The organism is Streptomyces sp. NPDC051180, from assembly GCF_040689545.1.
Taxonomy (GTDB): Bacteria; Actinomycetota; Actinomycetes; order Streptomycetales; family Streptomycetaceae; genus Streptomyces.
The window spans coordinates 111764-169101 of record NZ_JBFBBC010000011.1 but is presented as its reverse complement, the minus strand read 5'-3'; the positions used below and the strand labels follow the sequence as shown (position 1 = coordinate 169101).

Sequence of the window (57338 nt, the reverse complement as noted above, 5' to 3'; positions counted from 1 at the left end):
GGTCTGGGGCTGACGATCGCCGTCGGCCAGGCCGAGGTGATCGGCGCCGGGCTGGTCTTCGGGCGACCCGCCGAGGGGCCGGGAGCCGAGGCCCGGCTGCTGCTGCCGGAGTACGTACGCCTCGCGGACCCGGACGCCGAAGGAGAGGAGTGAGGAGTGACGCCGGACGCCGATGCGGAGGACTGACGGCGCACCGTCACACAAAAGGGACATAGGGCATACCGCTTGCTACGTTGCCGACCATGACCGCACCGCGCCCGGACGCTCCCCCGCCGGGGATCCGCGTCCCGAAGCGCCGCGGCGTGGAACTCTCCCTCCTCGTCTGCGCCGTCCTCATCTCCGTCTCCGGCTACGCCGCGGTCGGCCTCGCCCGCAGCGGCGCCGTGCCGCCGGACGCCGCACGCTACGGCGCCGGGCTCGGGCTGCTCGCCCTCCTCGCCCATGCCGCGGTCCGGTTCCGCGCCCCGTACGCCGATCCGCTGCTGCTGCCGATCGCGGTGCTGCTCAACGGACTCGGCCTGGTGCTGATCTACCGCCTCGACCTGGAGACGCCGAACGACCAGGCGGCGGCGACGCAGCTGGTGTGGTCGACGCTCGGGGTGGCGCTCTTCATCGTGGTCGTGGTGCTGCTGCGCGACCACCGCGCCCTCCAGGGGTACGCGTACGTGTCGGTGGCCGCCGCGCTCGCCCTCATGATCCTGCCGATCTTCTTCCCGGCGGTGAACGGGGCCAAGATCTGGATCAGGATCGGCGGCCTGTCGTTCCAGCCGGGCGAGTTCGCGAAGATCCTGCTCGCGGTCTTCTTCGCCGCGTACCTCGCGGCCAACCGCAACGCCCTGGCGTACACCGGCCGCCGGATCTGGAAGTTCCAGTTCCCCACCGGACGGGTGCTCGGGCCGATCGTCGCGATCTGGCTGCTGAGCGTCGGCGTGCTCGTCCTGGAGCGGGACCTGGGGACGTCACTCCTCTTCTTCGGGCTCTTCGTGATCATGCTGTACGTGGCCACCGGTCGGACGGGCTGGATCGCGGTCGGGCTCGTGCTGGCCTCCGCCGGGGCCTTCCTGGTCGGCTCGCTCGAACCGCACGTGCACGGCCGGGTGCAGGACTGGCTCGACCCCTTCGCGTCGATCCGGGCCGGGGACGGCCCCGGGCAGCTCGCGCAGTCCCTCTTCTCCTTCGCGGCCGGCGGCATGCTCGGCACCGGCCTCGGGCTCGGCCACTCCGTCCTGATCGGCTTCGCCGTGAAGTCCGACTTCATCCTGGCGACGGCCGGCGAGGAGCTCGGACTCGTCGGCCTCACCGCGCTCTTCCTGCTCTACGCGCTGCTCGTCGCCCGCGGCTACCGCGCCGGCCTCTCGCTGCGGGACCCCTTCGGACGGCTGCTGGCGATCGGGCTCGCCTCGATCGTCGCGCTCCAGGTGTTCGTGATCGCCGGCGGGGTGATGGGGCTGATCCCGCTCACCGGCATGGCGATGCCGTTCCTGGCCCAGGGCGGTTCGTCGGTGGTCACCAACTGGGTGATCGTGGCGCTCCTCATCCGGGTCAGCGACTCGGCGCGCGCACCGCAGCCGGACGCCGCCGACACCGGGACGCTCGCCCCCGTGACCGAGGAGGCCCGGTGATCCGGTACATCAGGCGGGCGGCCGCCCTCTGCCTCGTCCTGCTCGTCGCCCTGCTGGTCAACGCGGCCCGGGTGATGGTCCTCGAAGCCGAGTCCCTCGACGACAACCCGGCGAACCGGCGGATCGCGATCCAGCGGTACGCGGAGCCGCGCGGCGAGATCGTCGTCGACGGGAGGCCGGTGACCGGGTCGCGGGACAGCGGCCAGCAGCTGCGCTGGGAACGCACCTACCGGCAGGGCCCGTTGTACGCGCCGGTGACCGGCTTCGCCTCCCAGACGTACGGCACGACGCTCATCGAGCACGCCGAGGACGCGGTCCTCTCGGGGACCGACCCGGTGCTGGCGCCGCTGCCGCTCTGGAACGACCTCACCCGCGGCCGGCAGCCGGGCGGCGACGTGGTGACGACCGTCCGGGCCTCGATGCAGGAGGCGGCCTACCGCGGGCTCGACGGGAAGCGCGGCGCGGTCGTGGCCGTCGAGCCCTCCACCGGCCGGCTCCTGGCGCTCGTCAGCTCGCCCTCGTACGACCCCGGGGTGCTCTCCGGTACCGGCCAGGCGGTCAAGGACGCCTGGCGGCGGATGAACGCCTCGCCGAACCAGCCGATGCTGAACCGGGCCCTGCGCCAGACCTACCCGCCCGGCTCCACCTTCAAGATCGTGACGGCGGCCGCCGCCCTGGACGCGGGCGTGGTGCGGGACGTGGACGCGCCGACGGACACCCCCGACCCGTTCGTGCTGCCGGGGACCCGGCAGGTGCTGCCGAACGAGGCGGAGAACTGCGGGAACGCCTCCCTGGCGTACGCGATCCAGTGGTCGTGCAACACCGTGATGGCGGGCCTCGGGGTGGAGGTCGGCCTCACCGGGATGGTCGAGGCGGTGGAGCGGTTCGGCTTCGACGACACCGGGCTGCGGGTGCCGTCGTGGGTGGCGAAGTCCAACTTCGACCGGGAGATGAGCCCGGACCAGCTGGCGCTCTCCTCGATCGGGCAGTTCGACACGACGGCGACCCCGCTGCAGATGGCCATGGTCGCGGCGGCGGTCGCCAACAACGGGGAGATCGCCCAGCCGTACCTCGTCGACCGCACCACGACCTCCCGCGGCGCGACGGTCGAGCGGACCGGCCGGGGCAGCTACCGCCAGGCGATGACCCCCTCCACCGCCCTCCAGCTCCAGCGGCTGATGGTGAAGGCGGTGGAGGAGGGGACGGGGACCAACGCGGCCATCCCCGGGGCCCGGGTCGGCGGCAAGACGGGGACGGCACAGCACGGCTTCGGCAACACCGGCACCCCGTACGCCTGGTTCATCGCCTGGGCGCAGGCGGACGACTCGGCCCGGCCCGCGGTCGCCGTGGCGGTCGTCGTCGAGGACGCGGAGGCGTCCCGTACGGACATCAGCGGCGGCGGCAGCGCGGCGCCCGTCGCGCGGGCCGTGATGCAGGAGGCGCTGCGCCTGGAGGCGGAGGCGCGCGGCTAGGGCCTGTCGTCACAATCCCCTCGTTGCCCGAAGGGCGGCCCTGCGGCGTCTGGTGCGTGCTCTCGGTGTGCCGGGTGGAAGTGCTCGTACTGGGCGTACTCGCGCTTTCGCCCGGTGCGGCGAGAGCGCGTGCCAGGCGTCGCGGGGCAGAGGGGAATGTGACGACAGGCCCTAGGGGGTGCTTGGCGTCTCCAGAAGCCCCCGGGTGGCTACGCCTCCGCCGCGCCCTCCGCGACGGCCTGCTCCACCTCGGACACGCGGGCGCGTTCCTCCGCCGCGAAGCGTTCCGCGTCGAGACGCTCGGCGATCTCCTCGTCCTGGGTCATGAGCAGGTCGAGGTTGGTGTCGCCGAGGTCGAAGACGCCCATGTCGAGGTACGCCTTCTGGAGGCGCTCCCCCCAGAGGCCGATGTCCTTGACGCAGGGGACGATGCGGCTGAAGAGCAGCTTGCGGAAGAGGTGGAGGAACTCGCTCTGCTCGCTGAGCTCCTCGGCCTCCTTGCGGGGGATGCCGAAGTTCTCCAGGACCTCGACGCCGCGCAGCCGGTCGCGCATGAGGTGGCAGCCCTCGATGACGAACTCCTCGCGCTCGCGGAGTTCGGCGTCGGTGAGCTGGCGGTAGTAGTCGCGCAGGGCCATCCGGCCGAAGGCCACGTGCCGGGCCTCGTCCTGCATCACGTACGCGAGGATCTGCTTGGGCAGCGGCTTGTCGGTGGTGTCGCGGATCATGCCGAACGCGGCGAGGGCGAGCCCTTCGATGAGGACCTGCATGCCGAGGTAGGGCATGTCCCAGCGGGAGTCGCGCAGGGTGTCGTCGAGGAGGCCCTGGAGGTGGTCGTTGATCGGGTAGAGCATCCCGATCTTCTCGTGGAGGAAGCGGCCGTAGATCTCGGCGTGCCGGGCCTCGTCCATGGTCTGCGTGGCCGAGTAGAACTTGGCGTCGAGGTCGGGGACGGACTCGACGATCCGGGCGGCGCAGATCATGGCGCCCTGTTCGCCGTGGAGGAACTGGCTGAACTGCCAGGAGGAGTAGTGGCGGCGCAGGTCGCCCTTGTCCTTCTCGGTCATCTTCGCCCAGTGGCGGGTGCCGTAGAGGTTCAGGACCTCGTCGGGGGTGCCGAGCGGATCGTAGGGGTCGACCTCGATGTCCCAGTCGATGCGGGTGGCGCCGTCCCACTGCTTGTCCTTGCCCTTCTGGTAGAGGGCGAGGAGGCGCCGGCGGCCGTCGTCGTAGTCCCAGCTGAACCGGGCGGCCCCGGTGGCGGGCACCTGCCAGACGGGTCCGGCGGGGGCGTTCACGTAGAGGTCGTGCGTCGACACTGACGACTCCTTCCGTCCGTTTGCAGCAGGCTCACACGTTGGTAGACGGATGGTCAACAAGTCGCGCAGAAGGGATTGACGGCCTTGCTGACGGGCAGTCTGATAAGAGGCGACCCCCGGTAACGCGACGGCGAGCACAGCGAGGTGCCCCGAACCATGACCCCTTTCACCGAGCCCGACTTCAGCCTCCTGCGGGACGCCCTGGGGCCGCTGCGCGACCGTGAGCAGGTCGCCGAGCGCCTCCTGGAGTCCTCGCTGAAGCACTCCTTCGACCCCGACACCGAGCTCGACTGGGACTCCCCCTTCGAGGACGGCAAGTGGTTCTGGCCGCCCGAGCTGCTCTCGCTCTACGACACCCCGCTGTGGCACCGGATGTCCGAGGAGCAGCGGATCGCCCTCTCGCGCCACGAGGCGGCCTCGCTCGCCTCCCTCGGCATCTGGTTCGAGATCATCCTCATGCAGCTGCTGGTCCGGCACATCTACGACAAGTCGCCGACCAGCCATCACGTCCGCTACGCGCTGACCGAGATCGCGGACGAGTGCCGCCACTCGATGATGTTCGCCCGGCTGATCACCCGGGGCGGCACCCCCGCGTATCCGGTGCCGCGGGTCTACCACAACCTCGCGCGGCTCCTGAAGACCGTCTCCACCACCCCCGGCTCGTTCGCCGCCACCCTGCTGGGCGAGGAGATCCTCGACTGGATGCAGCGCCTGACCTTCCCGGACGAGCGGGTGCAGACCCTCGTCCGGGGAGTGACCCGGATCCACGTGGTCGAGGAGGCCCGCCACGTGCGGTACGCCCGCGAGGAGCTGCGACGCCAGATGGCGACCGCGCCGCGGTGGGAGCAGGAGTTCACCCGGCTGAGCTGCGGGGAGGCCGCCCGGGTCTTCTCCACCTGCTTCGTCAACCCGGGGGTGTACGACGCCGTCGGCCTGGACCGCCGGGAGGCCGTCGCCCAGGTGCGGGCGAGCGGGCACCGGCGGGAGGTCATGCAGTCCGGTGCGAAGCGGCTGACGGACTTCCTCGACGACATCGGCGTCCTGCGCGGGCCCGGACGCAGGCTCTGGAAGTCCTCCGGACTGCTCGCCTGAGGGGAAGCCTCCGCGACTACGCTGCGGAGCATGACCAGCGCCGCCACTCCCGCGTACCGCAGGCTCACCGTCGAGGAGCGGCGCGGGCAGCTGCTCGACGCCGCCCTGGGGCTCTTCGCCCACCGGACGCCCGAGGAGGTCTCGCTCGACGACGTCGCGGAAGCGGCCGGCGTCTCGCGGCCCCTCGTCTACCGGTACTTCCCCGGGGGCAAGCAGCAGCTGTACGAGGCCGCCCTCCGGTCCTCCGCCGACGCGCTGAACCGCTGCTTCGCCGAACCGCCGGAGGGTCCGCCCACCGAGCGGCTCGGCCGGGTCCTCGACCGGTACCTGGTCTTCGTCGACGAGCACGACGCCGGCTTCAGCGCCCTGCTGCGCGGCGGGAGCGTCGCCGAGACCTCCCGGACCACCGCGATCGTGGACGAGGTGCGGCGGGCCGCGGCCGAGCAGATCCTGCTCCACCTGGGCGCGGCGCGGCCGGGCCCCCGGCTCGCCATGCTGGTGCGGACGTGGATCGCCGCCGTGGAGGCCGCCTCGCTCATCTGGCTCGACGAGGAGAAGCAGCCCCCTGCGCGGGAGCTGCGCGACTGGCTCGTCGACCATCTCGTCGCGCTGCTGGCGGCGACGACGGCGAGCGACGCGGAGACGGCGGAGGTCGTCAGGCGGCTCCTCGCCCAGGAGACCCCCGAGGGTCCCGTGGCGACGCTCGCCCGCAAGGTGATCCCCGTCGTCGGCGAGGCGGCGCACCTGCTGTGAGCCGGTGCGGGGGGCCGCGGGAGAGACTGGAGGGGTGAGAAGCGAGAACACCCCCTTCCGTGGCGGCCCCCTCGACGGGCGGGTGCTGCCGATCCTGGTCGGCCCGACCGGCCACCCGCCGAAGTGGTACGAGGTCCCGGTCCCGGCCCACGACGGACGCCCGCCCACCGTCCACGCCTACCGGCGCGAGCCCGCGGGCTACACGAAGCGGCTCGGACTCCAGCGCGGCTGGGTCTACGAGTACGCTCCCGACGGCCGCGAGCGACGTGAACTGAAGTGGCCCTGGTCGAAGCCGGGCGGCGGCCCCACCCCGCGGGACGCTGAGCCGAACGAGTGAGGACGCCGGGCGCGCCCCGATTCGTACGGTAATCGGATGAAGTGACGCGTCATCATCCCCCTGGAGGTGGTGACGTGTCGCGAAGCCTGCTGCGCACGGTCTGCACGGGGGCGCTCGCCGCGGTGACGGCCCTCGCGGGAGCACTCCCGGCGGCGGGCGCCGCCCCGCCGGACCCGCCCGCCGACCCCCCGGCCCAGGCCCCGATCGCCTTCGCCGACCCGGCGGCGGAACCGGTGGGGCCGGTCGACCCGGACGCCTCGACGGAGCCGACGGGGACGGGGGACCCGGCGGCGGACGCGACGACCGACGCCCCCGATCCGGCCGGCACCCCGGTCGACCCGACCGACCCCCCTGCCGATCCGGCCGGACCGACGCACCCCGTCGGCACCCCGACCAGTCCGACCAGTCCGGCCGCCTCCGGACGCCCCGCGCTCCCCGCACCCTCCGGTGTCGAGGCCACGGACCCCACGGACCCCACGGCCGTCACCGACGACGCCGCCGCGCTTCCGCCGCCCGGCGGCGACTCCGTGGCCGGGCTCCTGACGCGGCTGCGGACGCTGTACGGGCAGGCCGAGGAGGCCACCGAGCGGTACAACGCCGCCGAGGAGTCGCTGAAGGTGCAGACGGCCGACACCGTGAAGGTGACGGCCCGGCTCACGGCCGCCCGGGCAGCCCTGGCGCAGGGGCGCGCCGAGGCCGGCCGGATCGCCAGGGAGCAGTACCAGGGCAGGTCCGAACTCTCGTCGTACGTCCGGCTGCTGTTCTCGCCGGACGCCCAGTCGGCCCTGGACCAGGGGCATCTGATGGCCCGTGCGGCCCGTGGGCGGGCCACGGCCGTGACGCGGCTCGAAGCGGCGGAGCGGCGGGCCGACGCGCTCGCGAGCTCCTCGCGCAAGGCCCTGGACCGCCGGCAGGGCCTCGTCGCCGCGCAGCTCAAGCGGCGCGACGAGGTGACGGCGACGCTGCGCGAGGTGGAGAAGCTGCTCGCCGGGCTCTCGCCCGACCAGCTCGCCCGGATCACCGAGCTGGAACGGGTCCAGACGGCGGGCGCCCAGCGCGAACTGCTCGACTCCGGCGTCCTGGACGACTCCCTGACGCCCACGTCGGCCGGCGCGGAGGCCCTGCGGTTCGCGGTGGGCGAGATCGGCAAGCCGTACGAGTGGGGAGCGGAGGGCCCGGACTCCTACGACTGCTCGGGGCTCACCCAGCAGGCGTGGGCGGCCGCCGGCCGGGAGATCCCCCGCACCAGCCAGGAGCAGTGGGCCACACTGCCCCGTGTCGGTCTGGAGGAACTGCGCCCCGGCGACCTGGTCGTGTACTTCCCGGGCGCCACCCATGTGGCCCTCTACCTCGGCGGGGGCCTGGTGGTGCAGGCACCCCGCCCGGGCGGGAAGGTCAAGGTCTCACCCCTCGCGGCGAACCCCCTCCTGGGCGCCGTCCGCCCCGACCCGACCGGGACGACCCTGGCCGCGTACACGCCTCCGCCCCTTCCGGCGGGAGCGAAGGACGGCGGGGACGAGGGCTACGACCGGAGCTGAGGCAAGAGCCGAGCTGCTCGGGCGAGCGGTCCGCCGGGCCGAGCGGTGCGTCGGCTACTCGAAGAGGGCGACCACGCCGATGATCCAGACGGCGACGAAGATCCCGCCGCCGACCAGGCAGCCCAGCGTGACGATCACGCCGCCCAGGCTCCAACCGCCGGAGTCGGGTGCGACGTACTCGCCCCGGTCGTCGTAGGAGGCCGGATCGTCCCAGTCGACCGGGCGGCCCAGCTCCTCGGCGCGGGCCTCGCGGAGCGACGCGAGCCGCTGCCCGGCGAGCGCGGTGGCCGCCCGCTCCTCGGGGCCGCGCCAGGCAAGGGCCTTCATGCGGCGGGCCGGAGACCGGTACCGCTCCTCGAACGCCTCGGTCTCCTCCGCGCGCCGGTCCTCTTCGAGGTACGTCCACCGCCCCGCCTGCGCCGCATCCCCGTACAGCCGGTACACCTCGCCGAGCCGGCGCCGGAGGGTCAGGTCGTCGGGGAAGGAGGAGACGAGGCCGCGCAGGCGCTGACGTGCCTGGGGCACGCGTCCGGCGGCCAGGTCGGCGTCCACGCGCGCAAGGGTGTTCGACAAGGGCATGTCCCTCATCCTGGGACACCGGCACCCCGCGGATCGACCTCATTTCGGCGAAGTGGCGCCGTCCGCCCGCAGGGCCGCAGGCCGACGACGCCACTTTCCCTGGAAGACCTAGGACTTCGGGGCCGTCGCTCCGACGACGGTGCCGAGCCCCGGGGTGGCTGCCAGCGCCTGGGAGAAGGCGGCCGAGGCGGTGGCCGCGCTCGCCGAGGTCGACGGAGCGGCGGTGGTGGGGGTGGTGGCCGGGGCGGGGACCGGGCGGCCGGACGCGGCGTTCAGGACGCCCTGCAGGGCCGAGTAGACGAAGTCCTCGAGGGGGGCCACGGTGCGGGTGCCGACCCCGGAGCCGGACTCCGTGGAGGGGAGGAGCGGCGCGGCGGCAGCCTGGGTGGCGGCCGCGCCCAGGAGGGCCCCGGCGAGGGCGAGGGAGGCGACGGTACGTCGCAGGGTGGTGTTCACGCCGGTAGGAACGTCCGGACACCTGAGCGGTTACGTTCCCCCACCCGGATGCGGTGCCGTTCGTGTGACGGGTCCCCCGGGCCGGTGAAGGGGCCCGGGGGAGGCTGACCGGCGGGCGTCAGCCGGCGGTGACGGAGGCCAGGTAGGCGTTCGTCTTCTCCGGGTCGAAGAAGAAGTTCTCGAAGTCGGAGGGGTCGTCGAAGCCGTTGGCGAAGCGGTCGGCGACGGGCTGGAGCTGGCCGGCCGCGCCGAGGAGGTTGAGGACGTGCTCCGGTGGCGGGGCCAGCATGGCGTTCGTCCACTTGGTCACGTGCTGGGCCGTCTGCCAGTAGCGGTCGAACGCGCTCTGCATCCACTCCTCGTCGAAGGGCAGGTCGCCCCGCTCGACGATGGCGGCGAGGTACGCGGCGGCGCACTTGGAGGCCGAGTTGGAGCCCTGGCCGGTGATGGGGTCGTTGGCGACGACGACGTCGGCGACACCGAGGACCAGACCGCCTCCGGGGAGCCGGCCGACGGGGTTGCGGACGGTCGGCGCGTACCGGCCGGCGAGGGTGCCGCCCGCGTCGGTCAGCTCGACCTTGGTGGCCCGCGCGTACTCCCAGGGGGTGAAGCGCTCCATGAGCTCCAGCGTCAGCGCCAGGTGCTCGGAGGGGTCCTTCACGCCCTGGAAGGCGTCGAGCGGACCGCCGGGGACGCCCTCCCAGAAGAGGATGTCGGCGCGGCCGCCGGTGGTGAGGGTCGGCATGACGAACAGTTCGCCGACGCCGGGGACCACGTTGCAGCGGACCGCGTCGAAGTCGGGGTGCTCGGGGCGCGGGCCGAGGCCGTGGACGTAACTGACGGCCAGGGCGCGCTGCGGCTCGCTGTACGGCGAACGGGAGGCGTCGCGGCCGAACATGGAGACCAGCTCGCCCTTGCCGGCGGCGACGAGCACCAGGTCGTAGCTGCGGGAGAAGTAGTCGAGGTCGCCGACGGCCACGCCGTGGATGACCAGCTGGCCGCCGCGCTGGACGAAGGTGTCCATCCAGCCGGCCATCTTCACGCGCTGGTCGACGGACTGGGCGAAGCCGTCCAGCCTGCCGACCCAGTCGATCACACGGGACGAGTCGGGGCCGGCGACGGAGACGCCGAGGCCCTCGATGCGGGGGGCCTGGGACTCCCAGAAGTCGAGCCCCAGGTCGCGCTCGTGCTGGAGCGCGGTGTCGAACATGCACTGGGTGGACATGACGCGCCCGGACCGGATCTCGTCGGCGGTCCGGTTCGACATGAGGGTGACCTCGTACCCCTGGGACTGGAGGCCGAGGGCGAGCTGGAGGCCGGACTGTCCGGCGCCGACTATGAGTATCTTCCGCATGGGTGGTGCTCCTGGCGACTGTGAGCGAGGGGAGGGCTATTCGGGGGTGGCTTCGAGCGCGTGCGCGACCATCGCGAGCAGGCTCTCGACGACGCTGTAGCGCTTGCGCGCGTCCATGATCACCACGGGTACGTGCGGAGGGACGGTCAGGGCCTCCCTGACGTCCTCCACCTCGAACACCTCGGTGCCCTCGAAGTGGTTGACGGCCACGATGTACGGAAGTCCACAGCTCTCGAAGTAGTCGAGAGCCGGGAAGCAGTCGGTGAGCCGCCGGGTGTCGGCGAGCACGATCGCCCCGATCGCGCCGCGCACCAGGTCGTCCCACATGAACCAGAAGCGCTGCTGCCCCGGCGTGCCGAAGACGTACAGCACCAGGTCGTTGTCGAGCGTGATCCGGCCGAAGTCCATCGCGACCGTGGTCGTGAGCTTGTCGGGCGTGGCCGTGAGGTCGTCGGTCTCCTCGCTCGCCCGGGTCATCAGCGCCTCGGTCTGGAGCGGGGTGATCTCCGAGACCGCGCGGACGAAGGTGGTCTTGCCCACGCCGAAGCCGCCCGCGACCACGATCTTCGTGGCTATCGGGGCGCGGGTGTGGTCCAGCTGCCAGTCCTGGGCACCGTCCTCGGCGTCCGGGGCGGGGGTGTCCGGATCGGGGGTGTCCGGGGCGAGAGAACCGGTCCCGGGCTGCGCGGGAACGCCCGCGACGGCCGGTGATTCGGAGACGGCGGAGGCGTCAGAGACGACGGAGTCCACTCAGCACCCTTTCGAGGAGCGCGCGGTCGGGCTGGCCGGTGCCGTGACCGGTCCCGTACACACGGATCTTTCCCTGGTCGGCCAGGTCGCTGAGCAGCACCCGGACGACCCCCAACGGCATCTTGAGAAGCGCCGAGATCTCCGCGACCGTCCGCATCCGGCGGCAGATCTCGACGATGGCCCGCATCTCCGGCATGAGACCGCGGGCGGCGGTCCCGCCGTCGGTGAGGACCTTGCGGGCGGCGGGCGCTTCGAGCGCCGCCACGAAGGTCTCGACGAGCAGGATGTGTCCGAAGCGGGTCCGGCCGCCGGTCAGCGAGTAGGGGCGCACGCGCGCGGGGCGCCGGCCCTCTCCCCGTACCGGCAGCTTGTGGAGGTACGAGGCGGACGTCACTGGGGGCTCTCCATCGATTTGCGCAGCTCGCTGCGGACTTCGGGGGTGAGTACGTGCCCGGCGCGGCCCACGAAGAGCGCCATGTGGTACGCCACGACGCTCATGTCGCAGTCGGGCGTGGCGTGCACGCCGAGCAGCGAGCCGTCGCTGATCGACATCACGAAGACGCTGCCGTCCTCCATCGCGACCATCGTCTGCTTGACCCCGCCGCCGTCCATCAGCCGGGCGGCGCCGATGGTGAGGCTGCCGATGCCGGAGACGATCGTGGCCAGGTCCGCGCTGGAGCCGCGGGGCCCGCCGGGGCGGCCCGGCTCACCGGTGACCGTCGTGGCCTGCTGGACAGCCGGGTCGGACGACAGCAGCAGCAGGCCGTCGGAGGAGACGACGGCGACCGAGCGGACGCCGGGCACCTCCTCGACCAGATTGCCCAGCAGCCATTGCAGGTTGCGGGCCTCCGTGCTCAGTCCGAACGTTCCCGTCGCGGTCAACTGCGTGCCTCCTCGCCTGAGTCCCCCGTCATCTCCTCTGTACGTGCAGTCCTTACGGCCTCACTCCGCGCCGTGTCCATCCGCTCCGTGCCCAACTCGGCCTCGACGTCGCGCCGTCCGGCCTTGGCTCCCTGGTGGAAGCCACCGAGCCGCCTTCGCAGGGCCTCGGCGTCCACGCCGCTCTTACGGGTGGTGGCGGTGGCGTCGGGCTGACGCACCACCTGCGGGGTGCGCTTGGGCAGGCCCTTGTCGGTGACCCGCTCCCACTGCGCGGGGCGGGGCCCGGGAACCGCCGGGTCGGCGGCCGGCACGGGGGCGGTGACCGGTCCGGGGACGGAGGGGGCCTGGGGTTCCACGGCGTGGGCGGGCTCGACGTCCTCGGCCACGCGCTCGTGGTCGTCCGGCTCCGGCGGCGGGTCGGGCAGCCGGACCTGGAGCGTGGTCTCGGAGACGGACTCCCCGAGGGGCGCGGGCTCGGCGTCGTACGCCGGCTCGGGCTCGGGGGCGTTCGCGGGCTCGTACCGGACCTCGGGCTCGGGCGCGTACGCGGGCTCCGGCTCGGGGGCGTACGCCGTGGCGGGCTCGGCCTCGGGGGCGTACTCCGGCTCCGGGGCGTACGGCGCCTCCGGCTCGGGGGCGTACTCCTGCTCGGGCGCGGGCTCGGGGGTGCGGGCGGGCGTCCCGCCGGCCGCCTCGGCCGCGAGGACGGCACGCTCGGCGGCCTCGACGAGGGGGTCGCGGGTGCGGGACGGCAGGGTGTTGGAGTTGGCCTCGGCCACCGAACCGGGCAGCTGGATGACGGGCGCGGCGCCCGCGACCCGTACCGGGTGCGAGACGGTGGCCGGCGGGGCGGCGGGGAGCAGCGGGAGCGGGAGCACGACGACGGCGGTCGTGCCGCCCGGCTGCTGCTCGCGGAGCTCGACGCGGACGCCGTGGCGGGCGGCCAGGAGGGCGGTGACCCGCATGCCGAGCCCCTCGCCGTCGAAGGCGTCCGGGTCGGCGTCGGCGAGCCGGGCGTTGAGCTCGGCGAACCGGTGGGCGGTCATGCCGATGCCGGAGTCCTGCACGGAGAGCATCACCTCGCCGCTCTCCAGGAGCCAGCCGGAGAGCTGGACCTCGGCGTCGGGCGGCGAGAAGGAGGTGGCGTTCTCCAGGAGCTCCGCGACGAGGTGGCTCAGGTCGTCCGCGGCGAAGCCGGCGACCTGGGCGTGCGGCGGGAGGGACTGGATGGTCACCCGCTCGTACCGCTCGATCTCGCTGACGGCGGCGCGCAGGACGTCGACCAGCGGAACGGGCCCGGCGTGGCCGTGGACGTGCTCGTGGCCGGCGAGGACCAGCAGGTTCTCGCTGTGGCGGCGCATGACGGTGGCCATGTGGTCGAGCTTGAAGAGGGTGCCGAGGCGGTCCGGGTCCTGCTCGCGCTCCTCCAGCTTCTCGATGACGCCGAGTTGGCGCTCGACGAGCCCGAGGCTGCGCAGCGAGAGGTTGACGAAGGTGTGGTGGACCGTGTTCCGGAGCCGTTCGAGCTCGGCGGTGAGGAGGGCGACGCGGCCCTGGAGCTCGGCGCGCTGGGCGGCGAGCTCGGCGCCGACGGCCTCCTTGGCCTCGGCCAGGTCGGCGCGCTCGTCGGTGAGCCGCTCGGTGTGGGCGGCGAGGCCGGAGAGCTTGCCGTGGAGGCTGTTGAGGGAGCGGACGACCTGGGCGAACTCGTCGTTGCGGCCGGTGAAGCGGACCGGCTCCTCGGTGTGCGGCGCGGGGGCGGCGGCGAGCCTGGCCGCGCCGATGCGCAGGACGGCGAGCGGGCGCGTGAGGGTGCGGGCGACGTAGGTGGAGATGCCGATCGCGACGAGGAGGCAGCCGCCGAGGTAGGCGATGCGCAGTTCGAGGGCGGTGACGTCGTCGTCGCGGAGCGCGGCGAGCCGTTCGACGCGCTCGGCGGAGAGGGCGGACTCGACGCCGCGCATCTGCTCGACGCGGGCGGAGAGGGCGGCGTCCAGGGTGGCCGGGTCGGTCTCGCGCTCGGCCTCGGTGAACCGGGGCTGGTCGGTGAGGCCGGACAGGGCGCGCTCGGCGCTCTTGACGTCGGGTCCGGTGACGGTGGCGGCGAGCGAGTCGCGGGCGGCGGAGCCGGCGGCCTGGTCGAAGTCGCCGAGGGCGGCGAGTTCGCGGACGCGGGCCTGCTGGGCGGCGGCGCTCAGGGCGTCGCGGGCGCGCTCGGCCTCCGCGGCGCCCTCGGGCACGTCCGGGACGTAGGTGCCGGTGTCGGAGTCGTAGTGGACCTCGCCGGTGGGCTTGGGCTGCGGCACGGAGAGGGCGGCGACGAGCAGGCCGCGGGTGGCGGACGCCTGTTCGACGGCGCGGCTCAGCGCGGCCGGGGCGCGGGTGGCCTCGGTGAGCGAGGTGTCGGCGGCGCGGGCCGGGGTCTTGTCGGCGAGCTCGTCGGCGAGGGCCTGGAGTTTGCCGATGACGTCCGAGTACGCCTTGTGGGCCTCCAGGGCGGTGCCCTTGCCGGTGAGGGCGGCACGGCGGATGGAGGGGACCCCGGCGAGGTCGCGGCGGAGCTCGACGCCTGCGGCGGGCCTGATCTCGTCGATCTGGCGGTCGACGCGGGTGGACCGGGCGTCGGTGATCTGGCGTCGGTCCTCGGCGTCACCGGTCTGGGCGTCGCGGCCGGCGGCGATGTAGGCGACGATCTCGTCGCGCTCGTCGGCGAGGGAGTGCGCCAGGGTGACGGCCTGCCGGTCGAGTTCGGCGAGGGTGACCAGGCGCTGGGAGTCGGTCAGCTCGGCGGAGGCGGCGAGGACCGCGGGCGCTCCGGCGGCGAGGACGGTGACGCCGACGAGGGCGACGCCGGCGACGAGGCGGTTGCGGACGCGCTTGGTGCGGCCGGCGGGGGGCTGGGGCTGCGTCTGCGCGGGGGACGCCGGGGTCCCGCCGGGGGTCGGCTCCGCACCGGGGGCCTGGCTCCGCGTGCCGTTGTTGCTCCGAGGCCGCTTCTTCTGCACCGGTGCTCGCATTCTTGACTCGTCCGCCCACAAAGCAGAGGTGACGACCGGTCACATGGAGCGCCCCCACCCCTGGTACGGCTTCCGACCATTCCAGCGCTTCTGGGAAGGGGGCGCGCATCGGCCGCTCCGCCACCCGAACGAGTGAACAACACTCATGAGTTGGCGAACAACTTCCCCGGGCGCCTCCGGCGGGGGCCCGCGGGGCCTCGGTTGGATCTTCCGGGCGGGCTTTGGCAGGATGCCCGCCCGCAGCTCGACGGAGGTGTCCGTTCCGCCTCGCTCGGCCCGGTCACCCGGTTGGTACAGGCCATTTCCGGTCATATGCAGGTCCCGTGAAGGAGTGCGGGAACGCCGGAACGGGGGCGGGCACACTGGACCTCATGCGCAGCGACGTCGCCTCCCTCCCCGGCAGCCCCGAACGCCCCAACGAGGACTGGGCGGCCGCCGCTCTGCCCGCTTCGGGGCGCGGCGGAACCGTCGTGCTGCTCGACGGCGTCACACCCCCCGCCGGAGATGACGGTTGTGTGCACACCGTGCCGTGGTTCACCGCGCGCCTCGGCGGGGCTTTGACCGAACTGTCCGCTTCCCGGCCGGACATGCCCCTGTCCGAGATCCTGTCGCGGGCAATCCGGCGCACCGCGGACGCCCATCGGGACACCTGTGACCTTTCTCACGCACGTACGCCCCAGGCGACGGTGGTCCTCGTGCGCTGGGACGCGGACGTGGTCGAGCATCTCGTGCTGTCCGACTCGGCGCTCCTCCTGGAGGCTCCGGACGGTTCGGTCCGCGCCGTGCTCGACGACCGGCTCGACCGGGTGCCGGACGAGGTCCGGCGCTCCCTGGCGGCCACGGACCGGCTGCGCAACCGCGAGGGCGGCTTCTTCACCGCGGCGGCCGACCCCGCGGTCGCGGCGCGGGCGGTGACCGGCTCGACCCCTCGCACCCGGGTGCGGTCGCTGGCGGCGCTCACGGACGGGGCGTCGCGCTGGGTGGAGCTCTTCGGCGCGGGCGACTGGACGGCCTGCCTCGGCGTCCTGCGCGAGGAGGGGCCGTCCGGCCTGCTGCGCCGGGTGCGGGCCCTGGAGACCGGGGACGCGGCGGCGGGCGGGACGCACCGGTGGAAGACCCACGACGACGCGACGGCGGTCTACGCGGAGCCGGGCGACCACTGAGCGGCGGCCTCCCCGGGGGAGGCCGAGCCGTCGACCCCTCCGCCCCGGAACTCCGGAACCGGGCGGGAGTCGGGCGGGCGCCGGGGCCGGAACCGGGCGGGCGCCGGGGCCGGAACCAGCCCGGAACCGGGCCATAACCAGACCGAACCGGGCCGGAACCGGGCGGTCAGCCCTCCGAGCGGACGTTGAAGTGGTGCAGCAGCCGGGCCAGTTCGGCGACCTCGACGCGGTCCCAGTCGACGAGCTTGCGGACGTACCGCTCGCGCCGCGCGTCCCGCACGTGCCGGAAGCGGTCGCGCCCCTCCTCGGTGAGCCGGACCAGGGAGGCGCGTCCGTCGGCGGGGTCGGGGTCCCGGACGACGAGGCCGAGCACCTCCAGCGCGCGCAGCTGCCGGCTCATGGTCGCCTTGCCGACCCCGAAGTACCCGGCCAGTTCGGTGGCCCGCTGGGGCCCGGCGTCGTCCAGCCGGACGAACAGGCCGTAGGCGGCCGGCTCCAGCTCCGGGTGCACCTCGCGCGCCATCTCGCCGGACTGGGCTCGGGCGCGGCGCAGGAACACGGCCAGCTCGCGTTCGAGGGCGAGGAACTCGGGGTCCACCCCGACGGACGCGGGGGCCGGTGCACGGCGGGGCCGGTCGTCGCCCGCGGCGGCCGGGGCGGCCGTGATGTGGCCTCCGGCCGCCGGGGTGCCGGCCCGGACGTCGTCCGCGGCCCGGCCTTCGCTTCCCGTACCGCTTGCGTGCACGTCGGCACCTCCCACGCGTTCTCCGGCGGCTGCCCGGTGGTCCGGCCGCCGGTTTCCGGCCGCTGAAAGTTTCTTCCCGCCGCGGCCATCTCCGCAGCTCCTCCAGTATTTCGCAGGAGTAGACCAACGGCGGCATCCGGGGGCTCTTCCCCGGGTGGGTCTACGTGCGTAGCGTCGTTCCCGGCGCAGGGATGACATGTCCACACCATGCGTCATCGGCACCGTGCGCCCCCACCCCCAGCAGCTCCCCCCACCGAGCCTTTCGGAGGCACGCAATGCGTGTGCACAGATCCGGAACGACCCTCGCCGGCGCCGCCCTGGCGACCCTGGCCCTGCTCCTCCCCCTCGCCGGACCCGCCGGCGCCGCAGAGGACCCGGGCACCCGGGCCGTCCCGGCACGCGGCTCCGCCTACATGGGCATGGGCGTGATGGCGCACGACGGCAAGGGCGCCGGGCCCGCCGGCGGCAGCGCCCTCGCCGCCCAGACCGAGGGCGTCGACGTCTCCAGCCACAACGGCAACGTGGCCTGGTCCACGCTGTGGAACAGCGGCGTGAAGTGGGCCTACGTGAAGGCCACGGAAGGCACGTACTACAAGAACACCTCCTTCAACCAGCAGTACACCGGCTCCTACAACGTCGGCATGATCCGGGGCACGTACCACTTCGCCACCCCGGACACGACGGGCGGCGCCGCCCAGGCCGACTACTTCGTGAACAACGGCGGCGGCTGGTCGAAGGACGGCAGGACCCTGCCGGGCGTGCTCGACATCGAGTGGAACCCGTACGGCGCGGCCTGCTACGGCAAGTCGGCGTCCGGGATGGTCGCGTGGATCCGGGACTTCGTGGACCGCTACCGGTCCCGCACGGGCCGCGACCCGGTGATCTACACCGCCACGAGCTGGTGGAAGCAGTGCACCGGGAACTCCGCCGCCTTCGCCTCCGCCAACCCGCTGTGGATCGCGCGGTACGCCTCCGAGGTCGGCGAGCTCCCGGCCGGCTGGGCCTACCACACCATCTGGCAGTACACCTCGTCCGGCCCGACGGTCGGGGACCACAACCACTTCAACGGCGACTACTCGCGCGTACAGGCGCTCGCCAACGGCTGACCAGGCCCTTCGCGCGACGAGCGGTCCACGGCGGCTCCCCGGGTGTGCGGCACCCCGGGGGGCCGCCGCGGCTTTTTCCACCCACCCCCTTGCCCATTGGTATGGACCAATGCGAGGCTCTACGCCGGTCGCCCGGAAGACAACTTCCGTGCGACCGGCGCGCGTTGCTCGTCCCGTACTCCCCCACGCACGAGAGAGAGCCCCCGCATGGCCTCCCACCGCCGCACCACCACCGTGGCCGCCGCCACCCTGTCCGCCGCTGCGCTCGTCGGCCTCACCCCCACGGCGGCCGGCGCCCACGGGGCCGTCTTCAACCCGGTCAGCCGGGTGGCCTCCTGCTACGCCGAGGGCCCCGAGACGCCCAAGTCCCAGGTCTGCAAGGACCTCGTCGCCGACTCCGGCACCCAGCCGCTCTACGACTGGAACGAGGTCAACATCGCCAACGCCGACGGGCAGCACCGGACGCTCATCCCGGACGGCAAGCTCTGCTCGGCGAACCGCGCCAAGTACCGGGCCCTGGACTGGGCCCGCACCGACTGGCCCGCGACGGCCGTCGCCGCCGGCTCCTTCGACTTCAAGGTCCGGGTGACCGCCCCCCACTCCGGCACCATGACGATCTACATCACGAAGGCCGGCTTCGACCCGACGCAGCCGCTCAAGTGGTCGGACCTGGACGCGACCCCCGTCGCCGTCTACCAGACCACCCGCACCTCGACCGACGGGTTCTACAACTTCACCGGCAACCTGCCGGCCCGCACCGGCCGCCACATCGTCTACCAGGTGTGGCAGCGCAACGACAGCCCCGAAGCCTTCTACAGCTGCTCGGACGTCACCTTCGGCGCGGCGGCGACCGCGGCCGGCGCGACGCAGGCCAAGGCCCCGACCGAGGCGAAGATCGCGGCGGGCGCCAAGCTCTCCACCGTGAGCCACGCGGGCCACGGCGGCGACGAGCAGGCGCCGGCCCTCTCCTCCGAGGCCGCCGGGACCCCCTCCTCGCCGCTCCCCCTGGCCCTGGCCGGCGCGGGCGCCGTCGCCGCCTTCGCGGCCGGCAGCCTGCTCCTGGGCCGCCGCCGGAACCCGTCCGCCTCCTGACGCACCGTCCGTGTCCGGCTCCTGACGCCCCCGGGCACCCCCAGGAGCCGGACACGGACGGCCTAGGCGGTGGACGAACCGAGCGGGAAGAGGGCCGTGAGCCGGGGCAGCGCCAACCCCTCCGGCCGGGTTCCCCGGGTCACCACGCCCTCTTCCCGCTCTTCCGGCTCCTCGCGCTCCTCCTCCAGCTCCTCGACCGCGTCGAGGAACTCCTCGCCCTCGTCGTCCTCCTGGCCCGTCAGCTCGTCGTAGGCGTCCTGGGCGACGTAGTCGAGCTCCTCCCACTCGGGCCACTCGTCGTCGCGCCAGACGTCGTGGTGCCGACCCACCAGCACCCTGATCCCGGGCACGTCGGCCAGCGCGTCGGGGTCGGCGACCACCGACTCGTACACCTTGCGCCCCTGGCCCACCAGCCAGAGCGTGAAGTAGTGGAAGCCGTCGTCGCTGCAGGCGCCGCCCTCGACCCGGTTGGCCGCCCGCCACAGCCCGCGCGTGTCGGCGGCCTCGCACGCCTCCTCCAGCCGCACCTGGAACTCCACGCTCTCGGCCGCCGGACGCCGCAGCAGCTCCGTCCGCAGCCACTCCAGCCGCTCGTCCCGGTCACCGGTGCGGCGGCCCAACTCGTCGATGAGAGCCCAGAAGGCGTCGTCGTTCATGTGTACGAGCATGACAGCCTCCACCGACATCCGGATACGCCGGATCGGGGTGCCCGGGAGGGCACCCCGATCCGGAGCCGGCGTCACGCGGCCGTGCGGGCGTCGCGCGGCCGCGCGGGGGTCACGCGGCCACGCCCACCGCCACGGCCGCCGGGGCCAGCGCGATCTCCAGGACCTGCCGCACGTCCGTCACCGGGTGGACCTCCAGCTTCTCCAGGATCTCGGCCGGGACGTCGTCGAGGTCGGCCTCGTTCCGCTTGGGGATCACGACCGTGGTGATGCCCGCCCGGTGCGCGGCGAGCAGCTTCTGCTTCACCCCGCCGATCGGGAGCACCCGCCCGGTGAGGGAGACCTCGCCGGTCATGGCGACGTCCGTCCGGACCAGCCGGCCGCTCAGCAGGGACGCCAGCGCGGTCGTCATGGTCACGCCCGCGCTCGGGCCGTCCTTCGGCACCGCGCCCGCCGGGAAGTGGATGTGCACGCCCCGGTCCTTGAGGCCGGTGACGGGCAGCTCCAGCTCCGCACCGTGCGAGCGGAGGAAGGAGAGCGCGATCTGCGCCGACTCCTTCATCACGTCGCCCAACTGGCCGGTGAGGGTGAGCCCGGCGGCGCCGGTCTCGGGGTCGGCGAGGGACGCCTCCACGAAGAGCACGTCGCCACCCGCGCCCGTGACCGCGAGCCCGGTGGCCACCCCGGGCACCGCCGTGCGCCGCTCGGCCGGGTCCTGGGCCGACTCGGGAACGTGGTGCGGGCGCCCGATGAGCTCCCTCAGGTCCTCGGGTCCGACCGTGAACGGCAGCTCGCGGTCGCCCAGTTCGTGCTGGGCCGCGATCTTCCTGAGCAGCCGGGCGATCGAGCGCTCCAGGGTGCGGACGCCCGCCTCGCGGGTGTACTCGCCGGCCAGCTTCCGCAGGGAGGCGTCCTCCAGGACGACCTCGCCGGACTCCAGGCCGGCCCGCTCCAGCTGGCGCGGGAGCAGGTGGTCGCGGGCGATGACGACCTTCTCGTCCTCCGTGTAGCCGTCGAGCCTGACCAGCTCCATGCGGTCGAGGAGCGCCTCGGGGATGGCTTCGAGGACGTTGGCCGTGGCGAGGAAGACCACGTCGGAGAGGTCGAGTTCGACCTCCAGGTAGTGGTCGCGGAAGGTGTGGTTCTGCGCCGGGTCGAGGACTTCGAGGAGGGCGGCCGCCGGGTCGCCCCGGAAGTCGGAGCCCACCTTGTCGATCTCGTCGAGCAGGACCACCGGGTTCAAGGTCCCGGCCTCCTTGATCGCCCGGACGATCCGGCCGGGCAGGGCTCCGACGTAGGTCCGGCGGTGGCCGCGGATCTCCGCCTCGTCCCGGACGCCGCCGAGGGCGACGCGGACGAACTCGCGTCCCATCGCGTGCGCGACGGACTCGCCGAGGGAGGTCTTGCCGACGCCGGGCGGTCCGACGAGGGCGAGGACGGCTCCGCCGCGGCGGCCGCCGACGACGCCGAGGCCCCGGTCGGAGCGCCGCTTGCGCACGGCGAGGTACTCGGTGATGCGCTCCTTCACGTCGTCGAGGCCGGCGTGCTCGGCGTCGAGGACGGCCCGGGCGCCGCGGATGTCGTAGCGGTCCTCGGTCCGCTCGTTCCAGGGCAGTTCGAGGACGGTGTCGAGCCAGGTGCGGATCCAGGAGCCCTCCGGGGACTGGTCGCTGGACCGCTCCAGCTTCTCGACCTCCTTGAGGGCGGCCTCGCGGACCTTCTCGGGCAGGTCGGCGGCCTCCACGCGGGCGCGGTAGTCGTCGGACTCGTCGCCCTCGGCCTCGCCGTTGAGGTCGCGGAGTTCCTTGCGGACGGCGTCGAGCTGGCGGCGGAGCAGGAACTCGCGCTGCTGCTTGTCGACGCCCTCCTGGACGTCCTTGGCGATGGTCTCGGCGACGTCCTGCTCGGCGAGGTGCTCGCGGAGCTGGGCGGCGGCGAGGCGGAGGCGGGCGACCGGGTCGGCCGTCTCCAGGAGCGCGACCTTCTGCTCGACGGTGAGGAAGGGCGAGTAGCCGGAGTTGTCGGCGAGGGCGCCGACGCCGTCGATCTGCTGGACGCGGTCGACGACCTGCCAGGCACCGCGCTTCTTGAGCCAGCTGGTGGCGAGCGCCTTGTACTCCTTGACCAGTTCGGTCACGGAGCCGGGCAGCGGGTCGGGCAGGATCTCCTCGACCGTGCCGCCCTCGACCCACAGGGCGGCGCCGGGGCCGGTCGTCCCGGCGCCGATGCGGACGCGGCCGATGCCGCGGATCAGTGCGCCGGGGTCGCCGTCGGACAGGCGTCCGACCTGCTCGACGATGCCCAGGACGCCGGTTCCGGCGTAGGTCCCGTCGACGCGGGGCACCAGGAGCACCCGCGGCTTGCCGGCGCCGGGCCGGGCGGCGGCCTGCGCGGCCTCGACGGCGGCGCGTACCTCGGTGTCGGACAGGTCGAGCGGCACCACCATGCCGGGCAGCACGACCTCGTCGTCGAGCGGCAGCACAGGCAGAGTGAGCGGCACGGACGCCATGGACTCAGAAGCCATGATCTCCCCTTCGGCAGTCAAGTTGAGCTGTACCGACTCAATGCACCTGAGCCCGGGAATGTTCCCGGACGTTCGTTCGCTCTGAGCGATCACCCTCCCGCGGGCACGCACCCCGGGATGTAATCCCTGCATGGATATTGCAGCCATTACATCGGCCTGGGTGGCCGGCTGGACCGTCTCCCGCGGCACTCCGGCCGCCGTCACCGAGCCCTGGGGCCACCGCATCGACGTCGGCCTGCCCCGGCACGTCGTGCGGCACGTCCTGCCGGCCCCCGACGCCGCCTCCGTCGGCGCGCTCTGCACCCGGCTCACCGAGCCGTACAGCTGGCTCAAGGTGATGGCCGCCCCGGAGGAGGTGGCCCCGTGGATCACCGAGGGGTGGACGGTCCCCGACGACCCCGGCTTCATGATGGTCAAGCCGCTCGACCCCGGCGCCCGGCCCGCGCCGCCGGAGGCGTACGTCCGGACGACCGAGACCCGGGACGGCGTCATCCGGGTCCGGATCCTCGCACCGGACGGCACCCTCGCCGCCCGCGGCCAGATCGCCCCGACCGGCTCCACGGCCGTCGCCGACCAGATCGAGACCGACCCCGCCCACCGACGCCGCGGCCTGGGCGCCAACGTGATGCGCACCCTGGAGGCCGCGGCGGCCCAGGCGGGCGCCACGACCGGCGTGCTCGCCGCCACCACGGACGGCCTCGCCCTCTACGACTCGCTCGACTGGCGCTACCGGGGCCCGCTCACCGGCATCGTCCGCGACGGCGCCTGACGGTTCCCCGGGGCCCGGCCGCACCGCGCGGGCCCCGGGGAACCCGCCCGTCCGGCTGCGCGGGGCGCCTTCGAAGGGGCATGCTCGACCCATGGTGCGAGGCGTACGGGGAAAGTGGTGCGGGACCCTGCTGCTGGCGGCGGCCCTGGCCGTGGGCGGGGCGAGCGGCTGCGGGCCCGAGGTGCCGCCCGCGCCCGGCGGGCCGCCGTCGGGGCCGACCGCGCCCTCCGTGCCTCCGGCGGGCACCCCTTCCACCACCACGACACCGGCCTCCCCGTCGCAGGACACCCCCTCGGCCGAGGTCCTCGTCGAGGTGGTCGTCAACGGCGGCCTGGCCGGGGTCCGCAACCGGCTCGTGGTCCACGACGACGGCAGCTGGACCGTCCGCTCCGGCACCAGGGCGCCCCGGACCGGCCGCCAGACCCCCGCCGAGACCGCCGCGCTCAAGGCCGCCCTGGAGGACCCGGCGTACGCCCGGGTCCCGGAGCGGCCGGCCGGCAGTCCGATCGCCGACGGCTTCCAGTACTACGTGACCTACCGCCACCGCCTCGTCGTCGCGGACGACGGCGACCGCCCGGAGGCCCTGCGGCGCGTCTTCGCCGCCCTGCCGGAGGGCGGCCCGCCGACGAGCCCCTGAGGCGCGCGCCACCGGGGCCGTACGCCGAAGCCGACCACCGGCTCCCCACCCTCCGCCGAGGCACCGCGCGCAGAAGCGCCCGCGCGCCTGATCGGCCGTGCGGCGACGCGGAGCGTCAGCCCTTCGGTGCGGCGATCGCCGCGTACTGGCGCCGCAGGGAGGCGCCGACGCGGGCCGGCATGTCCACCGAGGCGGGGTCGAGGGCCCACTGGATCTGCAGGCCGTCCATGACGGCGAGGTGCTCCCGGGCGACGGCGGCGCAGTCGGTGTCGGAGCGGAGTTCGCCGCGCCGGACCCCCTGCTCCAGGAGGTCGACCGTGTGCCGGAGCACGCGCGCGTAGCGCTCCTTGAAGTACGCGTGGGCGGGGTGGCCGACGTTGCCGGACTCGCCCACCAGGACGTTGAACATGCGCACGATGCCGGGGCGCCGGGTGTTCTCCTCGATCAGGGCGACGAGGGTGTCGAGGTACGCCTCGTAGGAGACGGGGTCGACGCCGAAGAGGCGCTCCACGTCGTGCTGCTCGCTCTGCGCGAGGACCGAGAGGAGCAGGTCCTCCTTGCTGCGGAAGTGGTGCAGCAGGCCGCCCTGGGTGATGCCGCAGTCGTGGGCGATGCGGGCGAGGGAGGAGGCGTGGAAGCCCCACTGTCCGAAGTGGTCGACGGCGGTGTCCAGGATCTTCTGGCGGCGCGCGTCACCGACCGCGTAGCTGCCCCTGCCTGCGCTCTTGCGGGGCGTTCGGCCCGTGTTCTCCGGCATGCGGCCACCTTAACGGGGCCCGAAATGCGAGCTTTCTCCCGTGACCCAGGTCACATTTCAGAAACCTAGTGGTTACTCGGTTTTCACGCTTAGCCTGTGGGCGCCAGAGGCCGGCAGCACCGCCGTCCGAGGTCGGTCGATCCGGTCGCACAGCCGGTCACGCAAGCAGGGACGTACGGCATGAACCCCTACCAGGACCCCACCCGCCCCGTGGACGAGCGCGTGGAGGACCTCCTCGCCCGGATGACTCCGGAGGAGAAGGCGGGACAGCTCTTCCACTCCATGCTGATGATGAATCCGGACGGCACCCCGGTGACCGAGACGGACGGCTCGATGCTGCCGTTCTCCACCCCCGAGCTGATCGAGGACCGCCGGCTCAGCCACTTCAACCTGCTCGGCACCCACGGCGCCCGCGAGATGGCCCTCTGGCACAACGCCGTCCAGGAGATGGCCGCGGGCACCCGGCTCGGCATCCCCGTCACGCTCTCCACCGACCCGCGGCACGCGTTCACCGACAACGTCGGCGCCTCCTTCAACGCCGGCGCCTTCTCCGCCTGGCCCGAGGCACTGGGCCTGGCCGCCGTCGGCGACCCCGAGCTGGTCTTCCGCTTCGCCGACACCGTCCGCCGCGAGTACCTCTCCGTCGGCTTCCGCACCGCGCTCCACCCGCAGATCGACCTCGCCACGGAGCCGCGCTGGTCCCGCCAGTCCGGCACCTTCGGCTCGGACGCGAAACTGACCGGCGAACTGGTGCGGGCCTACGTCCGCGGCCTCCAGGGCGACACCCTGGGCCCGGATTCGGTGGCCGCGATGGTCAAGCACTTCCCCGGCGGCGGCCCGCAGAAGGACGGCGAGGACCCGCACTTCCCGCACGGCAAGGAGCAGGTCTACCCCGGCGGCCTGCGCGGCCTGCACCTGGAGCCCTTCAGGGAGGCCATCGCCGCCGGCTGCTCGCAGATGATGCCGTACTACGGACAGCCGGTCGGCACCGACTGGGAGGAGGTCGGCTTCGGCTTCAACCGGGGCGTCCTCACCGGGCTGCTCCGCGAGGAGCTCGGCTTCACCGGCATCGTCTGCGCCGACTGGGGGCTGCTCACCGACGCGGTCGTCTTCGGCGAGACGCACGAGGCGCGGGCCTGGGGCGTGGAGCACCTCGACACGGCCGCGCGGGCGGCGAAGGCGCTCGACGCGGGCGTCGACCAGTTCGGCGGCGAGCAGTGCCCCGAGGTGATCGTGGAGCTGATGGCGTCGGGCCGGATCCCGGAGGAGCGGGTGGACGCCTCCGTGCGCCGGCTGCTGCGCGAGAAGTTCCTCCTCGGCCTCTTCGACGAGCGGCGGTACGTCGACCCCGACGAGGCCGCCGAGACGGTGGGCCGCGCCGACTTCGCGGCCGCGGGCGCCGCGGCCCAGCGCCGCTCGCTCACCGTCCTCACCGACGGCCCGCTGCCCCTGACGGGCCGGCCGAGGCTCTTCGCGGAGAACGTCGACCCGGCGGTCGCGGCGGTGTACGGCGAGGTCGTCGACGACCCGGCCGAGGCCGACGTCGCGGTCCTGCGGCTGCGGACCCCCTACAAGGAGCGGCCGAACCTCTTCGAATCCTTCTTCCACTCCGGCTCCCTCGCCTTCCCCGAGGAGGAGCTGACCCGGATCCTCGGGCTGCTCGCCGCCGTGCCGACGGTGGTCTGCGTCAACCTGGAGCGGCCGGCCGTCCTGCCCGAGATCGCCGAGCGGGCGGCCGCGCTGATCGCCGACTACGGCGCGAGCGACGAGGCCCTGCTCGACGTGGCCTTCGGGCACGCGCGGGCCGAGGGGCGGCTGCCCTTCGAGCTGCCGCGCTCGATGGCGGCCGTCGAGGCGTCCCGGCCGGACGTCCCGAACGACACGGCGGATCCGGTCTTCCCGTACGGCCACGGCCTGTCGCTGTAGGCCCACGGCCCGCCCCGGCGCCGGCCGGCGCCGGGCTCCGGGAGGCCCACGGCCCGCCCGAGCGGGCCGGCACACCCCACGGACCGCGGAGTACCCGAACGACTCCGCGCACGATCCGGGGCCCTCGCCGGGGGGCGGGGCCCCGGATCACCCTCCCCTGCCCGCATGTCATGCACCTGAAAGGTTCTCCATGCGCTCGTACCTCGTCCTCGCCGCCACCGGAGCCGTGTTCCTCGCCGCCACCGGCGTCACCGCCCAGGCCGTGCCCGGTGCCCCGTCCGCCCGCCCGCTCGCCGGGATGCGGATCCTCCTCTCCAACGACGACTCGATGCAGGCCGCCAAGGCGAGCAACTCCGACGGGCTCGGCCTGTACGAGCTCCGCCGCGCGATGTGCGCCGCCGGTGCCGACGTCGTCGTCATGGCGCCCTGGCAGGTCCAGTCGGGCAAGGGCACCGCCGTCACCAACGGCGGGGTGGTCACCGCCCAGCGCCGCACCGCCCTGCCCGCCGGCTACGAGGGCGACTGCTCCCGGGCGCCCTCCGGCGGCGCGGTCTACGGCGTCTGCCTCTCCGCCGGGCCCTGCACCGAGGGCTCCCCCAGCGCCACCCCGGCCGACACCGTCAAGCTCGCCCTGCGCGGCGGACTCAGAGCCAAGGCCGGCTGGAAGGACGCCCCGGACCTCGTCCTCACCGGCATCAACTCCGGCCCCAACGTCTCCGCGAGCGTCAACGACTCCGGCACCGTCGGCGCTGCCGTCGCCGCCGTCGACCAGGGCGTCCCGGCCCTGGCCTTCTCGTCCTCCGGCGACGCGAGCAACCTGAACTTCCCCCGGGTGAACTACCGCGCCCACGCCGAGTTCGGCGCCCGCCTCGTCGCCGGCCTGAAGCAGCGCGCCCTGCTGACCCCGAAGTTCGCCCTGAAGGTGGACTACCCCGACGTCAGCACGGGCGTCCCGGCCAAGGCCCCGGTCTGGACCCGCGTCGGCGACGGCGCGGTCGTCTTCCACGCCTTCGAACAGCGCGGGGACGGCGACTCCTTCGACATCGCCCTCGGACTCTGTCCGTTCGACGGCAGCGGCGAGGGCGAGTGCGCGGAGGGCCGCGAGGACGCCGACTCCACCTGGCTGCTCGACCGGGGCCACGTCACGATCGGCCCGATCACCTGGGACCGCACGTACGGCTCCCCGGTCGACGCGCGCCGGGAGCTGAACCGGATCGAGCACTACGTGCGGCACGAGGCCCCGCGCCCCTGAAGGCCCTGCGTGACGCCCCGACTCCGTGACGTGTTGATCCCGGCCACCCCGCCCCGCGAGGATGGCCGGGACCGACTGCCGAGCCGAGAGCGGACAGATCGACGATGCCTTCCCCCCTCACCCTCGACCGCCGCGACGGACCCTACGGAGAGGTCGTCCTGCGCCGCCGCGACGAGCACTTCGAGATCATCGCCAACGGCACCTTCCTCATGGACACCTCCGACGGGCGCTCCGAGCGCCTCCTGGTCGACGCGGCGCTGGCCGCCCTCCCCGAGCGGAGCCGGACCGGCGCCTCCGTCCTCGTCGGCGGCCTCGGCGTCGGCTTCTCGCTCGCCCACGCCGCCGCCGACCCCCGCTGGGGCCGCATCACCGTCGTCGAGCGCGAGGCCGCGATCATCGACTGGCACCGGCAGGGGCCGCTCGCGGCGATCTCCGGGGCCGCGCTCGCCGATCCGAGGACCGTGATCCTGCACACGGACCTCGTAGAGCACCTCCGCACCTCGGCCGACACCTACGACGCCCTCTGCCTGGACATCGACAACGGCCCCGACTGGACGGTCACCGAGGACAACGAATCCCTGTACGCGGCGGGGGGATTGGCGGCCTGCGCGGCCCGCCTGAACCCCGGCGGAGTGCTCGCCGTGTGGTCCGCCCGACCGTCCGCCGATTTCGAAGGGTCCTTGCGGAATGCCGGATTCAGCGCGGTACGGACGGAAGAGGTCCCCGTTGCCCGGGGCGTCCCCGACGCCGTCCACCTCGCCGTCCGTCCCGGATAGCGCCCGGACCGCTTCCGGATAGCCGGGACGCCGCCCGTACCTCTAGGCTGCTGCACCGACATCGGCGACGCGAGGCGGGGCAATGGAGCAGACACACACCACTCACCACGGTGCGGCGGCCACTCCGGGGGCCCAGCGGCGCGTCCTGGTGGTCGAGGACGACGCCACGATCGTCGAGGCCATCTCCGCGCGGCTGCGCGCCGAGGGCTTCCTCGTGCAGACCGCGACGGACGGCCCCGCCGCCGTGGACGCGGCCGAGGCGTGGCAGCCGGACCTGATGGTCCTGGACGTGATGCTGCCCGGCTTCGACGGCCTGGAGGTGTGCCGCAGGGTCCAGGCCCAGCGCCCCGTGCCGGTCCTCATGCTGACCGCCCGCGACGACGAGACCGACATGCTGGTCGGGCTCGGCGTCGGCGCGGACGACTACATGACGAAGCCGTTCTCGATGCGCGAGCTCGCCGCCCGGGTGCACGTACTGCTCCGCCGGGTGGAGCGGGCCGCGCTGGCGGCGGTCACCCCGCGCAGCGGCATCCTGCGGCTGGGCGAGCTGGAGATCGACCACGCGCAGCGCCGGGTCAGGGTCCGCGCGGAGGACGTGCACCTGACCCCGACCGAGTTCGACCTGCTGGTCTGCCTGGCGGGCACTCCGCGGGCGGTGCTCTCCCGCGAGCAGCTGCTGGCCGAGGTGTGGGACTGGGCGGACGCCTCGGGCACCCGGACCGTGGACAGCCACATCAAGGCGCTGCGCCGGAAGATCGGAGCCGAGCGCATCCGCACGGTCCATGGGGTCGGCTACGCGCTGGAGACCCCGGCGCCGTGAACCGGCCGGGGCCGGGGAGGCCGCACGTGGGACGGGGACCGCACCGGCCGGCTCGGTCCCGCCGGATCGTGATCTCGATCAAGACGAAGCTGGGCGCCCTGGTCGTCGGGGCGGTCCTGCTCACCTCCGGTCTCGCCCTGGTGGCGATCCGGACCTCCACCGAGTTCCGCTACATCACGGTCTTCGCGATGATCGCGACGCTGCTGATCACCCAGTTCGTGGCGCAGTCGCTGACCGCCCCGCTCGACGAGATGACGACGGTGGCGGGGACGATCTCGCGCGGCGACTTCACCCGCCGGGTGCGGGGCGCGGACCGGCGGGACGAGCTGGGCGACCTGGCCTCGACGATCAACCGCATGGCGGACGACCTGGAGGCCGTCGACCGGCACCGCAAGGAGCTGGTCGCCAACGTGTCGCACGAGCTCCGCACGCCGATCGCCGCCCTCCGGGCGGTGCTGGAGAACGTCGTGGACGGGGTGTCCGAGGCCGATCCGGAGACCATGCGGTCGGCGCTGAAACAGACCGAGCGGCTCGGCAGGCTCGTCGAGACGCTGTTGGACCTGTCACGTCTTGACAACGGTGTCGTGGCGCTGCGGGCGAGCCGCTTCGAGGTCTGGCCGTATCTGTCGGGGGTGCTGCGGGAGGCCAATCTCGCCGCGTCCCAGCGCGGCCTGTCCTCCACCTCGGGTCTCCACAACCGGACCGACGTGCACCTGCACCTGGACGTGTCGCCGCCCGAGCTGGTCGCCCACGCGGACGCGGAACGGCTGCACCAGGTGATGGCGAACCTGATCGACAACGCGGTGAAGCACTCGCCGCCGCACGGCCGGGTGACGGTCCGGGCCCGGCGCGGCCCGTACCCGGACTCGCTGGAGCTGGAGGTCGAGGACGAGGGCCCCGGCATCCCGGAGTCGGAGCGGCACAAGGTCTTCGAGCGCTTCAACCGGGGCTCGGCCCCGCACCGACCGGGTCCGGGCAGCGACGGAGGCACCGGCCTCGGTCTGGCGATCGCCCGCTGGGCGGTGGATCTGCACGGCGGCGGGATCGGTGTGGCCGAATCGTCACGTGGGTGCCGCATCAGAGTCACTCTTCCGGGCAGTCTTCGAGCGAGAGATTGACGTAGGGTTCGAACCGGAAGCGCACGTTCTGCGTGTACGTGATCAGGACTCGCGTGCAGGTGGGCGGGGCGCGGTCAGGGATGCGGCCGAAGCGGGCCGTGCCCGTGCTTTTCCGTACCCTCACACCGACGAAACCAGGGTTGTTTCCCGCCATTCACGGCTCCGAAACACCCCGTCAAGTGTGACTTGCGCGACGTTGGAGTGCCCGGCCTGCACCTCTCGGCCGGACAGGCGTAGCCTTTATTTCCGCTGTCCATCACCTTGTGAAGCGGAAGAGGGCGGTTGCCGCCGTGTCGTCTCAGTCCCCCAGTACCCCGAGCTCCCCGACCGACCAAGACGGGCAGGGCCAGAACCCTGCGACCGCCTTCGGTGCCAATGAGTGGCTCGTCGACGAGATTTACCAGCAGTACCTCCAGGACCCGAATTCGGTCGATCGTGCCTGGTGGGACTTCTTCGCCGACTACAAGCCCGGAGCGACGTCGGAGACCCCGGCCGCCGCCCCGGCCCCCACCACCACCCCGAGCGCGCCCGCCGCGCCGCAGGCGGGCCCCGCACAGGCCGCGCCTGCCGCTCCTGCGGTCGTTCCGGCCCCCGCGCCCGCTCCGGTCGCGGCCCCGGCTCCCCAGCCCGCCGCGGCACCCGCCGCGCCGGTCGCCGCGAAGCCCGCCGCCGCCGCTCCGGCGCCGGCCAAGGCCGCCCCGGCCGCCGAGGCCCCCGCCGGCCCCGAGCTGATCACGCTGCGCGGCCCCGCCGCCGCGGTCGCGAAGAACATGAACGCCTCCCTGGAGGTGCCGACGGCCACGTCCGTCCGCGCCGTCCCGGTGAAGCTGCTCTTCGACAACCGGATCGTGATCAACAACCACCTGAAGCGCGCCCGGGGCGGGAAGATCTCCTTCACGCACCTCATCGGCTACGCGATGGTGCAGGCGATCAAGGCCATGCCGTCGATGAACTACTCCTTCGCGGAGAAGGACGGCAAGCCGACCCTGGTCAAGCCGGAGCACGTGAACTTCGGTCTCGCGATCGACCTGGTGAAGCCCAACGGCGACCGCCAGCTCGTCGTCGCGGGCATCAAGAAGGCCGAGACGCTCAACTTCTTCGAGTTCTGGCAGGCGTACGAGGACATCGTCAAGCGGGCCCGCGTGGGCAAGCTGACGATGGAGGACTTCACCGGCGTCACGGTCTCCCTGACCAACCCCGGCGGCCTCGGCACCGTCCACTCCGTGCCGCGTCTGATGCCCGGGCAGTCGGTCATCATGGGCGTCGGCTCGATGGACTACCCGGCCGAGTTCCAGGGCACCTCCCAGGACACCCTGAACAAGCTGGGCATCTCCAAGGTCATGACCCTGACCTCGACGTACGACCACCGCGTCATCCAGGGCGCCGCCTCCGGCGAGTTCCTGCGCGTCGTCGCCAACTACCTCCTCGGCGAGGAGGGCTTCTACGACGACATCTTCAAGGCCCTGCGCATCCCCTACGAGCCGGTCCGCTGGCTCAAGGACATCGACGCGTCGCACGACGACGACGTCACCAAGGCCGCGCGGGTCTTCGAGCTGATCCACTCCTACCGGGTCCGCGGCCACGTCATGGCCGACACCGACCCGCTGGAGTACAAGCAGCGCAAGCACCCCGACCTGGACATCACCGAGCACGGCCTCACCCTGTGGGACCTGGAGCGGGAGTTCGCGGTCGGCGGCTTCGCCGGCAAGTCGATGATGAAGCTCCGCGACATCCTCGGCGTGCTCCGCGACTCGTACTGCCGCACCACCGGCGTCGAGTTCATGCACATCCAGGACCCGAAGCAGCGCAAGTGGATCCAGGACCGCGTCGAGCGCCCGCACTCCCGCGTGGAGCGCGAGGAGCAGCTGCGGATCCTGCGCCGGCTGAACGCGGCGGAGGCGTTCGAGACCTTCCTGCAGACGAAGTACGTCGGCCAGAAGCGCTTCTCCCTGGAGGGCGGCGAGTCCGTCATCCCGCTGCTCGACGCGGTCATCGACTCGGCCGCCGAGTCGCGCCTCGACGAGGTCGTCATCGGCATGGCCCACCGCGGCCGGCTGAACGTCCTCGCGAACATCGTGGGCAAGTCGTACGCCCAGATCTTCCGCGAGTTCGAGGGCAACCTCGACCCGAAGTCGATGCACGGCTCCGGCGACGTCAAGTACCACCTGGGCGCCGAGGGCACCTTCACGGGCCTGGACGGCGAGGAGATCAAGGTCTCCCTGGCCGCCAACCCCTCCCACCTGGAGGCGGTCGACCCGGTCCTGGAGGGCATCGTCCGCGCCAAGCAGGACGTCATCAACAAGGGCGGCACGGACTTCACCGTCCTGCCCGTCGCCCTGCACGGTGACGCGGCCTTCGCCGGCCAGGGTGTCGTCGCCGAGACCCTGAACATGTCGCAGCTGCGCGGCTACCGCACCGGCGGCACGGTCCACATCGTCATCAACAACCAGGTCGGCTTCACCGCCGCCCCGGAGTCCTCGCGTTCCTCGATGTACGCGACCGACGTGGCCCGCATGATCGAGGCGCCGATCTTCCACGTGAACGGCGACGACCCGGAGGCCGTGGTCCGCGTCGCGCGGCTCGCCTTCGAGTTCCGCCAGACGTTCAACAAGGACGTCGTGATCGACCTCATCTGCTACCGCCGCCGCGGTCACAACGAGGGCGACAACCCCTCGTTCACCAACCCGCAGATGTACAACCTGATCGACAAGAAGCGTTCGGTGCGCAAGCTGTACACCGAGTCGCTCATCGGTCGCGGGGACATCACCCTCGAAGAGGCGGAGCAGTCGCTCCAGGACTTCCAGGGACAGCTGGAGAAGGTGTTCGCGGAGGTCCGCGAGGCCACCACCGCCCCGACCCCGACGCACGTCCCGGACGCCCGCGCCGAGTTCCCGGTCGGCGTCACCACCGCGGTCTCCCAGGAGGTCGTGAAGCGGATCGCCGAGTCGCAGGTCAGCATCCCGGAGCGGATCACGGTCCACCCGCGTCTGCTGCCGCAGATGCAGCGCCGTGCCGCCTCCGTCGACGACGCCACCATCGACTGGGGCTTCGGCGAGACCCTCGCCATCGGCTCCCTGCTGATGGAGGGCACCCCGGTCCGGCTCTCCGGCCAGGACTCCCGTCGCGGCACCTTCGGCCAGCGCCACGCGGTCCTGGTCGACCAGGAGACCGGCGAGGACTACACCCCGCTGCTCTACCTGACCGACGAGCAGGCCCACTACAACGTCTACGACTCGCTGCTCAGCGAGTACGCGGCGATGGGCTTCGAGTACGGCTACTCCCTGGAGCGGCCGGACGCGCTGGTCATCTGGGAGGCCCAGTTCGGCGACTTCGTCAACGGCGCGCAGACCGTCGTCGACGAGTTCATCTCCTCGGCCGAGCAGAAGTGGGGCCAGACCTCCGGCGTCACGCTGCTCCTGCCGCACGGCTACGAGGGCCAGGGCCCGGACCACTCGTCCGCGCGCCCGGAGCGCTTCCTCCAGATGTGCGCCCAGGACAACATGACGGTCGCCATGCCGACGCTGCCGTCGAACTACTTCCACCTGCTGCGCTGGCAGGTCCACAACCCGCACCACAAGCCGCTCATCGTCTTCACCCCGAAGTCGATGCTGCGTCTGAAGGCCGCGGCGTCCTCGGTGGAGGAGTTCACCACCGGCGGCTTCCGTCCGGTGATCGGCGACACGACGGTCGACCCGGCCGGCGTCCGCAAGGTCGTCTTCTGCGCCGGCAAGGTCTACTACGACCTGGAGGCCGAGCGTCAGAAGCGCGGTGACACGGAGACCGCGATCATCCGTCTGGAGCGCCTGTACCCGCTGCCGGGTGCCGAGCTGCAGGCCGAGATCGCCAAGTACTCCCAGGCCGAGAAGTACATCTGGGCCCAGGAGGAGCCGGCGAACCAGGGTGCGTGGCCGTTCATCGCGCTCAACCTGATCGACCACCTGGACCTGGCGGTCGGTGCGGACATCCCGGCGGGCGAGCGCCTGCGCCGGATCTCGCGTCCGCACTCGTCCTCCCCGGCGGTCGGCTCGGCCAAGCGTCACCAGGCGGAGCAGCAGCAGCTGGTCAACGAGGTCTTCGAAGCCTGACCGACCTGCCGTACGCGTACGGCGCGGAGGCCCGGCACCCCCTCGGGGGTGCCGGGCCTCCGGCGTTGCGCGGGGAGGTCAGAGGTTGGCCTCGAAGTCCCAGTAGGGGCGGTTGCGCTGACGGGCCGAGAGGGTGTGGGGGTGCTGGGCGCCGAGGGTCCGGGTGAGGGTGAGGAGGGCGTCCTCCTCCAGCTTCCCGGCCTCCTCGACCTCGCGGAGGCCGCGCAGGTCGGTGGCGAGCGCGACCTGGCAGGAGAGGGTCAGGGGGTGTTCGGAGCCCATGACGTGCCGGGCCCGGCGCAGGGTGTCCCGGCTGAGTTCGGCGGCGTCGGAGACGCGTCCGTTGAAGTTGCGCGCGGCGGTGGCGTTGAGGGCGCAGCCGATGACCCAGGGGTGGTCGGGGCCGAGGGCGGCGGTGAGGCCGGCGAGCGCCGCCTCCAGCATGGTCATGGCCTCGGTGCGCTCGCCGGACGCCTGCATCACGAGGGCGGTGTTGGCGAGGACGCCGGTGGAGACGGGGTGGGCGGGGCCGAGCAGGGCGCGGTAGCCGGCCTCGGCCTCGTCGATGAGTTCGCGGGCCCGGTCGAGGTCGCCGTGTTCCCGGAGGTAGTTGGCGTAGTTCGTGACCGCGGAGAGCGTGAGGTAGTGGCCGCGCCCCTGGGCCTGTTCGAGGTGGTCGAGCACCCCGGCCATCACGGCGCCGATGTCCTCCTTGAAGCCGCCCTCGCGGCGTCGGCAGAGGGCGAGCTGGCTGCGCGCGTAGAGGGTCTGCTGGTGCTGGGCGCCGAGGATCTTGACGTGGAGGCGGACGTTGGCCTCCTGGCGGCCGAGGGCCTCCCGGTAGCGGCCGAGCAGCCGGAGGTCCTGGGTGACGGCGTTGTTGGAGTTGAGGGTGGAGGGGTGGTGGGGGCGCAGGATGTTCTCGCAGCGGGCGAGGGTGTCGGTGTCCTGCTCGTGGGCCTCCTGGTAGCGGCCGAGCATCCGCAGGACGACGCCGACGTTGTGCCGGGCCGCGAGGGTGAGCTGCTGGGTCTCGCCGAGGAGGGTCTGCGCCTCGGCGAGGACCTCCCGCTGGAGGCGTTCGGACTCCCGGTACTGGCCGAGGAAGCGCAGGTCGCGGGCGATGCAGATCTTGGACTTGAGGTCGGCGAGCTCGTCGCGGTGGTCGGCGCCGTCGAGCAGGGTGCGGCGGGCGAGGTCGAGTTCGTACGCCTCGCGGAAGCCGCCGCTGCGGCGCAGGATGTCGCCCTCCACGGTGGTGAGTTCCTGCATCTGGGGGGAGAGCGGGTCCATGAGGCCGGTCCAGCTGCCGCGGATGCGTTCGGCGAGGCGGGTGCCCGCCTTGTGCTCGCCGCTGCGGTCGCAGTAGCGCAGGCAGTTGAGGACGGTGGCCTGGATGCGCGGATCGGTGCTGCGCAGCGCCCCGGCGGGCTCCAGGTGGGGCAGGAGCTCGGAGTAGCGGGGCCAGTTCCGGCTGTCCGTGGGGTTCCCGGGGTCGGCTTCGGCGAGGAGGGTGCGGACGGCCTTGCGGTGGGCGTCGCGGTGCTCGCCGTCGGTGAGGCGGGAGACGATGTCGTGGACGAGCCGGTGCATGTGGACCGACTCCTGTTGCGGCGCCGCCTCGTCGCTGGTGACGGGGCCGCGCGTCTCCCGGGTGAGCACCGAGTAGTTGACGAGGGTGTCGAGGGCCCTGGTCCAGGCGGGCAGGTCGGTGGCCATCCACCGCAGGTCCTCGGGGAGCGGGGCCTGCGGGTGGGCGCGGACGATGCCGAGGGGGATGCGGCCGGGGGCGAACGAGGCGCAGAGGCTCAGGATGTCGATGGCCTGGGGCTGGGCGCGCCGGAGCCGGTTGATCAGTATCGACCAGGACGTGAGGGAGGTGTTGGGCATGCCCTCGCCGGTGACCGGCTCGCCGACGGTGGAGAGCCGACCCTCGCGGACCATGCGCAGGTACTCGGACGCCTCCATGCCGGACTCGCCGAGCCAGGCGGCCGCCTGGACGAGGGGCAGCGGTACGTCCCCGAACTCGGCGGCGACCTCGTCGGCCTCGGCGGCGGTGATGTGCGGGGCGCGGCGCATCAGGTAGCCGGTGGACTCCGCGCGGTCGAAGTTGCGGACCGCGAGGACGTCGGTGTGCTCGCGCCAGGCGTGGTTGCGGGAGGTGATGAGGACGTGTCCGGGTCCGTGCGGGAGCATGACGTTGACGCCCTCGACGTCGTCCCAGCCGTCGAAGACGACGAGCCAGCGGCCGTGCGGGGCCCCTCGGCGGAGGGCTTCGCGGACGGCGCGGATGCGTTCGCCGGGCTCGCTTCCGGTGGTCAGTTCGAGGGCGACGGCGAGCTCGCCGAGGCGGTCGCGCTGGACGTTGCGGTCGTCGGAGCTGACCCACCAGATGACGTCGTAGTCGGAGCTGAAGCGATGGGCGTACTCGGCGGCGATCTGTGTCTTCCCGATGCCCGACATGCCCAGGAGGGTGTACGCGGCGTTGCCGCGCTCGGCGTCCATGAGCCGTTCCTGGAGCTCGGTCAGGAGGTCGTCGCGGCCGGTGAAGCGGGGGTTGCGGCGGGGCACCTCGCCCCAGATGTCGGGTGGGGTGTCGGGGTAGCGGACGAGCGCTCCGGGTGCGATCCGCCGGGCCGGGGAGCGGCGCGGTTCGATGCCGAGCCTGCTGAGGAGCCGGGCCTCGGCCTCCTCCTCGCCGACCCCCCAGAGGCTGACGGGTTCGAGTACGGCCGTGGAGGGGAGCAGCGTGCGGTTGGTGAGGTTGACGGCGGCGAAGCGGTGGGCGTGGGCCGCGACGAAGCTGCGCAGGACGTCGTTCCACTCGCCGGCGGCGCGGGGGCCCAGCTCGAAGAACCAGTCGTCGAGGACGAGGAGGACCTGGCCGCGGGCGAGGAGCAGGTCGCCGAGGGAGTCCTCCAGGGGGACTTCGCGGGGCGGGTCCCAGCGTTGCAGGGTGGCGCGGACGCCGTGGGTGTCGAGGCGTTGGTTGATCCAGGCCGCCCAGGGCCGGTGGTAGCCGGGAAAGACGACGAGGACGTGTTCGGGAGCGCCCCTGCCGCCGTGGTCCGCCGTGGTGCCGCCCGACCGCTGTTCCGCCATGTGTGCATCTCCCGTCCCGCTTGCGCGCAACGCAGTGTCATGTGCCCTGGGCACAGTGTTACTCGTGGGCTCGTCGACCGGAGCTCAGACTCGCATGATGCTTCCCCATTTGCCGGGCGAACTCCCGCCCCGCACTGGTCAGTTCATCGGATCCGATCAATATCGCAAGTGCTCCGGCCACCTGATCGTGGACGTCCTCGAACCGCCGTGCGGACCGTGTGCGCCAAGGACCCGGCACGCCGGACGCGCGGCCGGCCCGGTGCCACAGGTCGGCGAGGGCCAGGTGGGCGTAGGCGCCCTGGAGGACTCCGGCGACCGGCCGGGGGTCGGTGCGCCAGCCGACGTGGTGGGTCGACGCCGTCCGGTCGTGGGACCGGTAGAGCGGTACCAGCTCGTGGAGCGTGGCGAGTTTGCTGTGGTGCAGTTCGTGGACGAGGGTCTCGGCCATGTCGGAGGCGCCGGCGGACGGCGTCATGAGGACGGCTCCGGGGGCGGCGCTCAGCGTGGCCCCGATCGAGCGCGTCCCGCGCGGGACGAGGGGCACGACGGCGCCCACCGAGCGGCCCACCTCGACGGCCCGCGCCCGGTCGGTCCCGCGGAGCAGGGCACGGGCCGCGGTCCAGCGGCCGGCCCAGCCGGCGTGGTCGGTGTCGGCGTGGTCGGCGGCGGCCCGGGCCGGGATGCCCATGTCCGGTGGCAGCCGGTACGGGTCGAGGTCCTCCAGCCGGGTCGTGCCGCCCGGCAGGGAACGCAGCCCGCACCATCCGGGCCCGCCGCCGGTCAGCCGCCCCGCGGGGGCGCTCCGGGGGCGGCGGAGCACGGCGCGGGAGCCCCCGCCCTCCCCGGCGCCGATCCGTACCGAGCGGGAACGCGCGTCGATCCGGAGCCGTCCCGCGCCGCCCGCCTCGACCCGCCCGACACCGGGGAGCGGGAGCACTCCGCCGGGGGCGTCGACCACCAGGTCCACCGCGAGGCCGCCGCGCAGGGCCGCGGTGACGGCGAGCAGGTGGAGATGGACGAGGTGGCGGTCGAAGCCGGCCCCGAGCGGCTCGGTGAGCGCGGCGGCGAGCCAGGCGCCGGTGGTCGGGTAGTCGAGGACGGCGCGGACGACGTCCGGACGGGCGCGCTCGGTCCGTTCGAGCAGGAGCCAGCCCGCCTCGAAGGTGCGCAGTGCCGGGGGCGCCACCGCCTCGCGGTGGCGCTGGACCCGGACCAGGAGGGTCTTGAGCAGGAGCAGCCGGCGGGCGTGCAGCCCGGACCGCAGAAAGCGCGCCCCGACGGGTTCGGGGCGCGTGGTGGCCAGCGCGGCGAGGACCGCCGGGTCGGGCGGGGCGGTGATCACCCGGGGCTCCGGACGGACGAGGCGCCGCCGGCTGCCGATACGGCCGAAAACGATCGCTGCGCGCGATCGTCGGGGCGTCCCGGGCGGACGTCGGACCGTCGCGGGGGACGGGGCTCCCGCACAGGACCACGATCGCCCCGTGCGGGACGGCGGCCGCCGCGCGGACCACGGCAGCCGCCGCGCGGACCACGGTCGCCCCGCGCCGGACCGCGGTCGTCCCGCGCCGGACACCGGTCGTCAGCCGACGGACTCGTCCTCCTGCCAGGACGCGGTGAGGTCCGAGGGGTGGAGCAGCACTCTCTCCACGGCCGCCCCGAGTACGGCGTCCTCCATGACCCGCAGGGTCCGCAGATCGACAGCCGCGAGATCGGACAGTTGCGGGGGCCTGACGGCTTCCCGGTCGACACCGGTCGCCCACCCCGTGTGCTCGAACACTCTCGGCTCCTCCTCACCGACGCTGTCCCCCACGGTCGTAGCGGTGCGGCGGTTCTTCCCGACGCCGGGAGACCGGAAACCCATTCGATTCATCTGCCCCCATGTGCGCCCCCGTTATCCGGCCGTCCAGGACCACCAGGGAGGAAGGACGCGGCGCCGTTCCTCGGGCGTGAGCGGCGCCCCCTCCCTCGCCCTCGCGCCCTCCACTCCGGCGAGCAGCCGCCGGGTCCGTTCCACGTCGTCCCAGTCGACCTCGACCAGCTCCCCGGTGAGCCGCCGCCACCGCGCGGTCGCGGCGAGCAGGACCGTCCGGGCCCGCTCGGGGCGGCCCATGAGGCAGAGCACCGCTCCCTGGGCGTGCAGCGCGCGGGCGCCGGTGACGGTGCCCGGGCTGTCGCCGTGGGCGGCCCGGTCCTCGTCCGCGGCGTTGCGGTAGGCGGTGAGGGCGTCGCCCGTCACGCCGTCCCGGGCCGTCTCGGCCAGCTCCAGCCGCACCCGCCCCAGCTGCAGCCACACCCGGGCGCGTTCGCCCGCGTCGGTGGTTCCCCGCAGGGCCTGTTCGAGGAGGTGGCGGCTCTCGAAGAGGTCGGGCAGGAAGCCCGCGCGGTGGAAGCGGAGCGCGAGGACGCTGCCGATGAGGGTGCGCGCCCTGGCGCGCTCGGGCGCGTCGGCGGGCAGCCGGGTGAGGGCCTCGCGCAGCACGCCCTCGGCCCGGTCGACGGGGGCCGTGCCGCTGCCGGCCGCGGCCCGGCGCAGCAGCGACCCGCCCCAGGTCAGGAGGAGCGTGCCGCGCTGGGCGCTCTCCGCGGGTGCCAGCAGGGTGGCCTCCTCGTACGCCGCGTCGGCGGCGGGACCGTCGCCGGCCGTGTCGTACAGCCGTGCCCGTGCCGTGGTGAAGCGCAGCCGCAGTGCGCGGCCGTCGCCGAGGAGGGGTTCCGCGCGGTCGAGCACGGGCCCGACGCTGTCGGGGGCGGCGCCGGTGAGGGCGAGGGCGTCGGCGAGGTCGAGGAAGGCGGCGGCGCTCTCCTGGAGGTCGAGGGCGGCGGCGAGTTCCCTGGCCGCCGCGTCGCCGTCGCCACGGGCCAGGAGCAGCCGGCCGCGGCGCAGGTGGAGGGTGTGCCGGACGGTCTCGGGCCAGTGGCCGTCGTCCTCGGCGAGGGCGGCGAGCGCCGCGTCCAGGTGACCGGGGGCGTCGGTGTCCCGCCACAGGGCGTGGTGGACGACGGCGAGTTCGAGCCGGGCCTCCGCCCATGCCTCGTCGCCGGGCCGGGCGGGCTCGGCCGCTCGCGCGAGGGTGTCGGCCGCCTGGGCGAGGAGTTCCCCGCGCCGGAGGGTGCGCCGGGCGGCCGCGGTGCCGGCCTCGGCGTACAGGACGCGGGCGAGGACGATCCGGGCCTCGACCGGTTCGTCGGGGAGCGCGGCCTCGGCGAGTTCGCGGGCGCGGGCCAGCAGGGCGGGGTCGGACTGGTCGCGGCCCTGGGCGAGGAGGCGCCGGGCCTCGGTGAGGGGGTCCGGGGTGACGAGGTCGGGGTGGTAGAAGCGGAGCACGCGCGCGGGGATGCGCGCGAACAGCTCGGTCTCGGTGCCCCCCGGGCCGGGGGTGTCGTCGGTCTCCTCGGTGAGGGCCGCCTCGCCGCCGGGCCGCCGGGCCGCGTCGGGACCGCCGTCGTCGGGCGTCCGGGGCTCGGTGCCGGCCGCGGGTCCGGACTCGGTCCGGTCGGTGGCGGGCCCGGCGGTGGGTCCGGCTCCGGCCTCGGCGTCCGTGCCCGCTCCGGTTCCGGGCACGGTCCCGGTCGTCGTCCCGGCGAGACGGGCGGCGGCGAAGGCGGGGAAGTTGCGCATGCCCTGGCCGAAGTTGCGCTCCACGTAGGCCGAGCAGTGCTTGAGGACGAGGGCGGCGGCGCTCGGGTCGAGCGAGGCGAGCAGGTGCTGCTGGATGGCGGTCGGATAGCTGAAGCAGGGGTACGGGGTCGGGCCCGGCAGCCGGCGCAACAGGCCGCTGAGCAGGACCTCGGCCAGCTCCATGGGCCCGGTGTCGGGCAGCATCGCGCGCTGGACGAGCTGCATGACGGGCAGGGTCAGCGGGGCCGCCGCGAGATGGACGGCGAGCTTCAGCGCGCCGGGCGAGGCGCCCGCCCGGAAGGCCCGCAGGACGTCCTCGTCGGAGCGCGGGGGGCGGGGTGCGGCGGGCGTGCGGGGCCCGGCCGGTTCGGGGGCGGTCCAGGCGGCCCAGCCGCGCACCGAGTCGCCGCCGTGTCCGGTGTGGAGCCGTGCCCAGGAGCCGAACGCCTCGGGGGTCGGGGTGAGCACGGGGACCGGCCGGCGGCCGGGGACGTGGGGGCCCCAGGGCTCGTCGTCGGAGCGGAAGGCGGCGGGCCCGCCGGGCACGGCGGAGCGCTGGAAGGTGCCGGGGACGGCGGGGAGCGCGGTGCGGGGCCACAGCCGCGGAGGGAGCGGCTGCACCAGCGCGATCGGGGAGTGGCGCGGCCACTGGTGCAGGAAGCGCTGGGCGGCGCCGCGCTGCCAGAGGGGGCCGACGCAGTCGCTGACGACCAGGGTGAGCCGGCTCCCGGTGGGGTCGTGGAGCTGGTCGACGGGGCGCAGCCGCGGTCTGCCGTCGGCGCCGGAGGTGGTGGTGACCAGCGGGGGGCCGTCGCCGGTGTCGTACAGCCGGTGCACCTGGACGTCGCGGAAGGCGCCGGACTGCTGGCACGCCTGGCGGAGTTCCTCGACCATCCGGCCCCAGACGACCATGGCCGGGCCGGTGTCCATGAGGAGCTGGATGTCGGGGCGCCGTCCGGTGGCGGGCCGCAGGACGGGGGTCAGGATGCCGGCGGCGGCGCTGTGCTCGGCGGTGGCCTCCTCGTCGAGGGCGCCCTCGCCGGGGCGGCCGGGGGCGAGGGCGTAGTCGCGCAGCGGCCGGAGCGCCTTCTGCAGGCCGAGGAGTCCGGGGAGGGCGTTGGCTCCGGGGGCGCGGACGGGCAGGGCGGTGCCCCGCTCCGTGCGCCGCGTGGCGGGGCCGCGGCCGCCGCCGGGCCCGGCCTCCATGTGGAGGGAGACGGACTCCCGGACGCCCGGGGCCGCGTCCCCGGTACCGGTGCGCGCCGGCTCGCCCCGTACGGCCTCCGGGATCGCCTCGGCCCCGCCGGGACCCTCGTCCGTGGACGGCGCCCCGTCCTCGTCCGGGGCGCCGTCCACGGCCCGCTCCGGCGGCGGGTCCGCCGCGGGTGCGTCGGGGGACGGGCCGGGCAGCCAGCGGGCGAGCCAGACGGCGTCGGCGAGGTCCTCGGCGGTCGGGTCCTGGCCGCCGGCCCGGAGTCTTCGGGTGAGCTCCTCCAGATGCATCCGGCGCATCCGGTCATCACCTCGGCTGATCGAGCGGCTGCATGAGCATGTCCGCGATGCGTTCCCTGGTCAGCCGTTCGGCTCGGGAGGCGTGCTGGGTCAGGTAGAGGGCGTTGAGGAGCTGGTCGGTGGCGATCACCTCGCCGGGCTCGCGGTTCAGGAAGCGCCGGACGAGTTCCTGCTCCCCCTCCCCCGCCGCGGCCTCGGTCCCGAGGTGGGCGGCGATCATGGCGCCGACCTGCTCCTCGCCGGGCGCCTCCAGTTCCAGCCGGATGCAGCGGCGCAACAGGGCGGCGGGGAAGTCCCGTTCGCCGTTGGAGGTGAGCACGATGAAGGGGAAGGTGGAGCAGCGGATGCGGCCGCCGACGACCGCGACCTTGCGCCCGTCGTCGCTGAGCACCTCGACGGCCGGTTCCCGGTCGGCGATCCGCTCCAGCTCGGGGATGGCGAACTCGCCCTCCTCCAGGGCGTTCAGGAGGTCGTTCGGCAGGTCCAGGTCGCTCTTGTCGAGCTCGTCGATGAGCAGGACCCGGGGCTGCGCGGAGGGGAGCAGGGCGGTGCCCAGCGGTCCGAGCCGGATGTACGAGCCGATGCCGGCCGGGGCCGCGGCGGCGGAACCGGGCGATCCGGCCTGGGCGCGCTCCAGTTGGACGTCCTGGAGCCGGCCGATGGCGTCGTACCGGTAGAGGCCGTCCTGGAGCGTCGAGCGGCTGACGATCGGCCACCGCAGCACCCGTCCGAGGCCCAGTTCGTGGGCGACGGCGTGGGCGAGGGTGGACTTGCCGGTGCCGGGGTTGCCGGTGACGAGCAGCGGACGCCGCAGGTAGAGCGCGGCGTTGACGGCGTCGGTCTCGGCGGGCCTGGGGTGGTGGTTCTGGACGAGCCTGCGGCGCACGCCGAGCCGCCGGTCGGACCCGGCCAGGGTGTCGTCGGCGCCGCCGGCCGAGAAGTCGCGCCAGGGCGGTGGGGCGGGCAGTCGGCTTATCTCGTCGTGCGGAAGACCGGCACCACGGTAGATCCGCCAATCGTTCACGAGGGACTCCTCCTGGCTGTGGTGTCGGTGCCGGGCCCGTCGACCGTACCGCCCGGGGGCGGCGCCTGCCGACGCGGTAACCGGACGGATCGCGGGGGCGTCGTCCCGGTGGCCGCTGGGGTCACAACTCCCCCTCCCCGAGCAGGGGCGGGGCCTCCAGGCGCCCGCCGTGCGGCGGCCGGTCGGGCGGGTCGAGCAGGACGGCGACGGTCTCGGCCCAGGCGAGGTCCGCCCGGTCCGGAGCGCGGGTGCGCAGGGAGCGGATCGGATGGCCCAGGCCCTCGGCCGTCATCGCCTTCGCGAGGAGCCGCTCGGCGCCCTCGTGGAACTCCGCGCAGTCGGCGTGGTCGTGGGCCCCGGTGCGCCAGAGGGCGAGCGGGTGTCCGGCGGCCAGCGCCGCGTTCATCGCCATGAGCCCGTCGCCGGTGCCCACCGCGCCGCAGTACACGGGGACGGTGCCGCCCTCGGCCTCGCGGAGCCGGTCGTACGTCTCCGCCCAGGTCTCCCGGCGCACCCGCGGGGTGTGCGCGTCCCGGCCGGCGCCGGGCACCTCGGCGCGCAGCGGGGCCGCCTCCAGCGGGCCGCGCCGCGCCGCCTCCCAGCGTTCGCGCCACTCGGGGGCCGGCTCGTGGTCGTGGCGGCGGGCGTCGCGGATGACCACGATCCTGCGCTGGCCGAGCGTGGTGGCCCAGGGGTCGTCGTCCCCGTGGGGCGGTTCGAGCCGCCAGGTGTCGAGGGGTTCGTCGAAGAGCTCGCGCGGCAGGACCGCCTCGACGCCCGCCAGGTGCGTGCCGTTGTCGCCGCGCCGCAGGGCGTCCGCGAGCGGTTCGCGGAGGGTCTCCCTCAGCCGGGCCCGCTCGACGCCCCGGTCGTCGCAGTGGAGCGGGCTGACGGTGTGTCCGTCGAGGAGGAGCTTGACCCGCCACGGGTAGCGCCGTCCCCAGCGGGGGGTGTCGATCTCCAGGAGGACGTCGGCACGCGCGCGGGGCTCGCGCACGGAGAGGGGCGCCGGCCGGCCCGGGGTGAGGAGCCGGTCGATCTCGCGCCGCAGATGGCGGTCGGCGTCGCCCGACTCCTCGACGATCCACCGGTGCAGGCCCGTGGTGTCGGCCCGGTCGCCGTACCGCTCGGCGACGTGCCGGGCGACATGGGCCGCGTACAGGAGCAGGGCGTCCAGGTCGAGGTCCCGCGCGTTGTCCCGGCGGGGGACGCGCAGGCCGCGGAGCAGTCCGGCGCCCTCGCTCCAGGTGCGCGGGTCGCTCTCCAGGGCGTCCGGCAGGCCGTCGTCCCTGATCCACGCCTTGACCTGGTCGGTCAGGCGCATGATCTCGCCGGGGGCGGTGGGCGCGGGCAGCCGGGCGAGGTGCCCGTGGAGCCGGGTGCGCAGGGCGGGTCCGACGCCCCGGCCGCCGGGCAGCAGCAGCTGTTCGCGGGTCCAGTCGGGCCGGTCGTCCAGCGAGAGGTAGCGGTCGAGGTGGTAGCGGTCGTGGGCGCGCAGCGCCTCGCCCATGGCCTCGCCGCCGGGGAGGTCGTGCAGTGCGCGCAGGGCGGTGACGGGCACGACGGCGCCCCCGTCGGGGCCGCGTCCCTTGCTGACGCCGACGACCGCTCCCTGGGTCTGGTCGACGACGGGGCCGCCGGAGCAGCCCGGGACGGGCTTGACCCCGTCGGTGACGAGGGCCCGGCCGTCGCTGCCGTTCAGGGTGCCGTGGACGTGCCGTACGCCGAGTTCGCCGGTCTCCCGCGACCAGCCGTGCAGGCTGACCGCCGCGGGCCAGACCGCGGGCCGGTCGCCCAGGCGCACGCAGGACGCCTTCCGCGCGCCCGGCACGCGGACGAGCGCGAGGTCGGGAAGGCCCCAGGGGTCGGACGGCCGGTCGTCGGGGTGGGCCGGGCGGGGCAGCGCGAGCACGACGGTGCCGGTGGTCTCCCGGGTGATCGCGCCGTCCTCCCACACGATGCCGACGGCCGGCTCGCTCCTCCACACCGCGCTTCCCCCCTCGGCCACCACATGGGCGCAGGTCAGCACCCAGCCGGGGGCGATGAAGAACCCGGTGCCCCAGTACCGGTCGCCGTGCGGGTCATACCCGCCGCCGGGGTCGCCGATGCGCACGAGCGCGGGGCGCACGAGCGCGCTGAAGGCGCTCATGCGCGGCCATCGGCCGCCGGGCTCCCGTGCGGGTCTCTCGCGGGGGCGGGGTCAGGGGTTCGCGCGGGCCTCGGGACGGGGGCGGGGTCCGTTGCGGCGACCGGCTCCGGTCCGGCGTGCTCCGTTGTCGCGGCGGGCCCCGGTCCGGGGGCGGGCGCCGTTGCCGCGGAAGGCTCCGGTCCGGGGGCGGGTGCGGGTGCGGGCGCGGGCGCGGGTCCGGGCTCGGTCCAGGTGAGGGAGACGTTCACGGACGCCTTGCCCGCACCGTCCGCGAGGACCCCGATCACCTTGCCCGACTGGGCGGACAGTTCGATGCCGAAGCTGACGGCGACCTCCACCGGGCCCTGCGGGTCGAGGCCGGCGCGCAGCGAGCCGACCACCCCGCGCACGACGTCCGTGAGCCCACCGGCCATCGAGACCACCCGGTCCCGGACACCGGTGTCCTGGAACCCGCCGCCCCTGCCCAGCTCCTCCGCGTCGCTGACGCGGGCCCAGACGGGCGTCCCGTCGTCCAGTCGAATCCGAGCGATCCCGTGTGCCACAGCGGCCCCCCGCTCCCCGAAACGATGATGAGGAAGGCTAGTCGGTGCCGCTGACGGGCGACAGGGGACGTGAGGGGCACGGCCTATCCTGATCCCATGTACTTCACCGACCGTGGCATCGAGGAACTGGAGAAGCGGCGCGGCGAGGAGGAGGTCACCTTCGAGTGGCTCGCCGAGCAGCTGCGGACCTTCGTCGATCTCAACCCCGACTTCGAGGTGCCGGTCGAGCGCCTCGCGACCTGGCTGGCCCGTCTGGACGACGACGAGGACGACGACGAGTAGCCGAGCCGGTCGGGGGCCGGGCGGCCCCCGACCCGCCGCGGTCGGTGCCGGGCCTGGTCACCCCTCCCGCAGCCGGTCGTAGGCGAGGCCCAGCACCCCGTGCGCGACGAGCAGCGCCCCGGCCGTCGCCCAGCCGCCGCTGCGGCGGGCGATGCCCCAGACGAGCAGCGGAGCTCCGGCCGCGAGCTGGACGCCGCTGAGGGCGCGGGCCCTGGGGCCGCGCAGGTACGGGCCCAGGGGGCCCTCCTCCACCGCTTCGAGCTCGGCGAGCACGGCGTCGCGCCAGCCGGGCCATTCGAGCTGCTCGGCGCCCTGCGCCAGTGCCACGGAGCGGAGCCGGTCGGCGTTCTCACCGGGGACGAGGCCGGTCGGCAGGGCGAGACCGGCACGGGTGAGGACGGCGACGACGCCGAGGAGCCGGCTGTCGGCGTCGGCGTCCGGGTCGACCTTGGTGAGCGGCTCCAGGGCCTGCACGTCCAGGACCGGGTCGAGGCCGAGCCGGGCGGCGAAGGTGCGCATGGCCTCGTCCTCGCCGACGGGCGTGCCGTCCGCGAGCCAGGTGTAGCCGACGGTGCGGCGGAAACCCGAGGCGAGCGTGAGCCCGGCCCGGTCGCGGTCCCACCACAGCGCGACGACGGGCCAGGTGGCGGCGGAGACCGCGAGCGCGGTGGCCCAGCCGGTGACGACCTGTTCGACCGGCTCCCCGCCGTGCAGCCACGGCTTCCCCTCCGGTACGAGCACGCTCCACTCGGGGCCCGCGGGGGCGAGGAGCAGCTGTTCCCTGAGCAGTCGGGCCGGCGGGCGCACCGCCTCGGGATCGGCACGGCAGAGCAGCAGCGCCCCGACGGGGCTGGGTCCGGATGTCGCGTTCATGGCCCTACGCTAGGCCAATTTGTCCGCGTATGAGGGTAATTGAACCCACCCTGTCAGGGGCGAATCAGGGTTGACTTCGCCCGACCGCGATATATCGTGTCTATCGAGAAACACGATATGTTGCGTTGCCGAAACGGGAGGTCAGCACCATGACAGAGTGGTCCGTCACCGAGCCGACGAAACTCGCGCCGGCCGACCCCGTCACACGCCTCCAGGTCCGCATCGTCAACGGCGCGGTGAACGTGGTGGGGACGGACGAGGACTCCGCCCGGGTGGAGATCTCCGAGATCGAGGGCCCGCCCCTGATCGTGTCCCAGGACGGCTCGACGCTGACCGTGAGCTACGAGGACCTGCACTGGAAGAGCATCCTCAAGTGGTTCGACCGCAAGGGGTACCGCCGCCGGGCCGTCGTCTCCGTCGCCGTCCCCGCGGGCGTCGACGTCGAGGTCGGAGTGGTCGGCGCCGAGGCCGTCGTCTCCGGCATCCGGGGCCGTACGGAGGTCCGCGGCGTCACCGGCGACACCACGCTGCTCGGGCTCTCGGGCCCGGTCCGCGCCGAGAGCGTCTCCGGCAACCTGGAGGCCCAGTCGGTGACGGGCGCCCTGCGGGCCAACTCCGTGACGGGCGACGTGACCGTGATCGAGGGCGCGGGCGCCTCCGTGAAGGCCGACACGGTCAGCGGTGACATGGTCATCGACCTCGACCCCGCCGAACTCGACGGACCCCCCGCGGACATCCGGCTCACCAGCGTCTCCGGCGAGGTCGCCATCCGCCTCCCGCATCCGGCCGACGCCCGCGTCGAGGCGAGCACCACCAGCGGCTCCGTGTCGAACGCCTTCGAGGACCTCCGCGTGGGAGGCCAATGGGGCGCCAAGTCCATCACCGGCACCCTCGGCGAGGGCCGGGGCACGCTCAAGGCCACCACCGTCTCCGGCTCCATCGCCCTGCTCCGCCGTCCCGAACCCGACGAGGACGCTGCCACCCCCTCCCCCGCCTCCCCCGCGACCGGAAAGGTGCTCTGACATGCCGCCCGTCTTCGCCCACGGCCGCCTCCGCCTCTACCTGCTCAAACTGCTCGACGAGGCCCCGCGCCACGGCTACGAGGTGATCCGCCTCCTGGAGGAGCGCTTCCATGGGCTGTACGCACCCTCGGCCGGCACGGTCTACCCGCGGCTCGCCAAGCTGGAGGCCGAGGGCCTCGTCACCCACGCCAGCGAGGGCGGCCGCAAGGTGTACTCGATCACCGACGCGGGCCGCGCCGAACTGGCCGGACGCGACGCCGAGCTGGAGGACCTGGAGCGGGAGATCCGCGAGTCGGTGTCGGAGCTGGCGGCGGAGATCCGCGACGACGTGCGCGGCGCCGCAGGCCGGGTGCGCAGCGAGATGCGCGCGGCGGCGGGGCGGACCCGGACGACGGAGTCCTCCACCTTCGCCGAGGCCAAGGAGGAGCTGCGCCGGGTCGGACAGGAGTGGAAGGAGCAGGCCCGCGAGGCCCGCGCGGAGGCCCGGTCGGCGCGCCGCCAGGCCAAGGAGTTCCAGCGCATCGCCCAGCAGGTGCAGGAAGAGGTCGAGGACCACTTCGCGCGGGGCGACTGGCCGAAGGGCGTCTGGGAGGGCCTCTCGGGCATCACCGCCCAGCTCGGCGGCCTGGTCGCCGGCACGACCCACCCCAAGGCCGCCGCCGCGCAGGAGCCGCCGTTCGCGACGGCCCCGGTCGGCGACGCGCCGGAGTGGGCACGGGAGTCCGAACCCTCAACCGACCCCGCCCGCGACCTCGACCGCCTCCTCGACCGCTTCCGCGACGAGATCCGCGACGCCGCCCGCGACCACGGCGTGACCCAGGAACAGCTGGCCGACACCCGCCACCACCTCTCCACCGCGGCCCTCCACATCACCGCCCTGCTCCGCCCCCACCCCAAGCCCTGACCCCGCCCACCGACCCGCCCCACCGACCCGAACCGACCCACTGACCCGACCCACTGACCCGACCGAACCCGACCGAAAGCGGGCCGCTGCCGCCGCCGACCCGCGACGGCACGCGGTGGGTGCCAACCGCGGACGGACCGCAGTTGCCTCAGACTCGACCCGGCGCCGAGCGGACCCGACCGGGGCCGGACCAAGGCCGGACCGGGCCCCGACCCGGGCCCGACCGGGCACCGAGCGGCTGTCGGCCGGGGCGGCGGGGGTGGCGGAGGGGTCAGCGGCGGGTGGCCGTGACGGTGACGGGGGTGGAGGGGGCGGCGAGGATCCAGGCGCGGCCGGGGGCCTTGCGGAGCACGAGGGCGCCGCGGGCCGTCACGTTCCAGGCGCCGGGCGGGAGGGAGAGTTCGGTGACGCGGGAGCCGCGGCGGCCGGCGGAGTCGTACGACAGGCGGTAGACGCCGTTCGCCGGGTCGTAGGCGCTGGAGCGGACCGTGCCGGCGACGGCCTCGGCGTAGGGCTCGGCGGTCAGCTCCTTGTTCGCGCGGAAGGCGCCGGTGCCGTCCACGGCGCAGTAGCCGCCGCCGTAGCACCAGACGTAACCGGCCCAGCCGGAGGTGTAGCGGCCGAGCGAGGCCATCGCGTCACGGTAGAAGCGGTTCATCTGCGGAAGGGAGTTGTTGAGCGGTCCCCACTCCCCCACCAGCACGGGCACCTGGTACTGCCGCGGGTAGAGGGTGACGGCCTGCTCGTAGCTCTCGATCCAGCCGGCCGCGGGGTCGTAGTCGGCGCCGGCCTCCATGCCCGTGTTGTAGAAGTGCGGGGCGTAGACGACCTTGGGGTCGTCGATGCGCCCGAGCCCGGTGGGCACGCCCTCGCCGACGATCGGGGTGGGCTCGACGAACACCCAGGCGTCGCGGTCGGCCGACCGGACCGCGTCGGCGAGGCGGTTGTACATCGGGGTGAGCTGGTCGCGCTCGATGCGCCGCGCCGCGGTCGGGAGGTCCTCGCCCTCGCGGAGTTCGCCCATCGGCTCGTTGATGAGGTCGTAGCCGAGGACGGCGGGGTGGCCGTCGAAGCGGTCGGCGAGCACCCGCCACATGCGGGCCTGGGCGCGTCGGAGGTCCTCGTCCTCGTAGAGGTGGGTGAAGGCGCGCTGGACGGCGGGCTCGAAGTACTCGGAGAACCAGTCGTCCGGGTGCGGGGTGAAGGGCAGCCCGTCGGTCCTGGTCGCCCAGGCGGGCACGCCGCGGTGGCCGAAGGCGGGGCCGAAGACGTCCTGGTGGGCGTCGAGGACCACCTTCACGTCGTATCTGTCGGCCCAGTCCAGGATCCGTTCGATCCGCCGGAGGTAGTCCTGGCTGTAGCGGCCGGGGCGCGGCTCAAGGTCGTCCCAGAAGACGAGCAGGCGGGCGAGGTTGAAGCCCTTGGCCCGCATGTCGCGGAAGTGCTTCTCGGTGATCGCGGAGAGGGCGGCGTCGCCGCGGTTGGCCTTGTCCTCGACGTTCCAGCCGCGCAGGGTGAGCGCGCGGCCGTGGGCGTCGGTGAGGGCGGGTATCCCGCCGCCCCCGCCGCCCGCGGCCTCGGCCTCTACCCGGGCGCCGGGTGACGTGTCCGCCGCCCTGGCGGCTTGCGGCGTGTCCGCCCGGGCGGCGGTCGGGGCGAGCAGCGCGGCGACCGCGAGGGCGGCGGCCAGGGCGGTGCGCAGTACGGCAGGGGTGGTTCGCAGCAAGGAAGACCTCCGGCACAAGGATGTGAGCGTTGTTCACCTTTCGCGTGCCGGAGATCCCATCAGCTGTACTGACGAGTCATCAAGAGGTCGTCAGGACGATCTTTCCGAAGAGCTCGCCGGTGGCCATCCGCTCGAAGCCCTCCCGCGCCCGGTCCAGCGGCAGCACGTCGTCGATGACGGGCCGCACGCCGGTCGCGGCGCAGAAGGACAGCAGGTCCTCCAGCTCGTCCTTGGAGCCCATCGTGGAGCCGACGACCTTGAGCTCCAGGAAGAAGATCCGGGTGAGCTCGGCGTGCGCGGGCCGGTCGCCGCTCGTGGCGCCGGAGATGACGAGCGTGCCGCCCGGCCGCAGCGACTTCACCGAATGGGACCAGGTGGCGGCGCCGACGGTCTCGATGACCGCGTCCACCCGCTGCGGGAGCCGCGCCCCCGGCTCGTACGCCTCGACGGCGCCGAGCTCGACGGCCCGCTTGCGCTTGGCCTCGTCGCGGCTGGTGGCGAAGACCCGCAGGCCGGCCGCCTTGCCGAGGGCGATCGCGGCGGTGGCCACGCCGCCGCCGGCGCCCTGGACGAGGACCGAGTCGCCGGGCCGCACCCCGGCGTTGGTGAAGAGCATGCGGTAGGCGGTCAGCCAGGCGGTGGGCAGGCAGGCGGCCTCCTCGAAGGAGAGCTCCTTCGGCTTGGGCAGCACGTTCCAGCGCGGCACGGTGACCCGCTCGGCGAAGGTGCCCTGGTAGCGCTCCGTGAGGATGGACCGGGGCTCGTCCGGGCCGACGCCGTGGCCGGACTGGCCGATCACGGAGTGCAGGACGACCTCGTTGCCGTCCTCGTCGATGCCCGCGGCATCGCAGCCGAGGATCATCGGCAGCCTCTCCTCGGGCAGCCCCACGCCACGCAGCGACCAGAGGTCGTGGTGGTTCAGCGAGGCCGCCTTCACGGTCACGGTGGTCCAACCCGGCCGCACCTCGGGTTCGGGGCGTTCGCCCAACTCAAGGCCGTTCAGCGGCTGGTCACGGTCGATTCGGGCAGCGTAGGCAGCGAACATGGCCCCGACCCTAGGGGCCCGCGGGCGGGCGGGGAACCAGCCCCCGGTGTGACCCGTGTCGCGCCGCGGCCGGGGGTCCGCCGGGGACGCGGAAGGGCCCCGTCCCGGCGTGCGGAACGGGGCCCTTCCCCTGGCCCGGGGCGTACCGGCCGGCGTGCGTAGCGGTCACGTCGGCCGGACGCCCCCGGCACCGTGTCAGCGGCGCGCGACACCCTCGGCGCGGGCGGCGGCGGCGACGGCGGTCGCGACGGCCGGGGCGACCCGCTCGTCGAACGGCGACGGGATCACGCAGTCGGCGGCGAGCTGGTCACCGACGACGTCCGCGATGGCGTTCGCCGCGGCGATCTTCATGCCCTCGGTGATCCGGGAGGCCCGGACCTGGAGCGCGCCCGCGAAGATGCCGGGGAACGCCAGGACGTTGTTGATCTGGTTCGGGTAGTCCGAACGGCCGGTCGCCACGACGGCCGCGTACTTGTGCGCGACGTCGGGGTGGACCTCGGGGTTCGGGTTGGCCATGGCGAACACGAAGGCGTTCGGGGCCATGGAGGCGACGGCCTCCTCGGGGACCGTGCCGCCGGAGACGCCGATGAAGACGTCGGCGCCGGCGAGGGCGGTCTCCAGGGTGCCGCTCAGGCCCGCCTTGTTGGTGAGCTCGGCGATCTCGCGCTTGACGTCGGTGAGGTCCGCGCGGTCCCGGCTGACGATGCCCTTGCGGTCGGCGACGGCCACGTCGCCGAGGCCGGCCTCCAGGAGGAACTTGGCGATGGCCACGCCGGCCGCGCCCGCTCCGGAGATGACGCCGCGCAGTTCGCCGAGGGTCCGGCCGGTCAGCTTCGCCGCGTTGCGCAGGGCCGCGAGGGTGACGATCGCGGTGCCGTGCTGGTCGTCGTGGAAGACCGGGATGTCGAGGCGCTCCTGGAGCCTGCGCTCGATCTCGAAGCACCGGGGGGCCGAGATGTCCTCCAGGTTCACGCCGCCGAAGGACGGGGCGAGCCGGACGACGGTCTCGACGATCTCGTCGGTGTCGGTGGTGGCGAGGGCGATCGGGACCGCGTCCACGCCGCCGAACTGCTTGAAGAGGATGGCCTTCCCCTCCATGACCGGGAGGGATGCCTCCGGGCCGATGTCGCCGAGGCCGAGCACGGCCGTCCCGTCGGTCACGACCGCGACGACGTTGGACTTCCAGGTGTAGTCGTTGACCAGCTCGGGCTGCTCGGCGATCGCGGTGCACACCTTGGCGACGCCGGGCGTGTACGCGAGGGACAGGTCGTCCTTGTCCCGGACCGGCACGGTGGCCTGCACGGCCATCTTGCCGCCCCGGTGGAGGGCGAAGACAGCGTCGAAGAACTCCTCGGGAGCTGCTTCGGTACCGCTGTCATTGCGAGGATTGACGATCTCCGCTGCCATTGGGTTGACCCCTTAAGTCTTCTTCATTTGAGGGTGGCCGCTCCTGGTTGAGGAGGGGTGGGGAGGCACCGCGGCCGCCTTGTCGGGCAGCCGCTCGGGCGCGCCGCACAACGCGCCCTGAGCCCCGGATGAGGGGTGTAAGGATCCTTCTTACCGGACGGACGGCACCGCAGACGAGTCCATAACCGCTCGGTGACGCGACTCATACCGAGCGCATCCGGACACGGACGGAGAACGACACGTCACCCGATGTCCCGATAGATGCAGACCCCACCCGAATGGCCGCCTTCCACTCGTCCGAATGGCGAGATGAACCGGAGATTCTTCGGTGACGGGGAAGGGATGCCGGAGAAGGTCCGGCCTTGATGTACCGGCCTGTCGCAATTCGGGGGTCACCCGTTACCCGATTTTGACATCACTGGCCGTCGGTTTGAGGCGGTCCGAATGGCAAGATGCCGTAATCACACGAGGTCGCGGCGCTCGAAGACGCGTACGTGACCTACTGGCAACTCCCTCAACGCCGGAGGAACCCGACCATGACCGCACGCTCCACGCGCTGTACGACCGTCGCCAAGACCCGCACCTCCCGTCTTGCCGCGGTCGCCGCCATCGCGGTCGCCGGCTCGATGCTGCTGACCGCCTGTGGCGACCAGACCGAGGGCGGCTCGACGCCCGAGGGCGGCACGAAGTCCGGCGCGGCCTCCACGGCCCCGCTCTTCGCCAAGCTGCCGGCGGACATCCAGAAGGCCGGCGTCATCAAGGTCGGCACGGACGCCACCTACGCCCCGATGGAGTTCAAGCAGGGCTCGACGATCGTCGGTGTCGACCCCGACATCGCCGCGGCGCTCTCCAAGCAGCTCGGCGTGACGTTCCAGTTCGAGAGCGGCACCTTCGACACGCTGCTCACGGCCCTGCCGACCGGCCGCACCGACATCGTCATGTCCTCGATGACGGACACCAAGGCCCGCCAGGAGGGTCTGGACGACAAGGGCCAGAAGACCGGCACCGGTGTCGACTTCGTCGACTACTTCACCGCCTCCACCGGCATCCTGGTGAAGAAGGGCAACCCCGAGAACATCAAGTCGCTCGACGACCTGTGCGGCAAGAAGCTCGCGGTCCAGCGCGGCACCACGTACGAGCAGGCCGCCAAGGACCAGGCCGAGAAGTGCAAGAAGGACGGCAAGCCGGCCCTCACCTTCGAGTCCTTCCCGACCGACGCCGAGGCCCAGACCCGCGTCAAGGCGGGCGGCGCCGTCGCCGACCTGAACGACTCCCCGGTCGCCGCGTACATCGCGCAGACCGCGGGTGGCGGCAACGACTTCGAGGCCATCGCCAACAAGACCGACGCCGGTCTCTTCGGCATCGCCGTCGACAAGAAGAACACCCAGCTCCGTGATGCACTGAAGGAAGCCCTGGACGCCGCCATCAAGGACGGCTCCTACAAGGCCGCCCTCGACAAGTGGAACGCGGGCGACGGCGCGATCCCCGCGGCCAAGATCAACGGCGGCTCCTGACTTCCCGGCACCACTGAAGGGCAGTCGTTGTGACTGACAAGTTCGACAAAGACAAGGTCGACAAGGTTCCCGCCGGGGCGTCCCCCGTCCCGACGGCGATCCCGCCGGAGGCCATCAAGGCCATTCCGGTCCGCCACTACGGTCGCTGGGTCGCCGGCGTCGTCGTGGTGGCGCTGTTGGTGCTGCTCGGCGTGGCGTTCTCCCAGGGCGATGTCCGCTGGGCGACCGTCCCCGAGAAGCTGTTCGACCCCAGCATCCTCGAGGGCCTCGGGAACACGGTCCTGATCAGCGTCGCCTCGATGGCGCTGGGTCTGGTGCTCGGCGTGGTCTTCGCCGTCATGCGCCTGTCCAAGAACCCGGTGACGAGCACCGTCGCCTGGCTCTACATCTGGATCTTCCGCGGCACCCCGGTCTACGTGCAGCTGCTGATCTGGTTCAACCTCGCCCTGATCTTCCCGATCTTCAACATCGGGTTCTACAAGGACGAGATGACCGATGTCATGACCCCCTTCCTGGCCGCCCTGCTGGGTCTCGGCCTCAACGAGGGCGCGTACATGGCGGAGATCGTCCGGGCCGGCATCCAGTCGGTCGACGAGGGCCAGACGGAGGCGTCGCACGCGCTGGGCATGAGCCAGGCGAAGACGATGCGCCGCGTGGTGCTCCCCCAGTCGATGCGGGTGATCATCCCGCCGACGGGCAACGAGTTCATCAACATGCTGAAGACCTCGTCCCTGGTCGTGGCCGTGCAGTACCCCGACCTCCTGCGGGCCGCGCAGGACATCGCCTCGACCTCGTTCGCGGTCATGGAGATGTTCTTCGTCGCCTCGATCTGGTACCTGATCCTGACCTCGGTGTTCAGCGTCGGGCAGTTCTACCTGGAGCGGCACTACGCCCGCGGGTCGCTGCGCTCCCTGCCGCCCACCCCGTGGCAGAAGGTCAAGGCGAACCTCTCCCGATTCTCCAACCGCGAGGCGGTGACCCGATGACCGCCATGGTGAAGGCCGAGGGCGTCCACAAGTCGTACGGCGCCGCCCACATCCTCAAGGGCATCGACCTTGAGGTGCAGAACGGCGAGGTGTTCTGCCTGATCGGCCCGTCCGGCTCCGGCAAGTCGACCTTCCTCCGGTGCATCAACCACCTGGAGCAGATCAACGCCGGCCGGCTGTACGTCGACGGCCAGCTGGTGGGCTACCGCCAGAAGGGCGACAAGCTCTACGAGCTGAAGGACAGCGAGATCGCGGCCCAGCGCCGGGACATCGGCATGGTCTTCCAGCGCTTCAACCTCTTCCCGCACATGACGGCCCTGGCCAACGTCATGGAGGCGCCCATCCAGGTCAAGGGCGAGACCAAGGCGGTGGCGCGCGAGCGTGCCGAGCGCCTGCTCGACCGGGTCGGCCTGGGCGACAAGGCGGGGAACTACCCCTCGCAGCTCTCCGGCGGCCAGCAGCAGCGCGTCGCCATCGCCCGTGCGCTGGCGATGGAGCCGAAGCTGATGCTCTTCGACGAGCCCACCTCGGCGCTCGACCCGGAGCTGGTGGGCGACGTCCTCGACGTCATGCGGGACCTGGCCGAGTCGGGCATGACGATGGTCGTCGTCACGCACGAGATGGGCTTCGCCCGCGAGGTCGGCGACTCGCTGGTCTTCATGGACGGCGGCGTGGTGGTCGAGTCGGGCCACCCGCGTGACGTGCTGGGCAACCCGCAGCAGGACCGGACGAAGGCGTTCCTCTCCAAGGTGCTGTAGGCGGCGCGAAGGGGCGGTACGGGTCTCCCGTACCGCCCCTTCCGTGTGTCCGGCCGACCTACCTGACCGCGAGGAGCAGGGTGTCGGAGGGCGAGGCCCAGACCGGGCGCGCCTCGGCGAAGCCGGCGGCGCGGAGGGTCTCGGCGTGCCAGCGCGGGGAGGGCATGTCGCCGTCGGCGTGTTCGCCGTAGATCTCGAAGCGGCGGGCGGTGGGGCCGGCCAGCTGCGGGTCCTCGGCGGCCAGCGCCCACCACTCGGCCCAGTCCA

The 57338-nt window shown here is 73.4% G+C and carries 48 protein-coding genes (2 of these 48 running past the window's edge); 24 read left to right on the top strand and 24 right to left on the bottom strand.

Annotated elements, in window-relative coordinates; translation table 11 throughout:
• The 3 genes from AB0424_RS21045 to AB0424_RS21035 all read left to right on the top strand — a co-directional run.
• Nucleotides 1-153 carry the end of a HAMP domain-containing sensor histidine kinase gene (locus AB0424_RS21045; RefSeq protein WP_366307567.1) on the top strand. The gene continues 1128 nt to the left of window position 1, outside the view, so the window shows 153 of its 1281 coding nt (coding positions 1129-1281); its start codon lies off the left edge, out of view; the stop codon is at nt 151-153.
• A gap of 89 nt (nt 154-242) precedes the next feature.
• Nucleotides 243-1622, top strand: a complete 1380-nt coding sequence (locus AB0424_RS21040; RefSeq protein WP_366307565.1) for an FtsW/RodA/SpoVE family cell cycle protein — start codon at nt 243-245, stop codon at nt 1620-1622.
• On the top strand, nt 1619-3094 hold the full coding sequence (locus AB0424_RS21035) for a penicillin-binding transpeptidase domain-containing protein (RefSeq protein ID WP_366307563.1): 1476 nt from the start codon (nt 1619-1621) through the stop codon (nt 3092-3094). Before AB0424_RS21040 ends, AB0424_RS21035 begins: the two co-directional genes overlap by 4 nt.
• A 209-nt stretch (nt 3095-3303) precedes the next feature.
• On the opposite strand, the gene AB0424_RS21030 is transcribed toward AB0424_RS21035, so the two are convergent.
• The gene (locus tag AB0424_RS21030; RefSeq protein WP_366307561.1) at nt 3304-4413 is read right to left on the bottom strand and encodes a ferritin-like domain-containing protein; all 1110 of its coding nucleotides are present in this window, start codon (nt 4411-4413) and stop codon (nt 3304-3306) included.
• Nucleotides 4414-4569: 156 nt separating this feature from the next.
• Here AB0424_RS21030 and AB0424_RS21025 point away from each other — a divergent pair, with 156 nt between their 5' ends.
• The 4 genes from AB0424_RS21025 to AB0424_RS21010 all read left to right on the top strand — a co-directional run bounded on the left by AB0424_RS21025 (nt 4570) and on the right by AB0424_RS21010 (nt 8133).
• Nucleotides 4570-5505, top strand: coding sequence for a diiron oxygenase (locus AB0424_RS21025; RefSeq protein ID WP_366307559.1), 936 nt, complete (start codon nt 4570-4572; stop codon nt 5503-5505).
• 30 nt (nt 5506-5535) lie between these two features.
• Nucleotides 5536-6258, top strand: a complete 723-nt coding sequence (locus tag AB0424_RS21020; RefSeq protein ID WP_366307557.1) for a TetR/AcrR family transcriptional regulator — start codon at nt 5536-5538, stop codon at nt 6256-6258.
• A 34-nt stretch (nt 6259-6292) separates the two neighbouring features.
• A complete protein-coding gene (locus AB0424_RS21015; protein ID WP_366307555.1) occupies nt 6293-6595 on the top strand; it encodes a hypothetical protein in 303 nt (100 codons plus the stop codon).
• Between the two features lie 74 nt (nt 6596-6669).
• On the top strand, nt 6670-8133 hold the full coding sequence (locus AB0424_RS21010) for an NlpC/P60 family protein (RefSeq protein ID WP_366307553.1): 1464 nt from the start codon (nt 6670-6672) through the stop codon (nt 8131-8133).
• A gap of 54 nt (nt 8134-8187) precedes the next feature.
• On the opposite strand, the gene AB0424_RS21005 is transcribed toward AB0424_RS21010, so the two are convergent.
• From AB0424_RS21005 to AB0424_RS20975, 7 genes are all read right to left on the bottom strand, one after another.
• Nucleotides 8188-8712 (bottom strand): DUF6584 family protein, encoded by a 525-nt coding sequence (locus AB0424_RS21005; protein WP_366307551.1) that lies wholly within the window; start codon nt 8710-8712, stop codon nt 8188-8190.
• Between the two features lie 108 nt (nt 8713-8820).
• Nucleotides 8821-9168: a hypothetical protein gene (locus tag AB0424_RS21000; RefSeq protein WP_366307549.1), complete on the bottom strand. Its 348-nt coding sequence runs from the start codon at nt 9166-9168 to the stop codon at nt 8821-8823.
• A 118-nt stretch (nt 9169-9286) separates the two neighbouring features.
• Entirely contained in the window at nt 9287-10522 is a 1236-nt protein-coding gene (locus tag AB0424_RS20995) for a styrene monooxygenase/indole monooxygenase family protein (protein WP_366307547.1), read from the bottom strand.
• A gap of 36 nt (nt 10523-10558) precedes the next feature.
• Nucleotides 10559-11272 carry an ATP/GTP-binding protein gene (locus tag AB0424_RS20990; protein ID WP_366307545.1) on the bottom strand — a complete coding sequence of 238 codons (714 nt, stop codon included), beginning with the start codon at nt 11270-11272 and terminating at the stop codon, nt 10559-10561.
• On the bottom strand, nt 11253-11666 hold the full coding sequence (locus AB0424_RS20985; RefSeq protein ID WP_366307543.1) for a DUF742 domain-containing protein: 414 nt from the start codon (nt 11664-11666) through the stop codon (nt 11253-11255). Before AB0424_RS20985 ends, AB0424_RS20990 begins: the two co-directional genes overlap by 20 nt.
• Nucleotides 11663-12154, bottom strand: coding sequence for a roadblock/LC7 domain-containing protein (locus AB0424_RS20980; protein ID WP_366307541.1), 492 nt, complete (start codon nt 12152-12154; stop codon nt 11663-11665). Before AB0424_RS20980 ends, AB0424_RS20985 begins: the two co-directional genes overlap by 4 nt.
• Nucleotides 12151-15171: a nitrate- and nitrite sensing domain-containing protein gene (locus AB0424_RS20975; protein WP_366307539.1), complete on the bottom strand. Its 3021-nt coding sequence runs from the start codon at nt 15169-15171 to the stop codon at nt 12151-12153. The genes AB0424_RS20980 and AB0424_RS20975 overlap by 4 nt, the downstream gene beginning before the upstream one ends.
• Before the next feature lie 371 nt (nt 15172-15542).
• Here AB0424_RS20975 and AB0424_RS20970 point away from each other — a divergent pair, with 371 nt between their 5' ends.
• On the top strand, nt 15543-16334 hold the full coding sequence (locus AB0424_RS20970; RefSeq protein ID WP_366307537.1) for a hypothetical protein: 792 nt from the start codon (nt 15543-15545) through the stop codon (nt 16332-16334).
• A 166-nt stretch (nt 16335-16500) separates the two neighbouring features.
• Here AB0424_RS20970 and AB0424_RS20965 read toward each other — a convergent pair whose 3' ends face one another.
• The gene (locus AB0424_RS20965) at nt 16501-16932 is read right to left on the bottom strand and encodes a MarR family transcriptional regulator (RefSeq protein ID WP_366307739.1); all 432 of its coding nucleotides are present in this window, start codon (nt 16930-16932) and stop codon (nt 16501-16503) included.
• A 422-nt stretch (nt 16933-17354) separates the two neighbouring features.
• Between AB0424_RS20965 and AB0424_RS20960 the strand changes: the two genes are divergently transcribed.
• Nucleotides 17355-18185 carry a lysozyme gene (locus tag AB0424_RS20960; RefSeq protein WP_366307535.1) on the top strand — a complete coding sequence of 277 codons (831 nt, stop codon included), beginning with the start codon at nt 17355-17357 and terminating at the stop codon, nt 18183-18185.
• A gap of 207 nt (nt 18186-18392) precedes the next feature.
• Nucleotides 18393-19277, top strand: coding sequence for a lytic polysaccharide monooxygenase (locus AB0424_RS20955; protein ID WP_366307533.1), 885 nt, complete (start codon nt 18393-18395; stop codon nt 19275-19277).
• 62 nt (nt 19278-19339) lie between these two features.
• Here AB0424_RS20955 and AB0424_RS20950 read toward each other — a convergent pair whose 3' ends face one another.
• Nucleotides 19340-19945: a DUF4240 domain-containing protein gene (locus AB0424_RS20950; protein WP_366307531.1), complete on the bottom strand. Its 606-nt coding sequence runs from the start codon at nt 19943-19945 to the stop codon at nt 19340-19342.
• 109 nt (nt 19946-20054) lie between these two features.
• Nucleotides 20055-22466, bottom strand: a complete 2412-nt coding sequence (lon, locus tag AB0424_RS20945; protein WP_366307529.1) for an endopeptidase La — start codon at nt 22464-22466, stop codon at nt 20055-20057.
• 130 nt (nt 22467-22596) lie between these two features.
• Between lon and AB0424_RS20940 the strand changes: the two genes are divergently transcribed.
• The gene (locus tag AB0424_RS20940) at nt 22597-23235 is read left to right on the top strand and encodes a GNAT family N-acetyltransferase (protein WP_366307527.1); all 639 of its coding nucleotides are present in this window, start codon (nt 22597-22599) and stop codon (nt 23233-23235) included.
• A gap of 91 nt (nt 23236-23326) precedes the next feature.
• Nucleotides 23327-23872: a hypothetical protein gene (locus AB0424_RS20935; protein WP_366307525.1), complete on the top strand. Its 546-nt coding sequence runs from the start codon at nt 23327-23329 to the stop codon at nt 23870-23872.
• A 115-nt stretch (nt 23873-23987) separates the two neighbouring features.
• Here AB0424_RS20935 and AB0424_RS20930 read toward each other — a convergent pair whose 3' ends face one another.
• Entirely contained in the window at nt 23988-24629 is a 642-nt protein-coding gene (locus AB0424_RS20930; RefSeq protein WP_366307523.1) for a TetR/AcrR family transcriptional regulator, read from the bottom strand.
• A gap of 180 nt (nt 24630-24809) precedes the next feature.
• Between AB0424_RS20930 and AB0424_RS20925 the strand changes: the two genes are divergently transcribed.
• From AB0424_RS20925 to AB0424_RS20900, 6 genes are all read left to right on the top strand, one after another.
• Entirely contained in the window at nt 24810-26555 is a 1746-nt protein-coding gene (locus AB0424_RS20925) for a glycoside hydrolase family 3 N-terminal domain-containing protein (RefSeq protein WP_366307521.1), read from the top strand.
• Between the two features lie 190 nt (nt 26556-26745).
• Complete coding sequence (locus tag AB0424_RS20920) at nt 26746-27807, top strand: 5'/3'-nucleotidase SurE (protein WP_366307519.1); 1062 nt, start codon at nt 26746-26748, stop codon at nt 27805-27807.
• A 104-nt stretch (nt 27808-27911) separates the two neighbouring features.
• Complete coding sequence (locus tag AB0424_RS20915; RefSeq protein ID WP_366307517.1) at nt 27912-28583, top strand: spermidine synthase; 672 nt, start codon at nt 27912-27914, stop codon at nt 28581-28583.
• A gap of 82 nt (nt 28584-28665) precedes the next feature.
• Nucleotides 28666-29403 carry a response regulator transcription factor gene (locus AB0424_RS20910; protein WP_017236227.1) on the top strand — a complete coding sequence of 246 codons (738 nt, stop codon included), beginning with the start codon at nt 28666-28668 and terminating at the stop codon, nt 29401-29403.
• 26 nt (nt 29404-29429) lie between these two features.
• The gene (locus AB0424_RS20905) at nt 29430-30521 is read left to right on the top strand and encodes a HAMP domain-containing sensor histidine kinase (RefSeq protein WP_366307515.1); all 1092 of its coding nucleotides are present in this window, start codon (nt 29430-29432) and stop codon (nt 30519-30521) included.
• Between the two features lie 290 nt (nt 30522-30811).
• Entirely contained in the window at nt 30812-34606 is a 3795-nt protein-coding gene (locus AB0424_RS20900; RefSeq protein ID WP_366307513.1) for a multifunctional oxoglutarate decarboxylase/oxoglutarate dehydrogenase thiamine pyrophosphate-binding subunit/dihydrolipoyllysine-residue succinyltransferase subunit, read from the top strand.
• Between the two features lie 78 nt (nt 34607-34684).
• Here AB0424_RS20900 and fxsT read toward each other — a convergent pair whose 3' ends face one another.
• The 7 genes from fxsT to AB0424_RS20865 form a co-directional block, all read right to left on the bottom strand.
• The gene (gene fxsT / locus AB0424_RS20895) at nt 34685-37708 is read right to left on the bottom strand and encodes an FxSxx-COOH system tetratricopeptide repeat protein (RefSeq protein WP_366307511.1); all 3024 of its coding nucleotides are present in this window, start codon (nt 37706-37708) and stop codon (nt 34685-34687) included.
• A 58-nt stretch (nt 37709-37766) separates the two neighbouring features.
• On the bottom strand, nt 37767-39050 hold the full coding sequence (locus AB0424_RS20890) for an HEXXH motif-containing putative peptide modification protein (RefSeq protein WP_366307509.1): 1284 nt from the start codon (nt 39048-39050) through the stop codon (nt 37767-37769).
• A 237-nt stretch (nt 39051-39287) separates the two neighbouring features.
• Nucleotides 39288-39485: a hypothetical protein gene (locus AB0424_RS20885; protein WP_366307507.1), complete on the bottom strand. Its 198-nt coding sequence runs from the start codon at nt 39483-39485 to the stop codon at nt 39288-39290.
• 114 nt (nt 39486-39599) lie between these two features.
• The gene (locus tag AB0424_RS20880) at nt 39600-42839 is read right to left on the bottom strand and encodes an SAV_2336 N-terminal domain-related protein (RefSeq protein ID WP_366307505.1); all 3240 of its coding nucleotides are present in this window, start codon (nt 42837-42839) and stop codon (nt 39600-39602) included.
• Between the two features lie 7 nt (nt 42840-42846).
• Nucleotides 42847-43863, bottom strand: a complete 1017-nt coding sequence (locus AB0424_RS20875; RefSeq protein ID WP_366307503.1) for a MoxR family ATPase — start codon at nt 43861-43863, stop codon at nt 42847-42849.
• 121 nt (nt 43864-43984) lie between these two features.
• Nucleotides 43985-46012, bottom strand: a complete 2028-nt coding sequence (locus tag AB0424_RS20870; protein WP_366307501.1) for a trypsin-like peptidase domain-containing protein — start codon at nt 46010-46012, stop codon at nt 43985-43987.
• Complete coding sequence (locus tag AB0424_RS20865; protein WP_366307499.1) at nt 46009-46554, bottom strand: CU044_2847 family protein; 546 nt, start codon at nt 46552-46554, stop codon at nt 46009-46011. Before AB0424_RS20865 ends, AB0424_RS20870 begins: the two co-directional genes overlap by 4 nt.
• A 96-nt stretch (nt 46555-46650) precedes the next feature.
• Between AB0424_RS20865 and AB0424_RS20860 the strand changes: the two genes are divergently transcribed.
• The gene (locus AB0424_RS20860) at nt 46651-46836 is read left to right on the top strand and encodes a DUF6104 family protein (RefSeq protein ID WP_024761804.1); all 186 of its coding nucleotides are present in this window, start codon (nt 46651-46653) and stop codon (nt 46834-46836) included.
• Between the two features lie 57 nt (nt 46837-46893).
• Here the strand turns inward: AB0424_RS20860 and AB0424_RS20855 are convergent, their stop codons facing one another.
• Nucleotides 46894-47709: a hypothetical protein gene (locus AB0424_RS20855; RefSeq protein ID WP_366307496.1), complete on the bottom strand. Its 816-nt coding sequence runs from the start codon at nt 47707-47709 to the stop codon at nt 46894-46896.
• 149 nt (nt 47710-47858) lie between these two features.
• Here AB0424_RS20855 and AB0424_RS20850 point away from each other — a divergent pair, with 149 nt between their 5' ends.
• Both AB0424_RS20850 and AB0424_RS20845 read left to right on the top strand, forming a co-directional pair.
• Nucleotides 47859-48731: a DUF4097 family beta strand repeat-containing protein gene (locus AB0424_RS20850; RefSeq protein ID WP_366307494.1), complete on the top strand. Its 873-nt coding sequence runs from the start codon at nt 47859-47861 to the stop codon at nt 48729-48731.
• Between the two features lies 1 nt (nt 48732).
• Nucleotides 48733-49635, top strand: a complete 903-nt coding sequence (locus AB0424_RS20845) for a PadR family transcriptional regulator (protein ID WP_366307492.1) — start codon at nt 48733-48735, stop codon at nt 49633-49635.
• 271 nt (nt 49636-49906) lie between these two features.
• Here the strand turns inward: AB0424_RS20845 and AB0424_RS20840 are convergent, their stop codons facing one another.
• The 3 genes from AB0424_RS20840 to AB0424_RS20830 form a co-directional block, all read right to left on the bottom strand.
• The gene (locus AB0424_RS20840; RefSeq protein ID WP_366307737.1) at nt 49907-51358 is read right to left on the bottom strand and encodes a cellulase family glycosylhydrolase; all 1452 of its coding nucleotides are present in this window, start codon (nt 51356-51358) and stop codon (nt 49907-49909) included.
• An 82-nt stretch (nt 51359-51440) separates the two neighbouring features.
• A complete protein-coding gene (locus AB0424_RS20835; RefSeq protein WP_366307490.1) occupies nt 51441-52406 on the bottom strand; it encodes a zinc-binding dehydrogenase in 966 nt (321 codons plus the stop codon).
• Nucleotides 52407-52601: 195 nt separating this feature from the next.
• Nucleotides 52602-53813, bottom strand: coding sequence for an NADP-dependent malic enzyme (locus tag AB0424_RS20830; RefSeq protein WP_366307488.1), 1212 nt, complete (start codon nt 53811-53813; stop codon nt 52602-52604).
• A 536-nt stretch (nt 53814-54349) separates the two neighbouring features.
• On the opposite strand from AB0424_RS20830, the gene AB0424_RS20825 reads away from it, so the two are divergent.
• The 3 genes from AB0424_RS20825 to AB0424_RS20815 all read left to right on the top strand — a co-directional run bounded on the left by AB0424_RS20825 (nt 54350) and on the right by AB0424_RS20815 (nt 57071).
• The gene (locus tag AB0424_RS20825) at nt 54350-55327 is read left to right on the top strand and encodes an ABC transporter substrate-binding protein (RefSeq protein ID WP_366307486.1); all 978 of its coding nucleotides are present in this window, start codon (nt 54350-54352) and stop codon (nt 55325-55327) included.
• Nucleotides 55328-55425: 98 nt separating this feature from the next.
• Nucleotides 55426-56313 (top strand): amino acid ABC transporter permease, encoded by an 888-nt coding sequence (locus AB0424_RS20820; RefSeq protein ID WP_366307735.1) that lies wholly within the window; start codon nt 55426-55428, stop codon nt 56311-56313.
• A complete protein-coding gene (locus AB0424_RS20815) occupies nt 56310-57071 on the top strand; it encodes an amino acid ABC transporter ATP-binding protein (protein WP_366307484.1) in 762 nt (253 codons plus the stop codon). The genes AB0424_RS20820 and AB0424_RS20815 overlap by 4 nt, the downstream gene beginning before the upstream one ends.
• 58 nt (nt 57072-57129) lie before the next feature.
• Here the strand turns inward: AB0424_RS20815 and AB0424_RS20810 are convergent, their stop codons facing one another.
• Nucleotides 57130-57338, bottom strand: partial view of a class I SAM-dependent methyltransferase gene (locus AB0424_RS20810; RefSeq protein WP_366307482.1) — the 3' end only. It continues 541 nt past the right edge of the window; 209 of the gene's 750 nt are visible here — the last part of the coding sequence; its start codon lies off the right edge, out of view; the stop codon is at nt 57130-57132.

What these genes read in the sequence shown, in the direction of transcription:
- lon (WP_366307529.1), bottom strand. Translation starts at nt 22,466, where the DNA reads ATGGCTTCTGAGTCCATGGCGTCCGTGCCGCTCACTCTGCCTGTGCTG.
- AB0424_RS20815 (WP_366307484.1), top strand. Translation starts at nt 56,310, where the DNA reads ATGACCGCCATGGTGAAGGCCGAGGGCGTCCACAAGTCGTACGGCGCC.
- AB0424_RS20855 (WP_366307496.1), bottom strand. Translation starts at nt 47,709, where the DNA reads ATGAACGCGACATCCGGACCCAGCCCCGTCGGGGCGCTGCTGCTCTGC.
- AB0424_RS21025 (WP_366307559.1), top strand. Translation starts at nt 4,570, where the DNA reads ATGACCCCTTTCACCGAGCCCGACTTCAGCCTCCTGCGGGACGCCCTG.
- AB0424_RS20950 (WP_366307531.1), bottom strand. Translation starts at nt 19,945, where the DNA reads ATGCTCGTACACATGAACGACGACGCCTTCTGGGCTCTCATCGACGAG.
- AB0424_RS20930 (WP_366307523.1), bottom strand. Translation starts at nt 24,629, where the DNA reads ATGCCGGAGAACACGGGCCGAACGCCCCGCAAGAGCGCAGGCAGGGGC.
- AB0424_RS20915 (WP_366307517.1), top strand. Translation starts at nt 27,912, where the DNA reads ATGCCTTCCCCCCTCACCCTCGACCGCCGCGACGGACCCTACGGAGAG.
- AB0424_RS21040 (WP_366307565.1), top strand. Translation starts at nt 243, where the DNA reads ATGACCGCACCGCGCCCGGACGCTCCCCCGCCGGGGATCCGCGTCCCG.
- AB0424_RS20940 (WP_366307527.1), top strand. Translation starts at nt 22,597, where the DNA reads ATGGATATTGCAGCCATTACATCGGCCTGGGTGGCCGGCTGGACCGTC.
- AB0424_RS21005 (WP_366307551.1), bottom strand. Translation starts at nt 8,712, where the DNA reads ATGCCCTTGTCGAACACCCTTGCGCGCGTGGACGCCGACCTGGCCGCC.
- AB0424_RS20835 (WP_366307490.1), bottom strand. Translation starts at nt 52,406, where the DNA reads ATGTTCGCTGCCTACGCTGCCCGAATCGACCGTGACCAGCCGCTGAAC.
- AB0424_RS20860 (WP_024761804.1), top strand. Translation starts at nt 46,651, where the DNA reads ATGTACTTCACCGACCGTGGCATCGAGGAACTGGAGAAGCGGCGCGGC.
- AB0424_RS20910 (WP_017236227.1), top strand. Translation starts at nt 28,666, where the DNA reads ATGGAGCAGACACACACCACTCACCACGGTGCGGCGGCCACTCCGGGG.
- AB0424_RS20870 (WP_366307501.1), bottom strand. Translation starts at nt 46,012, where the DNA reads ATGAGCGCCTTCAGCGCGCTCGTGCGCCCCGCGCTCGTGCGCATCGGC.
- AB0424_RS21020 (WP_366307557.1), top strand. Translation starts at nt 5,536, where the DNA reads ATGACCAGCGCCGCCACTCCCGCGTACCGCAGGCTCACCGTCGAGGAG.
- AB0424_RS20850 (WP_366307494.1), top strand. Translation starts at nt 47,859, where the DNA reads ATGACAGAGTGGTCCGTCACCGAGCCGACGAAACTCGCGCCGGCCGAC.
- AB0424_RS20970 (WP_366307537.1), top strand. Translation starts at nt 15,543, where the DNA reads ATGCGCAGCGACGTCGCCTCCCTCCCCGGCAGCCCCGAACGCCCCAAC.
- AB0424_RS20845 (WP_366307492.1), top strand. Translation starts at nt 48,733, where the DNA reads ATGCCGCCCGTCTTCGCCCACGGCCGCCTCCGCCTCTACCTGCTCAAA.
- AB0424_RS20935 (WP_366307525.1), top strand. Translation starts at nt 23,327, where the DNA reads ATGGTGCGAGGCGTACGGGGAAAGTGGTGCGGGACCCTGCTGCTGGCG.
- AB0424_RS20920 (WP_366307519.1), top strand. Translation starts at nt 26,746, where the DNA reads ATGCGCTCGTACCTCGTCCTCGCCGCCACCGGAGCCGTGTTCCTCGCC.
- fxsT (WP_366307511.1), bottom strand. Translation starts at nt 37,708, where the DNA reads ATGGCGGAACAGCGGTCGGGCGGCACCACGGCGGACCACGGCGGCAGG.
- AB0424_RS20825 (WP_366307486.1), top strand. Translation starts at nt 54,350, where the DNA reads ATGACCGCACGCTCCACGCGCTGTACGACCGTCGCCAAGACCCGCACC.
- AB0424_RS20960 (WP_366307535.1), top strand. Translation starts at nt 17,355, where the DNA reads ATGCGTGTGCACAGATCCGGAACGACCCTCGCCGGCGCCGCCCTGGCG.
- AB0424_RS20955 (WP_366307533.1), top strand. Translation starts at nt 18,393, where the DNA reads ATGGCCTCCCACCGCCGCACCACCACCGTGGCCGCCGCCACCCTGTCC.
- AB0424_RS20995 (WP_366307547.1), bottom strand. Translation starts at nt 10,522, where the DNA reads ATGCGGAAGATACTCATAGTCGGCGCCGGACAGTCCGGCCTCCAGCTC.
- AB0424_RS20880 (WP_366307505.1), bottom strand. Translation starts at nt 42,839, where the DNA reads ATGCGCCGGATGCATCTGGAGGAGCTCACCCGAAGACTCCGGGCCGGC.
- AB0424_RS20830 (WP_366307488.1), bottom strand. Translation starts at nt 53,813, where the DNA reads ATGGCAGCGGAGATCGTCAATCCTCGCAATGACAGCGGTACCGAAGCA.
- AB0424_RS20975 (WP_366307539.1), bottom strand. Translation starts at nt 15,171, where the DNA reads ATGCGAGCACCGGTGCAGAAGAAGCGGCCTCGGAGCAACAACGGCACG.
- AB0424_RS20925 (WP_366307521.1), top strand. Translation starts at nt 24,810, where the DNA reads ATGAACCCCTACCAGGACCCCACCCGCCCCGTGGACGAGCGCGTGGAG.